The 57,671-nt window shown below is 65.6% G+C and carries 25 protein-coding genes and 2 tRNA genes (1 of these 27 running past the window's edge); 11 read left to right on the forward strand and 16 right to left on the reverse strand.

Going from position 1 to position 57,671, the window contains the following annotated elements; genetic code table 11:
- Nucleotides 1-310 precede the first annotated feature (310 nt).
- Nucleotides 311-2,242, forward strand: coding sequence for an aminotransferase class I/II-fold pyridoxal phosphate-dependent enzyme (locus JS531_RS11110; RefSeq protein WP_240542101.1), 1,932 nt, complete (start codon nucleotides 311-313; stop codon nucleotides 2,240-2,242).
- 48 nt (nucleotides 2,243-2,290) lie between these two features.
- Here the strand turns inward: JS531_RS11110 and JS531_RS07340 are convergent, their stop codons facing one another.
- The gene (locus tag JS531_RS07340; RefSeq protein WP_214314600.1) at nucleotides 2,291-2,971 is read right to left on the reverse strand and encodes a SprT-like domain-containing protein; all 681 of its coding nucleotides are present in this window, start codon (nucleotides 2,969-2,971) and stop codon (nucleotides 2,291-2,293) included.
- 137 nt (nucleotides 2,972-3,108) lie between these two features.
- On the opposite strand from JS531_RS07340, the gene JS531_RS07345 reads away from it, so the two are divergent.
- From JS531_RS07345 to JS531_RS07355, 3 genes are all read left to right on the forward strand, one after another.
- Nucleotides 3,109-3,182, forward strand: a tRNA-Ile gene (locus JS531_RS07345).
- Nucleotides 3,183-3,258: 76 nt separating this feature from the next.
- Nucleotides 3,259-3,331: transfer RNA gene (locus tag JS531_RS07350), tRNA-Ala, on the forward strand.
- 919 nt (nucleotides 3,332-4,250) lie between these two features.
- A complete protein-coding gene (locus JS531_RS07355) occupies nucleotides 4,251-5,225 on the forward strand; it encodes a DUF5692 family protein (protein WP_214314602.1) in 975 nt (324 codons plus the stop codon).
- A 384-nt stretch (nucleotides 5,226-5,609) separates the two neighbouring features.
- Here the strand turns inward: JS531_RS07355 and JS531_RS07360 are convergent, their stop codons facing one another.
- Nucleotides 5,610-7,481: a zinc ribbon domain-containing protein gene (locus JS531_RS07360; protein ID WP_214314604.1), complete on the reverse strand. Its 1,872-nt coding sequence runs from the start codon at nucleotides 7,479-7,481 to the stop codon at nucleotides 5,610-5,612.
- A gap of 254 nt (nucleotides 7,482-7,735) precedes the next feature.
- Between JS531_RS07360 and gdhA the strand changes: the two genes are divergently transcribed.
- Both gdhA and JS531_RS07370 read left to right on the forward strand, forming a co-directional pair.
- Nucleotides 7,736-9,082: an NADP-specific glutamate dehydrogenase gene (gene gdhA / locus JS531_RS07365; RefSeq protein ID WP_214314606.1), complete on the forward strand. Its 1,347-nt coding sequence runs from the start codon at nucleotides 7,736-7,738 to the stop codon at nucleotides 9,080-9,082.
- A 568-nt stretch (nucleotides 9,083-9,650) separates the two neighbouring features.
- A complete protein-coding gene (locus JS531_RS07370; RefSeq protein ID WP_214314608.1) occupies nucleotides 9,651-10,559 on the forward strand; it encodes a DMT family transporter in 909 nt (302 codons plus the stop codon).
- Between the two features lie 171 nt (nucleotides 10,560-10,730).
- Here the strand turns inward: JS531_RS07370 and JS531_RS07375 are convergent, their stop codons facing one another.
- A complete protein-coding gene (locus JS531_RS07375) occupies nucleotides 10,731-17,105 on the reverse strand; it encodes a bacterial Ig-like domain-containing protein (RefSeq protein WP_214314610.1) in 6,375 nt (2,124 codons plus the stop codon).
- A 274-nt stretch (nucleotides 17,106-17,379) separates the two neighbouring features.
- Here JS531_RS07375 and JS531_RS07380 point away from each other — a divergent pair, with 274 nt between their 5' ends.
- Nucleotides 17,380-18,594, forward strand: coding sequence for a LacI family DNA-binding transcriptional regulator (locus JS531_RS07380; RefSeq protein ID WP_214314612.1), 1,215 nt, complete (start codon nucleotides 17,380-17,382; stop codon nucleotides 18,592-18,594).
- Between the two features lie 194 nt (nucleotides 18,595-18,788).
- Here JS531_RS07380 and JS531_RS07385 read toward each other — a convergent pair whose 3' ends face one another.
- From JS531_RS07385 to JS531_RS07395, 3 genes are all read right to left on the reverse strand, one after another.
- Nucleotides 18,789-27,089, reverse strand: coding sequence for a glycoside hydrolase N-terminal domain-containing protein (locus JS531_RS07385; RefSeq protein ID WP_214314620.1), 8,301 nt, complete (start codon nucleotides 27,087-27,089; stop codon nucleotides 18,789-18,791).
- A 182-nt stretch (nucleotides 27,090-27,271) separates the two neighbouring features.
- Nucleotides 27,272-32,635 (reverse strand): immunoglobulin-like domain-containing protein, encoded by a 5,364-nt coding sequence (locus tag JS531_RS07390; protein WP_214314627.1) that lies wholly within the window; start codon nucleotides 32,633-32,635, stop codon nucleotides 27,272-27,274.
- A 427-nt stretch (nucleotides 32,636-33,062) separates the two neighbouring features.
- On the reverse strand, nucleotides 33,063-36,842 hold the full coding sequence (locus JS531_RS07395) for a putative Ig domain-containing protein (protein WP_214314629.1): 3,780 nt from the start codon (nucleotides 36,840-36,842) through the stop codon (nucleotides 33,063-33,065).
- Nucleotides 36,843-37,034: 192 nt separating this feature from the next.
- Between JS531_RS07395 and JS531_RS07400 the strand changes: the two genes are divergently transcribed.
- Nucleotides 37,035-38,069: a LacI family DNA-binding transcriptional regulator gene (locus tag JS531_RS07400; RefSeq protein ID WP_214314631.1), complete on the forward strand. Its 1,035-nt coding sequence runs from the start codon at nucleotides 37,035-37,037 to the stop codon at nucleotides 38,067-38,069.
- A 57-nt stretch (nucleotides 38,070-38,126) separates the two neighbouring features.
- Here the strand turns inward: JS531_RS07400 and JS531_RS07405 are convergent, their stop codons facing one another.
- Nucleotides 38,127-39,548: an ATP-binding protein gene (locus tag JS531_RS07405; protein WP_214314633.1), complete on the reverse strand. Its 1,422-nt coding sequence runs from the start codon at nucleotides 39,546-39,548 to the stop codon at nucleotides 38,127-38,129.
- A gap of 304 nt (nucleotides 39,549-39,852) precedes the next feature.
- Complete coding sequence (locus JS531_RS07410) at nucleotides 39,853-41,184, reverse strand: sugar ABC transporter substrate-binding protein (protein ID WP_214314635.1); 1,332 nt, start codon at nucleotides 41,182-41,184, stop codon at nucleotides 39,853-39,855.
- A 295-nt stretch (nucleotides 41,185-41,479) separates the two neighbouring features.
- Here JS531_RS07410 and JS531_RS11315 point away from each other — a divergent pair, with 295 nt between their 5' ends.
- A complete protein-coding gene (locus tag JS531_RS11315) occupies nucleotides 41,480-43,225 on the forward strand; it encodes an alpha-L-arabinofuranosidase C-terminal domain-containing protein (RefSeq protein ID WP_346427771.1) in 1,746 nt (581 codons plus the stop codon).
- 253 nt (nucleotides 43,226-43,478) lie between these two features.
- On the opposite strand, the gene JS531_RS07420 is transcribed toward JS531_RS11315, so the two are convergent.
- Nucleotides 43,479-44,807, reverse strand: a complete 1,329-nt coding sequence (locus tag JS531_RS07420) for a sugar ABC transporter substrate-binding protein (RefSeq protein WP_214314645.1) — start codon at nucleotides 44,805-44,807, stop codon at nucleotides 43,479-43,481.
- A 258-nt stretch (nucleotides 44,808-45,065) separates the two neighbouring features.
- On the opposite strand from JS531_RS07420, the gene JS531_RS07425 reads away from it, so the two are divergent.
- Nucleotides 45,066-46,085: a LacI family DNA-binding transcriptional regulator gene (locus JS531_RS07425; protein WP_214314647.1), complete on the forward strand. Its 1,020-nt coding sequence runs from the start codon at nucleotides 45,066-45,068 to the stop codon at nucleotides 46,083-46,085.
- A gap of 678 nt (nucleotides 46,086-46,763) precedes the next feature.
- Entirely contained in the window at nucleotides 46,764-47,729 is a 966-nt protein-coding gene (locus tag JS531_RS07430; protein ID WP_214314649.1) for a family 43 glycosylhydrolase, read from the forward strand.
- Nucleotides 47,730-47,937: 208 nt separating this feature from the next.
- Here JS531_RS07430 and JS531_RS07435 read toward each other — a convergent pair whose 3' ends face one another.
- From JS531_RS07435 to JS531_RS07465, 7 genes are all read right to left on the reverse strand, one after another.
- Entirely contained in the window at nucleotides 47,938-48,927 is a 990-nt protein-coding gene (locus JS531_RS07435) for a carbohydrate ABC transporter permease (RefSeq protein ID WP_214314651.1), read from the reverse strand.
- Between the two features lie 55 nt (nucleotides 48,928-48,982).
- Nucleotides 48,983-49,912 carry a sugar ABC transporter permease gene (locus JS531_RS07440; RefSeq protein WP_214314653.1) on the reverse strand — a complete coding sequence of 310 codons (930 nt, stop codon included), beginning with the start codon at nucleotides 49,910-49,912 and terminating at the stop codon, nucleotides 48,983-48,985.
- 535 nt (nucleotides 49,913-50,447) lie between these two features.
- Entirely contained in the window at nucleotides 50,448-51,059 is a 612-nt protein-coding gene (locus tag JS531_RS07445; protein ID WP_214314655.1) for a DUF3566 domain-containing protein, read from the reverse strand.
- Between the two features lie 73 nt (nucleotides 51,060-51,132).
- Entirely contained in the window at nucleotides 51,133-53,742 is a 2,610-nt protein-coding gene (gyrA, locus tag JS531_RS07450) for a DNA gyrase subunit A (RefSeq protein ID WP_240542105.1), read from the reverse strand.
- A 187-nt stretch (nucleotides 53,743-53,929) separates the two neighbouring features.
- Nucleotides 53,930-56,020, reverse strand: coding sequence for a DNA topoisomerase (ATP-hydrolyzing) subunit B (gene gyrB / locus JS531_RS07455; RefSeq protein WP_214314762.1), 2,091 nt, complete (start codon nucleotides 56,018-56,020; stop codon nucleotides 53,930-53,932).
- A gap of 206 nt (nucleotides 56,021-56,226) precedes the next feature.
- Complete coding sequence (locus tag JS531_RS07460; RefSeq protein WP_214314659.1) at nucleotides 56,227-56,697, reverse strand: DUF721 domain-containing protein; 471 nt, start codon at nucleotides 56,695-56,697, stop codon at nucleotides 56,227-56,229.
- On the reverse strand, nucleotides 56,694-57,671 hold the 3' portion of the coding sequence (locus tag JS531_RS07465) for a DNA replication and repair protein RecF (protein ID WP_214314667.1). It continues 165 nt past the right edge of the window; 978 of the gene's 1,143 nt are visible here — the last part of the coding sequence; the start codon falls outside the window, past its right edge; it ends in the stop codon at nucleotides 56,694-56,696. Before JS531_RS07465 ends, JS531_RS07460 begins: the two co-directional genes overlap by 4 nt.

The following is a 57,671-nucleotide window of genomic DNA, read 5'->3' on the forward strand; positions in this document are numbered from 1 at the left end:
TCGATGGATGATGATGCCGACCGCTGCTGTGACTGTGTATCCATACATGGTCAACAACCGGCGACCTGTAAACCATGCCCCGAGACACCCGTCAACCATGCCCCAGGACATGGCGTCAACCATGCCCAAGGACATGGCGTCAACCATGCCCCGAGACATGCGTCAACTATCCGCTGAGACTAGACACGGACCTCTGCCGGAAACCAATCGGAAACACGACGAAACGTACTTCGCGCGCACGCGTCGGATACGGTGGGCCGCAACACGAACGCAACAGGCACGGAAGCGAAACGCAGGGGGAGGTGGACGCATGGACGACGCACACGGGCGCGACGCGCCTACGGATCGCACCGCCACAGGCGGGACCCCGACGCCGCCTGCCGCATCGGCGGCGACCGCATCGACGCGACGCCCGGAACCCACACCATCCCGCCCGGCGGCGGCCACACCGCCGGACGCACGCGTCGCCGGACCGGCGACCGCGGCGGACGTCACACAACTCGCCGCGCTCATCCTCACCCGCGAGACCGCCGCCACGCCGCAGCGCATCGTCGAATCGATCACCGCGCTCACCGCGTCGGACATCCTCGTCGAAGGCCAACGCCTCCCCACCGTGCGCGACCTGGCCGCCCACCTGCACATCAGCCCGGCCACCGTCTCCAGCGCCTACCACGCCCTTTCGCGCGCCGGCGTGCTCCGCTCCCGCGGGCGCGCGGGCACGTTCATCCTGCCGCAGTCGCGCGAACGCCGATACGGCGCCGACGACGCTCCCGCGCAACCCGACGACGCGCCGTGGGACGACGGACGCGGCGGCACCGTCACCGACCTGTCGAAAGGCACGCCCGACCTCACGCTCCTGCCGGACATCCGCCCGTTCCTCGGCAAACTCGGCAAACGCAAGGCGTTCGTCAACTCCTACGACGGCCCCACCATCCTGCCGATGCTCGAACGCGCGCTGCGGCGCAACTGGCCGTACGATCCGGAGGCGATGACGATGGTGTCCGGCGCCGGCGACGGCCTCGCCGCCGCGATGGACGCGTTCGTACGCGCCGGTGACACCGTCGTCGTCGAAACGCCCACGTATCCGGTGATCCTCGACATGGTCGCCGCGCACGGCGCCACGGCGGTGGGCGTGCCGATGGACGGCGACGGCATGCGGCCGGATCTGCTGCGCAAGGCGTTGGATGCGGCAGGCGTCGCGGGTGGGGAGGCCGGCGGGGACGCGGGCGAAGACGTGGCGGCGGGCGGCCGAGGAAGAGGCGGCCGTCCTGCCGTCGCGATGATCGTGCTGCAGCCGCGCGCGCAGAACCCCACCGGAGCCAGCCTGAGCCGGAAGCGCGTGGACGAACTCGCCGACGAACTCATCGCGTGGAGGCGGGACGCGGCGGACGGCGATGGGGCGACGGATGGCGGCGGTGAAACGGGCGGCGGTGCAACGGGCAGCGGGACGACGGGCAGCGGGACGACGGGCAGCGGGACGACGGACGTCGGCGGGGCGGCGTCGGACGGCATGCCGGTCATCGTGGAGGACGACCACAGCGGTGACGTGGCCAACGCGTACGCGGTGTCGCTGGCCCTCCGGCTGCCGGAGCACGTCATCCACATCCGCAGCTTCTCGAAATCGCACGGACCGGACCTGCGGCTCGCGGCCGTCTCAGGCACACGGCGGGCCATCGACGCGATCATCGCGCAACGACGGCTCGGCCCCGGATGGGTGAGCCGCTTCCTGCAGGAGATCCTCGTGGAGATGCTCGCCGACAAGCAGACGTTCCGCACCGTCATGAACGCGCGACACATCTACGCCACCCGCCAGAAGACCATGCACGCGCTGCTCCTGCGCTTCGGACAGGACGTGCCCGTGGGCGACGGGCTCAACCTCTGGCTGCCTGTGCGCAGCGAGGCCGCCGCCATGCGACTGCTCGCGCGGCATCATATCCGCGTGGCCGCCGGAGGGCCGTTTCGCCCGGGGCTATGGGTGGACGAGAACGGGACCATGCAGGACATGCGGGACATGCGAGACATACGGACGGGCGCCACGGGCGGCTTCGCGACGAGAACCGGGCCGGACGGCGACGCGAAATCGGACGGAACGGCGGAATCGGACGGAACGGCGGGACGTGACGCCGCGCGACGGCCGCAACCCGGCGTGCGCGTCACCATCGCATCGCCCGCGGCCGTCAACGAGCGCGTGGCGCGGCTGCTCGCGCAGGCCGCGGAAGCGGAGAAGCCGGGCGAAGCCTGACGGGACATCCGAAACCGGACAATCGGATGAAACCTGACAGGGCGACGGCTACAGCACCATGCGACGGTTAAGGTCGCGGCGCAACACGCGCCAACCGGGCAGATAGGCGTCCATGCGGCGCTGGAACCCCGGGCCATGGCCATGCTCCCACAGGTGCGTCATCTCATGGACGAGCACATACTCCAGGAACCGCGGCTCCATGAGCCCCAGCTGGAGGTTCAGACGGATGCGGCCCGTCTTGGGCGTGCAGGACCCCCATCGGCTGGTCATGCGGCGCAAGGTGACGTGCGTGGGACGTCGGCCGATGATCGGCCCCCACTTGGCGAGCAGGGCGGGCAGCGCCGCCTCGATGGCCGCGGCCGCCTCGCGACGACGGGCGTCGGTCCAAAACGGCTGGGTAGGGGAGTCGGCGGCGGGCTCGACGTCCGGCGCGACGGCCCGTCCGTCAAGCCGGTCCAGCATGACGTGGCGCGCATCCTCCATGCGTCGGCGCTGCATCACGATCCATTCACGGCGGTCACGCACGAAGGCGGTGATGGTACGCAACGGCATCCGCAACGGCGCGGACACCTCGACGCGCCCCTCCGGAGGCTTGACGCGCAGATACATGTTCCTGATGCGCTTGCGCTCGACATGCACTTCAAGCCCGTCGACGTCGAGCACGCGTTCCTCAACGGTCGCATGCGCGGCAACGCGGATGGGACCGCTGGCGACAACGCTCCTCGACATCGCATCTCCTTCCGCCGGACGTTCTCCGGTAACCGTAGGGCATGCCGCAGAACGCGACACGCCGAAGACGGTTTTCTGTTGACAGCACGAGGAATGCATGTAGTATATCCACTTGTGCGCTTTTGAAGTGCACGGACGGGCCCGTAGCTCAGGTGGTTAGAGCGCATCCCTGATAAGGATGAGGTCGGAGGTTCAAGTCCTCCCGGGCCCACAGGAAAAACCAGCGGCCATGTTTGAGCCGCTCTTTTTTTCTATCCAGAGCCGAACGATGTCACCCCTGAATGTTCGGGGCATTGGCGCAGCTGGTAGCGCATCTGCTTTGCAAGCAGAGGGTCACCGGTTCGAACCCGGTATGCTCCACGAATGACACGGTTCGGATGACTGGATGAAACCCTTGGAATCAAGCCGATTCCGAGGGTTTTTCGTTATCACGCCCAGTGCCCTTCGAGGGGTCGGGTCGGCCCTGGACGCATCGTGCATGCGCCGCCGAAGGCGGGTCCGGTGCGCGCCAAACGCGCGCATATCGCACGCATATCGCACGACGGGACGAATCCGGGGCCACAGAACCATCAGGCGCGACCCAGCAAACCGGCATCAGCACGCCCAACACAACTCACCGGCACGAACCATCGCACCCGGAACGACAATCCAGGGCATACACGCGTTCCGGACCACAGCACAGTGGGCCGGAACGCGGAAACAGGCCTTTCGCACACTCCGGGGCCACGAATCGTGCCACCGGAAGACCAATCACACGGATTTCCCCACTCCGGACCACAACCCCACGGGCCGGAACACGCAATCGCACCGTTTCCGCACTCCGGGGCCGCAGAACCATCAGGCGCGACCCAACAAACCGGCATCAGCACGCCCAACACAACCCACCGGCACGACCCACCGACCACACCCCAACGACCCACCTGTGTTGACATCATGTCAACAGCGGGTCTAGAATAAGCCGCGAGAGAAATTGACACCACGTCAACAACGCGGCGTCACCCACGCGATCGGCGGCCCGACGACGGGCGGCCGACACCACGCGACGGACCACCGCGGGCCGCCGCAACCTGCACCGCACGGCAGCCCACACCACGCGATGACCCGCACCGCACAACGGACCATCGCGGAGCTGCCACGCCGAAGCCGACGCACATACGTGCGCCCGCACGCAACCGCACGAGCCGCGGTCGCATACGGCGGATACGGCGACAACGCAACGGCTGCGGGCTGACGGACACGGCCGGACCGATCGCACGGAACCAGAAAGGAACCGGAAACCATGCTGTTTCAGGTCTACGGCGACAACGCCGTCTACCAGTGGATCGGATGGATCCTCGTCTTCTGCTGCCTCATCGGCGCCAACGAACTGGCCCGCCGCACCAAGACCGGAGGCATCATCGCCTTCCTCGTCGTGCCGGCGGTGCTGACCATCTACTTCGTGACCATCTACACGGCCGCAGCCATGGGCGCGCAGTGGGCGCTGAGCAACCCCACGTACGTCCACATGACCAGCTGGTTCCACTACGCGAAGCTCTACGCGGCCACCGCCGGCTGCATCGGCTTCATGGCGCTCAAATACAAGTGGGGCTCGATCGGCAAATCCGAATGGTTCAAGTGCTTCCCGTTTGTGATCGTCGCCATCAACATCCTCATCGCCGTGGTCTCCGACTTCGAATCCGCGTTCCGCGCCTGGGGCACCACCTGGGTCTCCACCGAAGGCGTGACCCTCATGGGCGGCTGGCACAACGTGTTCAACGGCGTGGCCGGCCTCATCAACATCGCCTGCATGACCGGCTGGTTCGGCATCTACGTGTCCAAGAAGAAGGACGACATGCTCTGGCCGGACATGACCTGGGTGTTCATCGTCGCCTACGACCTGTGGAACTTCTGCTACACGTACAACTGCCTGCCCACCCACTCCTGGTACTGCGGCCTGGCGCTGCTGCTCGCCCCCACCGTGGCCAACGCCCTGTGGAACAAGGGCGGCTGGATCCAGAACCGCGCCAACACGCTGGCCATCTGGTGCATGTTCGCGCAGGTGTTCCCGATGTTCCAGGACTACTCGGTGTTCTCCACGCAGTCGGTGAACAACCCGAACGTGAACCTGGCGGTCTCGCTGGTGGCGCTCGTCGCGAACGTGCTCGCGCTCGGCTACATCCTTGTGCGCGCGAAGCGCCAGGGCGTCAACCCGTGGACCCGCGAGGTGTTCAAGGGTACGCGGGATTATGAGCAGGCCATCGCCCGCGCGGCATGACTGCCTCACGGCTGCCGCCGCTCGGCGTCGCCTACGGGGAACCCACCGGGTTCCCCGCTTTACGGCTCCGTGAGCAGGCCATCGCCCGCGCGGCGTGATCGGCGCGTGATTGGCGCATGGCTGCGGCGTGGCCTGCCGCGTGACCCGCTGTATGACCTGCCTATGGCCGCGGTGTGGTCACCGCGTGACCCGACGCAACCAAGAAATCCCCCGTCCGGACGCATGCCCGAACGGGGGATTCCCGTATCCATGAGGCGGCCGGCCGGACCGGCCGACTCAACCAGACCACTCAGACCACTCAGACCACTCAGACCGACCGTCTCCTCAGCCCGAACAGCCTCAAGCCAACCAGCCGCCTCAACCAGCCCCGAACCAGCCCAGAACTCAGAACAGCGAGGACGAGGACGACGCATCGTTCTCGCGCTTGGCGTCCTTCATGAAGTCGGTCACATCCTCGTCGTCCACGGACACCTTGCCCTTGTCGGTGAGCTTGAGGTCCGCGGTGATGTGCGCCCGATCCTGGGTGAGGTCCAGGCTCAGCTCGTTGAGGGTCCGGCCTTCGCCGTAGTCGAGCGTGACCTCGATCTGCGGCGCCTCGCTGCGCTTGACGTCCAGCATCTGGTCGATGGCGTCGTCCAGCGACTTGCTCGCCTCTCCGGTGGTGGAGTGGTTGCTTTCCTTGATCACGCGGATCATGTAGTCGCGCATGCCGGGGTAGTCGTCCTCGTGGTCCTGCCAGTAGGCGGCGAGCCGGTGCACGAACTCGGCGATGTCGAACTCATAGGTGAGCTTCGTGGATCCGGTGGAGGTGCGCTCGGATTTCTTCGTGGGGAAGATCGCCTCGTCCACATCCTTCTTCTCCAGTTCCTCGCCGAAGAACTTCATCGAGAACTTGGCGATGTCCTTCGCTTCGTCGTCGGTGGGTTGGGTGCGTTTCATCTGGTCGAGGTAGTCGTCGAGCGATTCGTCGCCGTTCGCCTTGGCCGACTGCTCGAGGAACGTCTTCTGCGCGCCGGCGATGTCCCATTTGCCGTTCTTGACGAGCGCGTCCTTGGTGTCGAGGACCACCTGCGACCATTCGCGTCCGAGGCTGCTGCGCAGTCCGCTGCGGAGCTTCTCGCCGCTCATGTAGTAGTAGAAGTCCTGGTCCATGTCCCCATACCAGTCGAGGCCGGACATGTATTCGTTCTTCTCGTAGAGGCCGACGTTTCCGTGCTGCCATGCGCCGCGCACGGTCATGTAGTCCGGCATCTTGGCTTCCACGTACAGCATCGATTCGTCGGTGGTCTTGCCGAGCGAGTACGCGCCGGAGAACGTGGCCTTGCTGCCGGATTCGCCCGAGTCGATGGCGAGTTCGTAGCGTGTGCTCTGCAGGTCTTCGATCGACGCGAGCGCGTCGTAGGTGACGACGAGCGGGTTGTTGGGGCGGAATCCGAGCATCATCTTCACGGCGGTGAGGTTCGGGATGATGAACGCAAGCGCCACGACGAGGATGACGGCCACGACGCCGCCGATGATGCCGGCGATGGCGCCGCCGCCCAGTCCGCGTTTGCGCGGCGCGGGCGCCGGGATGGGGGCCGCACCGGGTGCGCCGGGGACCGGAACGCCCGGCACGCCCGCGCCCGGTACGCCCGGCACGCCGGGCAGGGGGACGCCGCCCGGTCCGGGAACACCCGGTCCCGGCACACCCGGTACGCCGTTTCCGGGCACGCCCTGCACGGGAGCCCCCGGCATGGCGGGCGATTCCGGCAGCGGCACGCCGCCGCCCGGCACGCTTTCGACGGCGGGAACGCCGTATGCGCCGGCTGCGATGTTGCCGTCCGATGCCGGTACGCCCGGCTGGCCCGTCCACCCCTGCTGGACCGGTTGGGCCTGCTGGACCGGCTGCCCCGGCAGCGGCGGCATGGTCTGGGTGGCCGCGGCGCCCGATACGGCGCCGGGCAGAGGTGGCATGGTCTGCGTCGCCGCGTTCGACATGGCCGCGCCGGGCAGCGGAGGCAGCGCTTGCGTCTCGGCCGCGGCCGACTGCGGCATGACGGGGATGGCCTGCGTGGGCTGCCGGTCGGCCGGCGTGGCGGCTTGCGTGGGGATCGATGCCGTCTGGCCGTAGGATCCGTAGGGCTGCGCCGACGGTGCGGACGCGTCCTGTCCCCGGTATCCCGCGGATGGTTCCGCGCCGGCCGCGGGAGCTCCGCAGGAGCCGCAGAACGTTGCACCGTCGGCGATTGGTTGTCCGCAATGTGCGCAGTATTTCATGTCGCACCCACCCTTCTTCATCGTGGTTTGGAGAACCCGCCCAAGCCTGCGCCGGTTCGACGATGACCCTTGCGAAAGCCCCGAAAACCTCTTCCTCGATACGGCCATTGTACCGCCGGAGCACCTGCCCGCTCCGGACCGGCACGCACGTCCCCTCCCGCAATCGCCCGTGGACAGACCTCTTGCCGTGACGCGGGACGCACGCCTACAATCGGAATCGTCTATCAATGATCCAACCCAAAGGGGAGTAATCCATGCTCACGGACGAGTACGTCAAGCGCGTCTACGCGCAGGTCGAGAAGCGCGACGGCGACCAGCCGGAATTCCTGCAGGCCGTGCAGGAGGTCTTCGAAAGCCTTCAGCCGGTGGTCGAGAAGCACCCGGAATACGAGAAGGCGGGCGTGCTGGAGCGCCTTGTGGAGCCGGAGCGCGTGGTCAAGTTCCGCGTCGCCTGGACCGACGACGAAGGCAAGGTGCAGGTGAACCGCGGCTACCGCGTGCAGTTCAACTCCGCCATCGGACCGTACAAGGGCGGTCTGCGTTTCCACCCCACCGTCAATGAGGGCGTCATCAAGTTCCTCGGCTTCGAGCAGATCCTCAAGAACAGCCTGACCACGCTGCCGATGGGCGGCGGCAAGGGCGGCTCCGACTTCGACCCGAAGGGCAAGTCCGACGCCGAGGTCATGCGCTTCTGCCAGGCGTTCATGACCGAACTGTGCCGTCACATCGGCCAGTTCACCGACGTTCCCGCCGGCGACATCAACGTGGGCGCGCGTGAGATTGGCTACCTGTTCGGCCAGTACAAGCGCATCCGCGACGAATACTCCGGCGTGCTCACCGGCAAGGGCCTGGAGTTCGGCGGCTCGCTTGCCCGCACCGAGGCCACCGGCTACGGCGTCTGCTACTACACGCAGGAGGCGCTGCGCGTGCTGCGCGGTGATTCGTTCGAAGGCAAGACCGTCGTGATCTCCGGCTCCGGCAACGTGGCCATCTACGCCACCGAGAAGGCCGAGCAGCTGGGCGCGAAGGTCGTCACCGTGTCCGATTCCAACGGCTACGTCTACGATCCGGACGGCATCAAGGTCGACGTGGTCAAGCAGATCAAGGAAGTGGAGCGCGGCCGCATCAAGGAGTACGCGGAACGCGTGCCGGGCGCCGAATACCATGAGGGCTGCTCCGGCGTGTGGACCGTGCCGTGCGACATCGCGCTGCCGTGCGCCACGCAGAACGAGATCGACGGCGCTTCGGCCGAGGCGCTCGTCGCCGGCGGCTGCAAGGTCGTGTGCGAAGGCGCGAACATGCCGTCCACGCCGGAAGCCATCGCCGTGTACCAGAAGAACGGCCTGCTGTACGGCCCGGCCAAGGCCGCGAACGCGGGCGGCGTGGCCGTCTCCGGCCTCGAGATGAGCCAGAACAGCTACCGTCTCTCCTGGACGTTCGAGGAGGTCGACGCGAAGCTCAAGTCCATCATGGAGTCCATCGTGGCGGAGTCGCTGAAGGCGGCGAAGGAGTACGGCCACGAAGGCGATCTGATGCTCGGCGCGAACGCCGCCGGCTTCGTCAAGGTCGCCAACGCGATGGTCGCCCAGGGCGTGCTGTGACCCGCATGGGGCGTGCGTAGGCCGCACGGTCGCGTACGCACCCGGCAATGACGAACAGGGCCGGTGTCGGCGGCAGGTACCCGCTGCCGACACCGGCCCTCCCGTATCCGTGCCGGCACGACACGCGCGTCGACGGAACGGTCATCATCCACGTCTCTCGGCAATGACATGTCGGTGTCCCATCGGACACCGCCGGTCTCCCCACCTGCCGAACACCACACCTATCGGGCTTCATCGGATGCCACCGTGCGACGCCCTGCCGACGGCACCGCCGCACGACAATCAGGACGGCGCCTGCCGCAACGGCCGCACGGCACCACGCATCGCACACCCCGGCGCCGCCACGCACAGCACACACCATAGCGTCGTCGCGCCACACGCACGTCGCACGGCATCGTCGCACACCGCATGCCGCCATCGTGCGCCGACCGCACGTCGCACGCACCCCATCGCACGTTTTCCGCGCACCCCGGCCAGCCCGACGCGCGACGCGCGTACACTGCGTGACGTGTCGCAGTTCGATCCCGCATTGAGCAGCCGCCCGACGCCAGCATGGCTCGGACGGCTGTTGCTGCTTGCCACCGCGGCCGGATGGGGTGGCGGCTACACGTTCTCGTCGATCGTGACAGGTCACGTCACCGTGCAGTGGATGATGGCGATCCGCCTGTTGTTCGGCACGGCGGTCATCGGTCTGCTGGCGTTCCGGCGCATCCGTCGCATGCCGTTCGCGCGCATCGCGATTCCCGGCCTGCTGCTCGCCGTCTCCTATTGGGCGGCGTTCCTCGTGCAGATGACCGGTCTGACGATGACCGCTCCGGGGCGCAACGCGTTCCTTACGGCCACATACTGCGTGCTGGTGCCGTTCCTGGTGTGGATGCTGACGAAACGCCGGCCGGCGAAGCGGAATCTGGCGGCCGCGGCCGTCTGTCTGGTGGGTGTCGGGTTCGTCTCGATGGCGGAGGCGGGTGCCGGCGGTGGGGTCGGCGGCGCCGGTGGCATCGGCACACTCGGAGGGCTGATCGACCCGGGCGACCTGGTCTCGTTGGCGGGAGGCGCGCTGTTCGGCCTGAACATCACGCTGACCGGCATGCTGGCGAAGCAGTACGATGCGATGACGCTCACGTTCTATGAGTTCGGTTTCGCGTGCGTGCTGTTCGCCGCGGGCGGCCTGCTGTTCGACCCGCTGCCCACACGCGGCTGGTTCACGCCGGAGGTCATCGGTTCGTTCGTGTATCTGGTGCTGGTGTCCACGCTGATGGCGCAGATCTTCCAGAACATCGCGTTCGCCTGCGTGCCTTCGAGCCAGGGGTCGCTGATCCTGTGTCTGGAGAGCGTGTTCGGCGTGCTGTTCTCGGTGCTGCTGACCGGCGAGCGCGTCACCGTGCCGACCGCCGTCGGGTTCGCGCTGATCTTCTGTGCGATTCTGTTGTCCGAAGTACGATTGTCCACGTTGCGTTCGCTGATGCATCGGCGATAGCGGCCGATAGTGGCCGATAACGAAACAGGCTGGACACGGGCTGACGAACCGCATCGCCGTCCTCCGGGCAGATACGCGAACAGGGCCGCCGCCCCTCCCGAGGGAAGGGCGACGACCCTGTCAGTCGGCCATCAGTCGGCTACCGCCGAGCGGCCAGCCGAACCAACCGAATCAGGCGTCGCGGCGACGACGCAGCACCGTCAGCGCAACGCCCGCGCCGAGCAGCGCCACCGCGGCAAGCACGGCCACCGTCACCGAGGCACCGGTCTTCGACAGACCCGCACCCGGCTTCTTCGCACCGTTCGCACCGTTACCAGAGCCGTTACCGGAACCGCCCTGGCCGCCCTGACCGGAGTTGCCACCCTGGCCCTGGCCCTGACCGCTGTTACCGCCTTCACCGGCGGCCTTCGCCTTGACCTTCACGGTGAAGGTGACGGGCTTGAGGCCCTCGGCCGCATCCTTGCCGGTGTAGGTCACGGTGACCTTGACCGCGTCGGACGCCTTCGAGGAGTCGAAGCCGGTGAGCACGTAGTCCTCGCCGAGCTTGAGCTCGCGGGTCTTGCCGTCGGACAGCGTGGCGGTCACCTTGAGGCCGTCCGCGGAGAACGCGTCACCCACGGTGTATTCGGTCTTGGTGGGGCCGGAAGTCACGGCGATGGACTTGACCGTCACCGTGGCGGGCGGCGTGACCGGCTTGGCGTTGACGGTCACCTCGTAGGAGGCGGTCTTGGTGGCGTCGTCCTTGAGGGCGACGGTCACGGTGACCTTCTTGCCGCCGAGGGCTTCGGCGAACGGCTTGGTCAGATCGACCGCCTTGCCGTCGGGGTCCACCGCGGACACGGTGTAGCCGTCGGAACCGACTTCGACCGGGTCGCCGGAGGACATGGTCTTGGCGACCTTGAGGCCGTCCGCGGAGAAGGTGTCGCCGACGGTGTACTCGGTGTCCGCGCCGGTGGCGTCCACGGTGATGCCGGTCACCGTGGGTTCGGGTTCGGGCTCGCCCTTCGCCGTCACCGCGGTGCCGTCGAAGATGACGGTGTAGTCGCCCTTGGCGTTGTTGGAGGTGGCGAACACGCCGACGTCGAGACGTTCGGCGGCGTCATCGCCCAGGGTCACCTTGCCGAGGCTCTTCCACTCGTCGGATCCGGCGAGGCGGGTGAAGCCTTCGAGTTCGGTGGCGCTGTTGCGCACGAGCTTGAGGGAGACCGGCGTGTCGACGGAGCTGGCGGCTTCGGCGACGGTGTCGGACTGCTTGTCGATGAACCCGTTGTTGTTGGAGTCCGTCTGGAAGTAGGCTCCGTTCGGGCTGGCGGCGAGCAGCGCGTAGCCGTGGGCCTTGCCCTGGCCGGCGGCGCTCAGGTCGTTGCGCACGATGATGCCGGCGCGCGGATCGGTGTTGTTGCCGGCCTGCGAGGAGGTGATGGTCGTCTCGATGGAGTCGCCCACGCCGAGCTTCGCGGACTGGTAGATGGCGGAGAGGTTGTCCTTGTTCGTCCAGGCGCCGTTGTTGGAGGCGTCGGTGACGAGGAACGAGCCGTCGGTCTCACCTTGGCAGAACGTGCCGGCGTTGCCCCAGCTCGTGGTCTTCCACGGGTCGGAGACAGCCTTGCAGCCTTCCGTGGTGGTGGTGAAGCGCACCGTGTAGACGCGCGTCTTGGTCGGGTCCGTCTTGGAGGTGACGGTGATGATGGCGCGTGCGGTGTTCACGTCGGTCGTCACGGTCACGTCGTCCGGGTTGGCTGCGACGGCGTCGACGGTCGGGGCCTTGCCCCAGGCGCCGATGTTCACGCCGTACGTGGTGGTGCCGCCGTCGAAGTTGGCCACGGCCTTGCCGTCGATGGTGATGGACGCGAGGTTGAGCGGGTTGTCGGCCGTCTCGTCCCAGTAGTTCAGGCCCCAGCCGTCGCCGTACGCGGAGGCGTCCTGCGTGGCGGGGTTCTGCATGGTGAGCGCACCGGTGGTCTGGTTCACGGAGATCGGCAGCCACACGTAGGTGGAGCTGGCCTTGCCGGAGTTCCAGCGGTCGCCGATGTAGATGAACTTGTTCTCGGCCACCTTGAACACGGAGGCGGTCTGCGAGCCGAACGTGGAGCCGCGGGTGTCGCCCACGCTCAGCAGGCCGTCGGCGCCTTCGGGCAGGGCGCTGAACGCGGTGTTCTCGTACTGGTCGTCGGCCTGAACGCCGCGGATCCACGTGCCGAACACGGTGTCCGACGTGTAGTAGGTCTGCTTGTTCGGGGCCCATCCGGTGGCGCCGGAGGCGACGATGTAGTACTTGCCGTTGTTCTTGAACATGGCGGGCGCTTCGAGCATGCCGCGGTCCTTGACGATGACGAAGTCCTGTCCGGAGACCGGTGCGCCGTCGCCGCCGTCGGCCAGCGTGTACGGGTACTCGCCGCTTTCGGAGTACTGCAGGTCGACGTCGGCCACCTTGGACGTGTCCTTCGTGGTCTTGACCACGTTGGTGTAGTCGTCGTTGAGCTTGGCGATGTACAGCGTGCGGTTCTCCTCGGAGGAGTAGATCACGTACGCGGTGCCGTCGTCGTCCTGGAAGACCGTCATGTCGCGGGAGCCGCCGGGCACGGCGTTCTTGTGGCCGGTCTTGTAGTCCTGGCGGTTGGGCAGGCGGTAGGCGCCGACCATCTTGAACGGTCCGGTGGGGGAGTCGGAGACGGCCACGCCGGCCAGGGAGCGCTCGTAGTTGGCGGTCGATTCGACGGTCTTGGTGCCGTCCGCGTGCCACCACATCACGTACTTCTTGGTCTTGGCGTTGTAGAGCACCTTCGGGCGTTCGAAGATCGCATTCTCGTTGTCCTTGACGCCGTCGCCGTTCTCGTCGGTGTTGGTGTTGAGGTAGAACGCGAGCTTCTTGGCCTTGGCTTCGTCGAACTTGCCGGACGCGTCCTTCAGACCGTACAGGTCGGTGAAGTAGCTGTCGTCCTTGAGTTCGTCATCGTAGTAGATGGAGCGCAGGGCCACGCCCTGGTCCGTCCAATTCATGAGGTCCTCGGACCGGTAGACGTGCACGCCGTGCGAGTTGTAGTAGCCGGAGGAGCGGTCCTCGCCATACCAGTAGTACACGGTCTTGCCGTTCTCCTGGACGGGCACGATCTGGCCGCCGTGGGCCTGGATGTGCTCGCCGCTGGTGGAGTCGGCGGAGTCCTTGGCGTACCAGAGCGGCTGGAAGTAGTTCTTGTCCTTGGTGCCGGGGTCGGCGATGGCTTCGAACTTGGTGTAGGTGGGGACCTTGTCCGTGGTGGGCACGTCGGTGGCCGGCGGGTTCGGCTTGGTGGCGCCGGACTCGACGGGCAGGGTGACGTCGAGCGTGGGGGCCTGCGCGGCCTTGGCGCCGTAGGTGCCTTCGGCGGCGCCCTTCGTGTTCACGAAGTACAGCTCGTCGTTGGCGTACTTGCCGCCGACGGCCAGCGTGAGCGTGGTCTTGCCGGCCTTGAGCGCGTCCTGCACGGCCTTGGTGACGTCAACGGTCACGGTGGCACCGTCGACGGATCCGGGCACGTCGCTGCGGACTTCGTTGTTGCCGTTGTCGAACGCGGCGGAGGTGGTGGTCGCGTCGGCGGCGGCGTCGAAGTTCGGGCGGGTGTTCCAGGTCATGCCGGCGAGCGTGCCGTCGAAGGCGGTGCCGTCGAGGCGCTTGTCGGCGTTCACCGGTGCAACGACGATCTGTTCGTCGGCGCGGTTGGCGGTGTCGTAGCGGCGTCCGATGAGCGTGAGCTTGAGCTGTGCAAGCGAGGGCTCCTTGTCCTTGAACTGGGAGAGGTCGAACTGGACGAAGCCGAGTTTGACGTCGGTGCCGTCACCGGTGCTGGTGCTCTTGTTCTGCTCGCCGAGCAGGCCCTTGCCGTCCGCGTTGCGCACGGCGAAGTAGCCGGCGGTGTTCTTGTTGCCGGGATTCGTGCTGTAGTCGTTGTTCTTGTTCGTCTTCCAGGAGGCGACGTAGGCGTCGGCGCTGGAGGTGACGGTCTTGACTTCGGACTTGGCGGAGATCACCTTGATGGTGACGGTCTTGACGGTGGGGTCGTAGTCGCCCGCCTGGGCGCCGGCGTCGGCCGCGGTGAACGTGACCGGGTATTCGCCGATCTGGTCCTCACCCGGGGTCCAGGTGAGCTTGTTGGCGGCGGGGTCGAACGAAGCGCCCTTGAGGCCGGACAGGTCGGAGGTGGTGATCTTGACGTTGTCGCCGTTCGCCACGTCCGGGTCGTTCACGGTCACGTCGAGCGAGAGCTGTTCGCCGGCCTTGACGGTGATGGAGTCGGAGTCCGGGGAGGTGAACGTGGGCACGGTGTTCTGCTTGACGTCCTGCGTCTTGCCGTCCGCGTCCGTGTACGTGTAGGCGAGCTTGCCCACGGCGTTCTGCGCGAAGGTGACCTGGTTGCTGTACTGCACCTGCTTGCCGCCCACGTACAGGTCGTTGACGGTGGCGTTGGTGGTGTTGGTGAGGTCGAAGCGCGCGTTCGCGTTGGAGAACCAGACCTTGTCGATGGTCACGTTGCCGATGGGCGTGCGGTCGACGTTGTAGTCCTTGCCGGAGCCGTCCGGGTTGGGACGGTAGCCGTTGGCCGCCTGGTCGGCCGCCTTGACGGTGACCTTGCTGGAGCCGTCGGCGCCGTTGATGTCGAAGTTCCTGCCCACGCGGGAGGTGTCGAACGAGGAGTTCGTGATGACGATGTTCTCGTAGCGCGGGTAGATGTCGGTGTGGTTCTGGATGGTGATGGCGCGGCCGCCGCCCTGGAAGCCCAGGGAGTTGAAGTTGTTGAACGTGTAGTTCTTCAGCTGGTAGCCGTGGGCCTCATGGCCGAGGCGGATGCCGTTGCCGGCCGCCACGGACCATCCGAGCGTGTTGTTGAGGGTGATGTCGTGGCTGTCGGCGTCGTCCCAGTCGTCGTTGTCGACGCCATGGGAGGCGACGAACGCGTCGTAGGCGCCGACGGAGTCGTCGTAGCCCTGGATGTTGGGGTTGGAGCCGTTGAAGCCGAACATCTTGTTGTAGAGGTCGGGCTTGTCGTACTGGTACCAGCGGCCGGGGTTGTAGTGGCCGGAGGCGAAGGTGTCGTCGTTGCCGAGCGTGAGCGCGCCGTTGACGGTGAGGTTCTGGCCGGAGGCGAAGTCCATGCCGTCGCCCCAGGGCATGCCGTACGGGGTGAGGCCCTTGATGTTGTTGAACGTCACGTTCTTGGCGGTGTGCGTCTCCCAGTTCCACTGCTTGGCGCCGCGCATGTACGTGTCGTTGAAGGTGATGTCGCTGGAGTGGACGACCATGACGCCGGCCTGGTGCTGGCTCATGTAGGCGTCGTTCCTGTCGCCGGAGGCGCCCTTGTTGCGGCCGGAGTAGTTCTTCACGCCGTTGCCGTCGTAGATGCCGCGGCCGGAGATCTCGATGTTCTTGGAGTTCCAGATGCCGATGGCGGGCTCCTGGGCCTCACGGTAGGCCTGCACGCGGTTGAGCATGAGCGCGCCGTCTTCGGTGTAGATCTTGAGCGTGCCGCCCTTGACCTTGCTGCCGTCGACGCCGTTGACGTCGAGGCCGCCCCAGGTGTAGGTGCCGTCGGGGAGGTACAGGGTGTTGAGGGTGGCGCCCTTGTTCTCGATGAAGTCGAAGGCAGCCTGCAGCGCGTAGGTGGAGTCGTCGGCGCTCATCTTACGCTGGTTCGGGTAGGCGACGTCGACGGTGGAGGCGTCGACGATCTTGCCTTCGGAGGTGACGCCCTTGGCGGTCTGTCCTCCGATTTCGGTGCCTTTGCCGTCGTTCCACAGCGAGGTGTGGTGGGAGGCGATGGCCTCCTGCTTCTTCACGGTGGTCTTGCCGTCGGGCAGTTTCGTCCCGGCGTCCGATTCGAGGTACTTCTTGGCGAAGGTCTGGAAGTTGACGACGCCGGTGGTCTCGTTGTAGCCCCACGCCTTCTCGTCGGCGGAGGAGCCAGCGGCGGCGTCCGGCTTGGCGGCGTCCTCTTCGAGCGGGTCGTTGATGACGGCGAGGTACGGCTTGCCGTCCTTGTTGGTGGCGTCGCCGTTGATCATGACGATGACGTAGTTGAGGGACTGCTCCATCTGGAAGGTCAGCGTGTGCTTGTCCGGGCTGACGGTGTACTTGCCCTCGTAGTAGTGCTCGGGGTAGATGTGGACGGTGTTGATCTCCACGTTCGGCAGGGTGACTTCGAGCTTCGGCGTGCGCGAGTTGGAGGCGAAGCGCGCGATGTCGAAGTGGTAGCCGGCGTCCGAGCCGGGGTAGTTCGCTGCGGCGTTGTATTGCACCGTCTCCACGTCCGTGCCGTTCGCCTTGACCTGGTACTTGGTCGAGGCCACGTCCGGCGTGGCGGTCTTGTCGCCGAGCACGTCGGTGCCGGCGCCGGTGGCCGCGTAGGTGTGGATCGTGCCGTTGTCCGTGTAGTCCGCTTCATCGGCCACTGCGGTCGATGCGGCGAACGGCACGATGGTCAGCATCATCGCCGCGCCGGCGATGGCGGCCATCACCTTGCGCAGGGCTCCTCCGCCCGCGCTCGGTGTGGGTTCAGCATGAAGTCGCTTCATTGCTGTCCTTCCTTCCTTGGAATCTCCTATCGATTCCGTTTGCTCCCGATTCCCGATCACTACGGTTCGTGACCGATCATCAGCAATCATCATACATGATTTTGTAAGCGCTTATAACTTTGATTCTCCAGCGTGTCTAAGCGCTTACGGTGTGGCGCGTTCCACCGGGCCGCCTATCATGTGATGTGATACGTAACATCCCTTCACCGGCCATCGCGCGAGGTCGCCCCTTGCCGTGAGACCGCGACCGACCAGCACACAGGACCGGACCACCATGACCACGACATCGCACGCCACCACCACGGACGCCGAAACGACCGCCGCCACGGCCGGAAAGCCGGCGGACGCCGGTGACGCACGTGCGCCACGGCAGGAGCGCCCGGCGCACGACGCATCGGACGCCACGGCGACGCCCACGGCCGCACCGCAGGCGTCGGCCGTCGCACCGCCGCAGGACAAGCCCAAGGCGACCATCTACGACGTGGCCGAACGCGCCGGCGTCTCCTACGCCACCGTCTCCCGCTACCTCAACGGGCATCCCAACGTCGCCGCCAAAACCGCGGCCCGCATCGACAAGGCCATCGCGGAGACCGACTACACGCCCAGCGCCAACGCGCGCTCGCTCGCGCAGCAGCGCACCCACCTCATCGCGCTCATCATCCACGGACAATCGCAGGACATCCTCACCGACCCCAACATCCTCCAGATCATGGCCAGCGCCAACGCACGCGTCACCGAGGAGGGCTGGCAACTCGTCACCCTCATGAGCGAGAACGACACGTCCACGCAGAACATCGCGCGCATGGTGGCCGGCGGATTCGCCGACGGCTACCTGCTGTTCACGCTCGAACGCCACGACCCCATCCTCGACGTGTTCGCGAAGCGCCCCATCCCCGCCGCCATCTCCGGCACCGGATTCAAGGAGGTCATGCCCTGCCCGTCCGTGGACGTGGACAACCTCGGCGCGATGAGCGGGCTCGTGCGCCACGTGCTCATGCCGGACGGGCACACACTCGAACGCCGCCACCCCGCCTACATCTGCGGCCCCATGAACATGCCCGGCGCACCGGAGCGCATGGCCGCGTTCGTCAACGTCACCAACGAACTGCTGCCCACCGGCGAGGACCATCCGGTGAGCTACGTGGACGACTGGAAGACCGCCTCCGGCGCCGCCGTGGTGCACGGCTGGCACGAGGACGGCACGCTCGAAGGGCTCGACGCCATCGTGTGCGCCAACGACACGCTCGCCGTGGGCGTCATCGAGGAGCTGCACCGTCTGGGCCGCGCCGTGCCGCGCGACGTGGCCGTCTCCGGCTTCGACAACAGCGTCGCCGCCACGTCCATCACGCCGGCGCTCACCACCGTGGACCAGCACATGGAGCTCCGCGGCCGCGTGATGGCGCAGATCGTCATCGACGCCATCAACGGCATCCGCTCCCCGCACACCGTGTACGTGGACACCGACCTGGTGGTGCGCCAGTCGGCGTGAGGACGTGTGGGGCGGCCTAAGGCGCGCGTGGAATGGCGCGCGCCGGACGGCGTACGCATCGCGCACATCGCACGCATCGCGCAACGACAGTGAGGCCCGGAATCCCATCGGATTCCGGGCCTCACTGCGTCATCGGACGTCACGCGTCGTCATCGGCCATCGCCGGTCACGCGCGCCGCGTCACAGGTGGCGCGTCACGCGTGCCGCCGCGCGACATGGCGTCCCTCCCTCCTGCGGGAGGCCGTCAGCACCGCGCCCACGCCGGCGAGCATGACCGCCGCGAGGATGAGCGGCGTCACCGCGGCGCCCGTCCTGGAGAGCGGCGTGACGATCCGCACGCGGTAGGTCACATCGACGGTGATGCCGTCCTTCAGCGTGTAGCGCACGGTGAAGGAGTCGTCACCCGCCTTGGCGCCGGCTTTGTAGGCGATGGCGCCGTGACGGAACGTGACCGTACCGAGCGTGGGCGCCTTGGTCACCTCGCGGGCCGTGTAGCCGGAGACGCTCTTCGGTTCGGCGAGGGTGGCCGTCTTGCCGGGTTCGACGTCCGCCGGGTCGAGGGTGACCGTCTGTCCGGGCTTGGACGGGTTGTCCGGGTTGTCCGGGTTGTCCGTACCCGGCTTGTCCGGGTCGGTCGTGCCGGGCTTGTCGGGGTCGGGCTTATCCGGGTCCACCGTGCCTTCGGCGGCGGTGGTCGCCTTGACCTCGGCCGGGTCGGAGGAGACGCCGAGCGTGTCGACGGCGGTCACCTGGAACGTGTACTCGGTGCCGGCGGTCAGGCCGGTGGCCGTGTATGCGGTGGTGGTGCCGTCCACTTCGGCGACCTGCCTGCCGTCGACGCTCACCACGTACTTGGAGATGCCCGCCTCGGAGACGGAGGCGTTCCAGGTGAGCTTGACCGAGGTCTTGCCCACTTCGGCGGCGGCCAGGTCGGCCGGCGCGGTCGGCGCGGCGATCGCGCCTTCGCCGATGGTGTAGGTCATGCCGGCCTTGGTGGCGAACACGACCAGCTTGGCGCCGGCCTCGTTCTCGACGACCTTGGACTTGACCGGCTTGCCGTCGCCGTCGCGCACCACCACGGCGGAGGCGTCGCCCTTGGTGAGCTTGACCGCGGCCTGGTTGCCCTTGTTGGAGACGAGCGTGACCGTGGTGGTCTTCCCGTCCTTCCAGGAGGCGTTCACGGTGAAGTTGCCACGGGCCACCAGTCCGTCCACCGAACCGGTCGCCCAGCTGGACGGCAGGGCCGGCAGGATGTTCGTGTAGTTCGCGTACTTCGTGCCGTCCTTCGCGGTGAACGTGGAGTTGGACTGCAGGAGCATCTCGTCCACGCCGGCCGTGTAGCCGAAGTTGCCGTCGATCTGGAACGGCGGGTGCGCGTCGAACAGGTTCGCGTACATGCCTTCGGAGATGAGCTCGCCGAGGATCTTGTACGCGCGGTCGCCGTCGCCGGTGCGCGCCCACGCGTTGATGCGCTGCGCACGGCCCCAGCCGGTGGCCACGTCGCCGCGATCGTTCATCGAGACCTTGGCGGCCTCCATGTACTCCGGGTCGTCGATGGTGATGAGGTCGCCGGGGTAGAGGCCCAGCAGGTGGGACATGTGGCGGTGGTTCTGCTGGTAGCCTTGGATGGCGTTGCCGTCCTTGTCCTTGCCCAGCGCACCTTCGTTGTACCATTCCTTGATCTGGCCGCTGTCGCCGATCTCGATGGGCTTCAGGAGGCTCTTGGCGCAGCTCCAGGAGCGGTTGGCGTTCTTGTCGGTGAAGTTGCCGTCGTCATCCTTGGCCCAGTTGGAGGTGGCGCATCCCTTGAGGTCGCCGACGAGCTTCTCGTCCTTGCCGAGCGTCTCGGCGGATTCGATGGCGTCGTTGAGCATCTGCCACACCAGCGAGCTCTCGTAGGTGTTGCCGTCGGTGCCCTGCGGACCCTGTTCCGGCGAGTAGGCCACGCCGGTGGTGAGGCGGGTCTTGCCGTCCTTGTCCTTCAGGTACGCCTCGTGCAGCATGGAGTTCACGTAGAAGTTCGATTCCTCCTTGAGCAGCGGGTAGATGTCCTTTTCAAGGGAGGCCTTGTCGCCCGTGTACTCGTATTCCTCGTACACGTTCTGCAGCAGCCACGGCATGACGGCCGGCGACCAGCCCCACGAGAAGGCGGCGCCCGGCGTGGTCCAGCCGAAGGGCGTGTTCTCCGTGTGCACCATGAATCCGTTGCCTTCGCCGATGGCGGTTCCGGCCTTGGTTTCGGCGCCCGCGTAGATCTTCGCGGTCACGCGCCCCGGTTCGACGAGTCCCTTGGCGTAGGCGATGAGCGGCGTGGCCGATTCGGCGAGGTTGCTCGAATAGGTGGGCCAGTAGTTCATCTGCAGGTTCACGTTGAGGTGGAAGTCGGAGTTCCACGGGTTGTTGCCGCTCTGGTAGGCCTTGTCGGCGCCGCGCGCGGCCCACAGGCCCTGCAGGTTGCTGGGCAGCTGGCTGTTCTCGCGGGAGGAGCCGATGGTCAGGTAGCGGCCGTACTGGTACAGCAGCGTCTCGAGTTCGCGCTTCTGCGCATCGGTGGCGGAGCCGTCGGTGTACTTGGCGAGCAGCTGGTCGGTGGGCTCGTCCTGGATGGCCTGGCCGAGGTTCAGCTTCACGCGGTCGTACAGGGCGGCGTGGTCCTTGACGGATGCGTCCTTGACCTTGCCGTAGCCCTTGTTCGCTGCCTTCGTGACGGTTTCGGCCACTCGCTTGGCGAGCGCTTCGGCCGTCTCTCCGGTGCGGTACGTCGGGTAGACCTGCTTGTAGTCGGTGGCCGCCGCGATGTACAGGGTCACGGTGGAGGCGCCGGAGATCTTCAGGGAGGCGTTGTCGTCGCCGGCGGCGACGGAGCCGTCCTCGAGCACGGCCTTGATCTGCGAGTCGTAGCGCAGGCCGTTGTTCTTCAGCGCACCGGACGTGGTGAGCGTATCGCCCTTGACGACGGTCTTCTCGCCGTCCTTGGTGACGTTCTTGTACGTCGGCATCGAGACGTTGAGGTTGAGCTTGCCCGCCTCGCTGGCCTTGAGGCGCACGACCATCACGTTGTCCGGGTTGGAGGCGAGATATTCGCGCGTGTAGGTGACGCCGTCGTGCTTGAACGTCACGTCGGCCTTGCCCTTGGAGAGGTTGAGGTCGCGCTTGTAGTCCGAGTACTGTGCGTCGTCGCCAAAGCCGTAGTCGATGGTCAGGTCGCCCCAGGTCTGATAGCCGCCGTGGGCCGCATCGTCGGTGCCGCCGACGAGGCCGTTGACCTCGCCTTGGCTGAGCGTGCCGCCCTGCTGCAGCTTCTTGTTGAGGTCGCGCAGCGTCTGGCCGTTCTTGCCCTTGGACTCGATGTTGCCGCCGTTGTAGTTCGCGGAGGAACCGGGACCGCCGGTCCACAGCGTCTCCTCGTTGAAGACGACGTGCTCCTTGCCGACCTCGCCGTAGATGGTGCCGCCGATGCGGCCGTTGCCGATGGGCAGCGTGGTCTGCTGCCACACCTGGTCGGTGTCGCAGTTCGCCAAGAAGCACCAGCTGAAGCCGTGGCCGCCGGTGAGCTGGCGGAGACCGGTCTTGGAGGCGGGCTGGTTGTACCAGAGCAGGTCGTCCTTGGAGGTGTCGCCGTCGTCGCCACCGGTGGCGTCGGAGACCACGTACACGGTGAAGGTGGTGGTGTAGTCGCCGTAACGGACGGTGATGACGTGCGCGCCCACGCCGTTGGTGTCGAAGTCGGCGCCTTCCAGCGTGTAGTCGCCGCTGTTCAGCGGCACCTTGGTGCCGTCGGACATCGTCTTGACGACGACGAGGCCGTCGGCGGAGAACTGTTCGTTCTTGCCGAACTCGTACTTCGTCTTGGTGGGCTGCTTGTCCACCGCGATGCCGGTGACGTAGACGTAGTCGTCGCCTTCGTCAGGCACGGTGAAGGTCAGCGTGGCGGTCTTCGGATCGGCGGCGCTGAGCTTCTCGGTGACGGTCAGCGTGTAGACGCCGGCCTTGGCGAAGTGGCCGCCGTCGACGAGCGCCGGCGTGATCTCGTAGCCGTACTGATCGGCGGCGAGCGTCTTCTCGGTGCCGTCGGAGTAGACGGCCTTGACGGTCATGCCGGCGGCGTCGAAGACGTCGCCCTTCTTGTAGTCGGTCTTGGCGGGCGCGGTGACGGCGAGGCCGGCGAGCGCGACGCCGGGCTCGGTCTTGCGGTCCACGGTGACGGTCATCACCGGGGCCATGTCGGCCTTGGCGTTGGTCATGCCACCTGCGGCGCCTTCGGAGCTGACGAAGCGCACGTCGGCGTGCTTCGTCTCGCCCATGGCGAGGGTGACGGAGGTCTTGCCGGCGGCGATTGCCTGCGTCACGATGTCGGTGACGTCGACGCTCACCTTGGTGCCGGTGACCTGCATGTCCTTGTCGTTGCCGGCGAGCTTGTAGCCGCCGAGTGCGAACGGTTCGGATTCGGCGACGACCGCGCCTTCCGCGGTGGCGTCGAAGTCGGGCCGGTTGGCCCAGGTCGCGTTCTCCACGGTGCAGGAGTCGCCGTTGGTGCACTTGGCCTCGTCCACTGCGGTGAGCTTGATGGTGTCGGTGTCCGTGGCGGCGAAGTCGCCCTTGTAGCCGATGTAGGTCAGCTCAAGCTTGGCGGACTTGGGCGCGTTGCCCTGGTACTTCGTGAGGTCGAAGCGCAGGAGGCCCATCTTCGCGTCGGTGCCGTCGTTCGTGTCGGTGGACTTGAAGCCTTCGCCGAGCGATTCGTAGCCGGCGGGCAGCATCGCGCCCACGTAGGTCTTGCCGGAGAAGTTCTGCGTCTTCTCGGTCTTCCACGCCTGCAGCGTCGAGTCGGCGGCGACGTTCACGGTCTCCTCGGCTTGGGCGGAGTCGTCGGCGGTACCGATGACCGCTTCCCTGCTGAGGGCGTCGCCGGAGGCGGCGTCGACCACCTGGATGGTGGCGTAGAGGCCTTCGGCGCTGTCGACGGGTACGGTCACGTCGGCCGTCTGCGTGACGCCGGACGCGACGAACGCGCTGGCGGCGCCGGTGGAGACGACGGAATCGTCGGCGGACTTGCGCACGGTGAGCACGACCTTCGCATTGACGGCCTTGTCGCCGGCGTTGGCGAGGCGGACGGCCGCACGGTACGGGGTGCCGCCGCGCAATTGCGCGGTCAGGCCGGCGAACCGCACGCCGAGCGCGGAGCCGGAGGCGGTGATGGAGCGCAGCGCGCCGAGGAGACGTACGTCGCCCCAATCCGCGGTGGAGGTGGAGGGCGCGTTCGAGGTGGAGAACTCGATCTTCTTCGCGGTGCTCACGGACACGTCGAACGCGGCCTTCTGACCGGCGGAGAGCTGCTGCTCCCAGACGGTCACGCCGTCGGCCTTGATGGTGAACGTGGCGGAGCCGGAGGTGACGGAGGAGTCGAGTCCGGCGACGCCGAGCACGCGGCTGTACTTGCCGTCGGCCTTGACCTCGGTGACGGCGTTGGCCTGCTGCGCGACGCCCTTGGCATAGTTCGCGCCGCCGATCGTCACCTGCTTGCCGCCGGAGACGAGGTCGGTGAGGTAGGCGCCGTCCTCGGCGTACTGCGGGGCCTGGGCCTGGTCGTTGCCGTACACTTCGAGCTCGTTGAGGAACGCGTGCTCGCCGGCCGGCACGTCGGTGAACTCCACCTTGACGGCGCCGGCGTACAGGCCACCGACGTTCTCTTCGGCGGGACGGGACGCGACGGTGTCGGCGGTGTACGAGGAGACCTTCACCCATTCGCCCTTGTCGTTCTGCACGGACAGGGTGTACGGGTACGGGGTCTTGTCACCGAAGCCGAGGCGGATCTTGTACACGTACTGGGCGAATTCGGTGGACAGGACGAACGCCTGGCCGGAGCCGGCATCGCCCGCGATCCACTGGGTGTTCTCGTCGCCGTCGGCGCCGAGCGCGCCCTCATGGCCGCTCTGGGAGCTGGTCGGGCTGGTGGGGCGGTCGAGCGCCTTGTTGGTGTCGCCGTAGGCCATCGGCTCGGGGATCTTCAGGCCCGCGGTGGCCCATTGGCCGGCCTCGTAGAAGTTCTTCGGCTCGCTACCTTCGTTGCCGCCCGTGGTGTCCTTGGTGACGATCTGGAACGTGGCGTCCGGCAGGCCTTCCGCGGAGGCGGTCAGCGTGGTGGTGCCGGAGTAGTAGGAGCGGAATTCGATGGCGGCCTTGCCGTCCTTCATCGAGACGTTCTTGGTGAACTTGTAGGTCTTGCCGCCGGCAAGCACGCCGGGGCCGTCGGTGACCTTGAGGGTCACCTCGCGGTTGTCGGAGACCCAGTCGCCGTTCGCGTCCTTCATGGTGACGATGATCTGCGCGTCGGTCTTGCCGTCGTTGGTCAGTGTCTTGGGGGAGTCGGCGGATGCGGTGACGTCCATGTGCGTGGCGGTGCCGGACTTGGAGACTTCCGGCTTGCTGCCGTCGCCTTGGTGTTCGCGGTACCAGTACCAGAGGTTCTTCGGCAGACGGAAGTAGTCGATCATGCCCATCTTGGCGAGGTCCTTGCCGCCGACGGTGCCGTGGTCGAAGCCGGCCCACAGGGCAAGGCCCGCACTGTTTTGGGTGAGCGTGTAGTTGCCGTCGTTGTCCTTGTCGAGTTCGCCGTACACGGACGTGCCGGCCTTGTACTGGGCCTTGTCGTTGACGACGGCGCCGGGACGGTCGATGACGGGGGAGCCGTATTCGGCGACCATGTTCGGCATCCACGTGTTCGGGCATTGGCCGCCGCCGCAGATGCGGCCGCCGTCGCCGTTGTAGCCGGCGATGTCGGCCACGGAGAGCTGGTCGTAGCCTTGGCGCTGCGCGCCGCCCATGCCGGTCTTGCGGGTCGGGTCGAGCTGGTGGGCAAGGTTGCGTTCCTTGTTCACGAGCGCTTTAGCGCGGTTCTGCGTGGCGTCGGAGGTGAAGAACACCTCGTTGCCGGCGGACCAGCTGATCACGGACGGGGAGTTGCGGTTCTCGAGGATCATCTCCTGCATGGCGTCGAGCACGCTCTGGTCGAAGGAGTCCTGGTCGGCGGCGTTCTGCGGGTAGGCGTCGCGCAGCCAGTCGCTGGCCTGGCCGGACGGGTCGTCGTTCTTGCCGGCCTGTCCGCCCATGCCCCAGAACACGTTCTCGGACCAGTACAGGATGCCGAGCTCGTCGCATGCCTGGGCGAAGGCGACGTCGTGCGGGTAGTGGGAACCGCGGATGAAGTTCATGCCGGCTTCCTTGATCATCTTCACGTCGCGGTAGAGGCCCGCGTCAGTGACGGCGTTGGCCCAGCCGCCGTGGTCCTGATGCACGTTGGCGCCATTGAGCAGTGTCTTCTTGCCGTTGAGGTAGAAGCCGTCGTTCTTCCATTGCGCGGTGCGGAAGCCGAAGCTGGTCTCGTAGGCGTCGACGGTGGCGGCGTCGCCGAGCTTCTCGTCATCGCCTGCGACCACGGTGGTCTTCACGGTGTACAGGTTCGGGTTCTTGGTGTCCCATAGGGCGAGGCCGGTGTACATCTTCCCGGTGTCGCCGAGTCCGCCGCTGACCGCGTCGATGGTGGCGGTCTTGCCGGCCTCGACCTTGGTCACCTTGGAGTAGAAGGCGTCCTGACCGTCCTTGGTCGCGATGGTCTTGCCCTTGGCGTCCACGAGCTCCTGCTTGACCTGCACGTACTGGTCCTTGGCGGTGGAGTTGGTCACGTCGGTGGCGACGTCCAGGTTGGAGCGTTTCGCCTCGAGGTTGGCGGCGAGCGCGTCGTCGCTCGGGTATTGGGCGAAGTCGATATTCTCGGCGCCGGAGTCGAACTCGGGGTTGGTGAGGGCCGGCGCGGTGACGAACGTGCCGTAGCGGGCCACATGCACGGGGGAGGTGAGACGCAGGTACACGTCGCGGTAGATGCCGCCGCTGAACTGGTGGTCGCCGGCGCGTGGGGTGAGGTCCTGCTGCCAGATGTTGTTGACGCGCACGGCGATCTCGTTCGTACCCGCCTTGAGGTGCTTGGTGAGGTCGTAGGCGAAGCCGGAGTAGCCGCCTTCGTGCGTGCCGATCTTCTCGCCGTTGACGTACACGTCGGCGACTTGGAACACGCCTTCGAACTCGATTTCGACCCGGCGGCCGTCCGCCAGCCAGTCATTGGTCACTTGGAACGCCTTGCGGTACCACCCGTAGCCCACGTACCAGTTCTGGCCGCCGTTATCGCCGCCCACCTCGTAGGGCATGTCGAAGTCGTGCGGCAGGGCCACGTCGGTCCATTCGGAGTCGTCGTATCCGGAGGCCTGCGCGCCGGTGACGTCCTGACGGATGAACTTCCATCCGCGGTTGAAGTTGACCTGGCTGCGCAGGCCCTTCTGCGAGGCGTATTTCTCGACGGATGCGGCCGGCTGCGTGGAGGCGTCCGTCTGCGCCGCGGTGGCGGAGCTTGCCGCGAACGGCATGAGCGTGAGCGCCATGCCCGCGGCGATGACGGCCGCGACGGCGCGGCTCGCCAGTTTCCCGATGGGTATCTTCTTCATTGGAGTGCTTTCTGCTGGATGCGGGGAGGCGGCTCATCGGATGCGTCGCCTTTGGGTGGTGATGGCTGTTCGGTTATGGGGTTACGGGGAGCGGCGGTGCCGGCCAGGAGAGGACCGGCGCCGCCGTAGGGAGCGCCGCACGCCCCGTGAAGGAAGGAGGAGAGGCATGCGGCGGAAGGATGTCACCGATCGCGCTTGGCGCCAAGGAGGAGGACGGTGCCTACGGTCAGCAACACGATTGCGATGGCCGCCGGAATCAGCGCCGCACTGCCTGTCTTGGACAATGCCGTGGCGTTGGAACCATTGGCGGGCTTGAGGTCGCCGCCGTGCTCACCCTTGCCGTCACCGGCGTCGGGGTTGTCCGGGGTCGACGGGTTGGTTCCGGGGTCGGCCTTCTTGAGACCGTCCTTCGCCTTGGCAAGCGACTCATATGCGGCGTCGACCTGCGCCTGGGTTGCGTTCTTGTCCTCGGACACCGCCTTGGCGGCGTCGTATGCGGCCTTGAACGTGCTCCATGTATCGGAGGTGTAGTCGTTCCGGTCGAGGTCGGCGGCGTCCGCGAGGGCCTTGTCCAAGTCGGTCTTGTCGACTTCGACCGGAGTGACGGGCTTGGGCCTCACCGTGACCGTACGGGTCACCGTGGCGGTGTTGCCGGCCTTGTCAGCGACGGTGTAGGTCAGTTCGTAGGTTCCGGCCTTGGAAGTATCGACCGTTCCCGTGACCGTGATGTCCTTGGTCAGGTTGCCGTCGACGTCGTCCTTGGCGCTGACGCCGGCCTTCGGATCGAATGCCGCGCCGTAGTCGAGGGTCACGTCGTCCGCGCCGGAGATGACCGGGGCCGTGGTGTCCTTGGGTGCCGCCTCGTCGCTGGACAGGTCGACGCCGGTGTAGGTCACCTTGGCACCGTCCTGGCCGTTGTTGGCGGAGGTGAGCACGCCCACGTCGAGGCCGTCGGAGTCGGCGCCCTTGACGTCCACGGTGCCGATACTGACGAATGTGCCGTCGGCGTTCCGGTAGAAGCCTTCGAACGTATCAGCGTCCACTCGGGTCACACGGATGGTCACCGGGGTGCCGTCGGCAACGGTCGAGGCGGTCACCGACTTGTTCTTGTCCGCATCGGCGGTCTCCCAGTCGATGTAGCCGTTGCCGTCGGTGTCGTTCTGCCAGAACAGGCCGTTCTGGCTCAGGATGAGCATGGCGTAGCCCTTGGCGGAGTTCTGACCGCTGGCGGACAGGTCGTTGCGCACCACGATGCCGGCGCGGGCGTCGGAGTTGCCGCCGGCCTCGAAGCCGGAGACGGTGGCGGTGAGCGATTCACCGGTCTTGAGCGCATCGGCGCGGTAGGCCAGACTGTACTCGTTCTTGCTGGTCCAGGCACCGCCGTTCGCACCGTCGGCGATGGTGAATCCGTAGTCCTTGGCTGTGGTGGAGGTCTGGCAGATCGTGCCGGCGTTCGCGCCGAACGTGCCGGACTTCCACGGATCCTTGGCGGCCGGGCAGTTCGGGTCCTCCACGGTGATCTCACGGGTGAACGTGCGTCCGGGGTAGAAGGCGTCGTCGCCGGCGAGCGTGCCGGTGACGGTCACCTTGCCCGACTTGGACGTGTCGACGTCGGACCAGGTGACGGCCACCTGCGCGGCCTTGCCGTCGCCGTCCTTCACGCTGACCTCGGCGGGCAGCTTGGCGGACGCGTCCTCGCCGGCGGCCAGGGAGCCGAGGTCGGCGAGACCGTCATCGGTCACCGTCCAGTAGGTGACGGCGGTCTTGGATCCGCCGTGGGACTGCCAGTAGGAGGCGTCCCATCCCTTGGACCACTTGCCGTTGTCCTGGGCGGCCGGGTTGCGCATCTCCAGCCTGCCGTTCTCGCCGAAGGTGAGCGGCAGCCACACGTAGGTGGAGTCGCCGAGCGTCGAGCCGTCGTCGTTGTTCTTGGCGTACCAGCGGTCTCCCATGTAGACGTACCGGCCCTTGGAGGCGTCGAGCGCGAGCACGTTGGTGGACTGCGAGCCGAACGTGGTGGAGTTGGTATCGCCGTAGGCGAGCCAGCCGTCGGTGCCTTCCGGCACCTTCTGGGTCTGGATCCACGTGTTCTCGTAGCCGTCGGTCTTGTCGACGCCGCGCGTCCAGTCGCCGAGCATGGAGTCGGCCGTGTAGTAGGTGGCCTGGTTCGGAGCCCAGCCGGTGGCGGCGGAGGCGACGATGTAGTACCTGCCGTTCGTTTCGAAGACGGCCGGGGCCTCGATCATCAGGTTCTTCTTGATGAGCTTGTAGTCCTGGCCCTCCACGAGCACGCCGGCGCCGGAGTCGCCGTCCTTCTCGTCGTAGACGAGCGGGTACTTGCCGTCGGACGAGTATTCGAAGTCGAATGGGGCCGTGGTGGTGGTCTTCACCGTGTTGGTGTAGGTGTCATCCAGCTTGGCCACGTACAGCGTCCAGTTGCCTTCGGAGGAGTACACGAGGTAGGCGTCGCCGTTGGAGTCCTTGAAGACGGTCATGTCGCGGGACATGCCGGCTTCGGTGTCGCTGCGGCGGTCCCAGCGGTTCGGCAGACGGTACGCACCGACCAGCTTGAACGGTCCGGCCGGGGAGTCAGCCACGGCCACGCCGGCCATGGCGCGGTCGTAAGTGCCGCCGCCGACCTTGGTGCTGCCGTCGGCGTGCCACCACATCACGTACTTGCCGGTCTTCTCGTTGTGGATCACCTTCGGGCGTTCGATGATGGCGGTGGTGTCGTCCGCCGTGCCGTCGCCGTTCTGGTCCGGATCCATGTTGAGGTAGTAGAAGATCTTCCTGGCCTTGTCCGTGTTCACGGTGCCGTCGGTGTTCTTCAGGTCATAGACCTTGTCGAAGTAGGCGAAGTCGTCGTTGGACGTGTCGGTGAACTGGGCGAGGCGGGTCGCGGAGCGCAAGGCCAGCCCTTGGTCCTCCCAGTTCTTCGTGTCGTAGGACTTGTAGACGTGGACGCCCGGGCTCTTGTAGTAGCCGTTGGAGCGGTCCTCGCCGTACCACCAGTACACGGTGACGTCCTTGCCGTCCTTCTTCTCGGTGGTGGTCATGATCTGGCCGCCGTGCGCCTGGATGTGGTTGCCCTTGTCGTCGGTCCACTGCGGCTGGAAGTAGCCGGCGTTGCTCAGGTTCGCGTCGAACAGGGTCGGATCGGCGATGCCTTGGTACTTGGTGTAGGTGACCGGCTTGTTCACGGCCGGCTTGAGCTGCCAGGCCTGTCCGTCGCCTTCGGTGGAGCGCCATGCGATCACCGAGGTGCCGGCCGTGGTGCCGCCTCCGTTGACGTCGAGCGTCTTGACGGCCTTCTTGTTGAGGAAGCTGAAGTGCTTGCCGTCCTTCGAGTTGAGGATCCATACGGCCGAGGAATCGTTCTTGGCGGTCTCGACGGTCAGGGTGTCACTCAGCGTGATGGCGCCGGAGTCGTCGCTCAGCGGGTCGCCGCCGGAGACGGTCACGACCTTGCCGTCGGCGTTGGTGATGACGTACGCGCGGTCGGCGGGTCGGGTCTTGAAGACGTCGTCGGTGACTTCGGTGAGGGTGAAGGTCTGGGTCTTCTTCTTGTCCGCGGCACTGGCCGTGTTCTGGATGGTGGCGGTGCCGTTCGCATCGATGTTGAGCGCTTTGCCGCTCTGCTTGCCGATGAGCTGGTATTGCGCCCCGCTGGCGATCTGCGCGGCGTCGGCGGAGACGCCGGAGACGCCGGTCACGACGATGGTGGTCACGGAGTTGGCCGGCACGTCGACGGTGACGGACTTGTCGTCCGCGTCGACGGCCGCGTTGTCCTTGTCGTCATGCTTGAGCGTGTTGGCGGTCGGGTCTCCGCTGGTCTTGTCGGCAGCGGTGGTCACGTAGGTCTTGGCCACGGCGTCCTTGGCGACGTCCGCGAAGCCGCTCAGATCGATGGTCTGGCTGCGTTCGGCGCCGGAGTTGGTGATGACCAGGCGGAGGCTCTTGTCGGAGGAGCGCACGGCCGCGGTGGCGTCGGTGCTGTCGGTGGCGATGACGTGGTCGCCGGCCTGGATGAAGTGCGTGTAGTTCTTGAGCACGTTGAACTTGGAGTTGGTCTGCGTGGTGCAGGCGGGCACGTTGTCCGCGACCTTGCCGTCGGCGTTGACGCCGCCGTACAGGTTGTTCACGCGACGGGTGGAGGCGAAGACCTTGTCGCCGTTCTCCTTGGTGTAGACCTGGCAGTCGAAGTCGATGTAGACGGAGCCCCAGTTGAGGTTCTCTCCGCCGTGGGCCGCGTCCTGCTCCATGTTGTAGTAGTCCTCGACGGGCTGCCACAGCACCCACGAGTTCGGCTCGTACTGGCGCATCTGGGAGTTGAGGTTCTTGGCGAAGTTCATGCCGTTCTTGAAGTTGTACGGGTCGAAGCCGGAACCGGAGTAGTCGCCCTCGTACTCGCTCATCATGAGCGGCTTGTCGTTGGTCTTGGCCACGTCGCGGATCCAGGGGGCGTAGCTCTGGTCGCCGTAGCCGTGCGTGTTGAACTGGCCGAGCGCCTCATCCCAGTTGGATACGTTCTGCGCGTAACCATTGCCGCTGTTGTTGGAGCCGGTGTAGTCGAAGCGGAACGTGCCGGAGCTGGAGGCGTCCATCGCGGAGACCACCTGCTTGCCGTCCTTGGTGGCGGTCAGTCCCTGGGCGTCGAGCGCCTCGCGCAGCGCCTTGATGAGGCGGGTCTGCTGGTCGGGCTTGACGGACATGCCCTCCTGGCGGGCGCTGGGCTTGCCGTCCTTGTTGTTGGTCACCCAGCAGTTGGTGCAGTCGTTGGGTTCGTTGAGCGGCTCGATGGTGTCGGGCGTGATGTCGTACGTGTCCTTGAGGTACTTGGTCACGTGGGCCAGATATTTGGCGAATTTGACGGTGGCGTTGTTCGCGGCGTCGGCGTCCTCGGTGCCGTCGCCGGCGAGCTGGTCGTCGGTGCTGCCCGCCCAATGCCCGGAGACGTAGCCGGAGTTGGTCATGAAGTAGGGCGCGGAGTTGGAGAAGAACTCCCAGTTCTTCACCTGCTTGTTCTTCTGCAGCTTCTCGAGCCACCAACGTTGGGAGGCGTCGGCGTCGTAGTCGTAGTCGTCCGCGTTGTCCGGGTCCCACTGCTTGAGGATCGTGGACTTGTTGGCGAGCGTGGTGGAGGCGCCGCCGTAGAGCGTGTCGCTGTGGCCGTCGCCTTCGGGGTTGGCCTTCCACCATCCTTCGACCGCAGCGCCCGGGCGCAGGTAGTCGGTCACGTCGGAGGCGTTGCCGCCGCCGATGTTGTAGCGGACGGATTGCAGGTCGAGGCCGTCCTCGCTGAACAGCAGGTCATAGAAGTCGTCGGCGAGCTGCTGCGCGTACGCGTTGTCACTCAATGCGTAATGCCCGGCCGCGTTCGCGTACCAGGCGAGTGAGGTGCCCCATCCTTTGAAGGTGTCCGATTGGTACCACGGGTTGGGCGTGATGGTCTGCGTTTCCGCGGCCGTGGCGGTGCCGGGCACCGCGAACGCCAGCAGCGTCGCGGCCCCCACGGCTCCGGCTGCGAGTTTCCTGATGATCCTCATTCCTGTTTCTCCTTCACTGCTGCGCCATTGCTGCTAACGCAAACATTTTTGCGACCAGGAACCCCTCCTGGAGAAACACGCAAGCCCCGCCGCCTCTCCGCGGCGAACCCTCACTCTCCACAACCGTTAGGTTACCGGTTACACACCACAGTATAACGCATATATAACCGGTTACACAAATTCTTCTTCCCAGAGATTCGCCGCCTACCACAAAACGATTCCGTCAGTCTTTGGACCATGCCTGTCCGGTACCGAAACCACGACCCAGCGCCGGACATGAAAAACCGCACCTGGCAATCGGAATCGAATCGAATCGATTCCGGTCGTCAGGTGCGGTCGGTCGATACATGAGGCGCATCATCGGGGCGCCGGACAATCCGGAGGAACCCCGACGGGGATTCCGGAACCGTCCGGAATCCCCTCACGGTCAGCCGCGGCGCCTGTTGAGCAGCAGCACGCCACCGGCGAGCACCAGCAGCACAGCCGCTCCGGCCACCAGCTCGATGGCGGAACCGGTCTTGGACAGGCCGTTCACGCCCTTGCCGGACGACGGACGCTTCGCGTCCGTACCGGAACCGTCGGCTCCATCGGAACCGTGGCCGTCGTCCGGAGTGCCGGGCTCGGTGGAGTTCTTCTGCAGCCCCTCACGGGCGGTATTCAGCTCCTTGAGCGCGGCGTTCACTTCGTCCTGGGTGGCATCGGTCTTCGTGAGCACGCCCTGGGCCTTGACCAGCGCCTGCTGGAACGCGTCCCAGGACTTCTGGGTGTAGCCTTCCTGCTTGAGCGTCTCGGACAGCTTGACCTCGTCGTTCAAGCCATCCTTGTTCACGGGCGCAGGGGCGACCGTCAACGTGAAGTCCGTGGAAGCGGTCGCCTTGTCCGCATCGGTCAACGTCACGGTGACCTTGTAGGTGCCGGCGGCGATGCCCTTGGCGAAGTCGAGACGGTTGGTCTTGTCGTTCCACGTGATCTTGCCGTCGGCGGTCTGGCCGTCGACCGTGATGTCCAGCGGGTCGGCGCCGGCCACGGTGAACACGTCGGAGGACGCCGCATCGCCTTCGGTGATGGTCTGGGCCTCGGGACCGGAGATGGAGGTCGGAGAGACCTCGGTGACTTCGACCACCGGAGCCATGTCCTCGGTGGCGTTGGCGAGCTTGTCCGAGGTGGCGCCCTCGGTGCTCACGAAGCGGACCTCGCCGGCGCCGGTGTTGTCGATGGCCAGCGTGAGCGTCGTCTCGCCGGCGGCCTTGGCGGCCTTCACCAGCGAGGTGATGTCCACGGCGATCTTGCGCCCGTCGATGCCGGTGCCCTTGACGTTGTCCTCGGAGCCTTCCGGCACGACGGTGTCTCCGAGGTCGAATTCGGCGGAGGACGCCGTGTCCTCGTCCTTGTCGGACAGCGTGGGCTGGGTCTTCCACGTCACGGTGGCCGGGTCGGCGGTGGTAGTGGCCTTGGTGACCTTGATCCGTCCGTTGCCGGAGGCGCCGGTACGGTGGCCGATGTAGGTCAGGGACAGGCTGGCGGTGTCGTTGTCACCGAGATCGCCGATCTTGCTCAGGTCGACGGTCACGTAGCCGCGCTTGATGTCGCCGCTGGCGCCGCTGACCCTGATGGTGCGTCCGGTGCCGTAGTTCACGCTCTGGTCACCGCTCCACGAGCCGACCCACGTATCGCCGGCGAGCGAACCCTCGACGGGTGTGAGCACGGCGTTGGACGGCTGCACGGCGATGGTGACCGTACGGGAGACGGGCGCGTAGTCGCCGGCCTGCGCACCGGTGTCGGCCGCGGTGAACGTGACGGCGAACTTCTTGCCGATCTGTTCGGAGCCGGGCTTCCAGAAGAACTCGCCGGTGGCGGGGTCGAAGGTCGCATCCGTGGGCAGGGTGTCCTTGTCCACGCCGAGCACGACCGAATCACCCTCGTCGGGGTCGGTGGCCTTGACGGTGAATCCGAGCACGTTGTTCGCCTTCGCCGTGATCGCGTCGGACTGCGGCTCGCTGATGGTGGGCAACGAGTTGCTCCTGACGTTCTGCGTCTTGCCGTCCTTGTCGGTGTAGGTGTAGACGGTGTTCGCGATGTTCGAGGTGCTCAGCTGGAACTGGTTGGTGTATTCGACCAGCTTGTCGTTGATGTGGATGTCGTTGAGGTTGAGGTTCGTGACGTAGTCGATGTTGCCGACGCTGTCCTTGTTGAACCACACATTGTCGAGCGTGAGCGTGCCGATGGGGTTGCGCTTGTACGTGTAGTCCTCGTACTTCCCGTTCGGGTTCTTCTTGTATCCGTTGTACTGCTGGTCGTAGGCACTGACCGTCTGGTCGTTGCCCTGACCTCCCTGGATGCTGAAGTTCTTGGTGATGCGGGAGGTGTCGAACGAGGAGTTCTTCACCGTGATGGTGTCGTACTGCGGGTAGGTGTCGGTGTGGTTCTGGATGGACAGACCGAGCGTCTGCACGCCGAGCGAGTTCAGGTTGTCGAACGAGTAGTTCTTCATCGCGTGGCCGTGCGTCTCGTGGCCCATGCGGATGCCGTTGCCCGGTCCGACGGTCCAGTTGAGCGTGTTGTTCACGGAGATGGCGTCGGAGTCCTCGGTATCCCACTCGTCATTGTCGATGCCGCCGAGGGACTTGACCACGGCGTCATACCCGGCCGCCGCGTTGACGTAACCTTGCAGATCCGGGGAGTCCGTGTTGAACTTGTGCTGCTTGTTGTACAGATCGGGCTTGTCGGGCGCGAACCAGCGGCCGGGGTTGTAGTGGCCGGAGGCGAAGGCGTCGTCGTTGCCGAGCGTGATCACGCCGTTGACGGTGACGTTCTGGCCGGAGGCCAGGTCGGTGCCGTCGCCCCACGGCAGCGGGTACGGGGTGAGGCCCTTGATGTTGTTGAACGTCACGTCCTTGGCGGTGTGCGTCTCCCAGTTCCACTGCTTGGATTCGCGCATGTACGTGTCGTTGAACGTGATGTCGCTGGATTGGACGACCATGACGCCGCCGGTGTGCTGGCTCATGAAGGCGTCATGCTTGTCGCCGGTGCTGCGCCAGTTGTAGTTGTCGATGCCGTTGGCATCGAACATGCCGCGGCCGGAGATCTCGATGTCCTTCGAGCCCCACAGGCCGATGGCCGGCTCCTGCGCCTCGGCGTACGGCTGCACGTGGTTCTTGAGCAGCGCGCCTTCGTCCACGTAGACGTGGAGCTTGCCGCCGACGAGCTTGGAGCCGTCGAAATCGACGATCTTCAGGCCGCCGTAGATGTAGGTGCCCGCCGGGAAGTACAGGGTGTTGTACTTGGCGGGATTGTCCTGGATCTCCTTGAGCGCGGCCTCGAGCGCGTAGGTGGCGTCGTCGTCGCTCATGCGGCGCTGGTTCGGGTAGAACACGTTTGCGCCCGGATCGACGATCTTGCCTTCGGACGGGGCGAGCTTGGCGTCGATGATCTGCTTCTGCGCATCGACGTTGCCCAACGTCTTGCTCGGCAGGTCGAGGATGCTCTGCGGTACGCCCTGCTTGGCGTTGGACTCGTTCTCGGCGGTCAGACGCTCCTGCTGTTCCTCCTGCACCGGATGCTCGGCGATGTAGTTCTTGGCGAACTCCTGGAAGTTGAGCACGTTGGAACCGGTCATGTCCGGCTTGGTCTCGACCGGGTCGTTGATAATCGCCAGGTACGGCTGTCCGGCCTTGTTGGACTGTTCGGCGTCGGGATTGATCATCACGATCACGGAGTTGAGGTTCGCATCCTTGCTCATCTTGAAGGTGAGCGTGTGCTTGTCAGGGCTGATCTGCGCGGTCTGGCCGTAGTAGCGGGTCGGCTGGATCTGGTAGGTGTCGATTTCCTCGTTCGGCACGGTCACGGAGATGACCGGCGTGCGGGAGCTGGATTCGAAGCGGGCGATGTCATACCAGTGGGCGCCGCTCTCCTTGCCGGTCTCGTCGTATTTGATGACGTCGACGGGCGTGCCGTTCACCTTCAACGTGTATTTGTCGGACTTCACGTCCGGCGACGTCGCCGCGTCGCCCTTGGCGTTCACGCCGGCACCGGTCGCCGCGTAGGTCCGTACCGTGCCGGAGTCCGTGGGAGTCTCGTCGGCGTGGGCGACGTTCGCCATGAACGGCGTCATCGTCACGCTCATCGCGGCCGCGGCGATTGCGGCCAGAGCCGTCCTCCGCCAGCGTCCCGGAGTCCCCTTCGCGGTTCTTCGTCCCTGATTCTCCATTGCGCTCCTTCGCTTTGCGTTCCATCGTCACAATCCGCCGGCCTTCTCCAATCCGGATGAAGGACAACACTACTGTAATCGGTTACAGGACGTAAGTATATTAATATGTTACCGGTTACGCAACTGATACCATGTGTTTTCGACCGAACCGGATACCATGGCACGCGAAGACGATTCATTCCAGAGGTTCACATGACAGCAGCATCAGTTCCTGAACAACGGCCGCAACGCGCCACCATGGCCGACGTCGCGGCGGCCGCAGGTGTCACCAAGACGACCGTCTCCCGGTACCTCAACAAGCACGGCTACGTCTCCAAGACCACGGCGAACAGAATCGCCAAGGCCATGAAGGACCTCGATTTCACCCCCAACCGCATGGCGCGCTCATTGGCCAGACAGCACACGAACGTCATCATCTACGTCATCCACGGCGACCTGATGAGCGTGGCGCTCGATCCGGGTCTGAACACCCACTACGCCGCGGCCGGTGCCGAATTGGCGCGGCATGGCTACCAAATCCTGTCGATGACCGTCAACGACGACATCGCCATACGCCAGCTGCAGCGCATGCTGGACGAGGGATTCGCCGACGGCTACCTGTTCTCCCCGAACCATGACGACGACCCCATCCTGAGCCTGTTCGCCGGCAGCAACGTCCCCATGGTGACCGCCGGCGACTGGGCGATGAACGCCCCCTCCATACGGGCCGTCAACAGCGACAACCACACGGCCATGCGAACACTCACCGAACACATGCTCCACCGCGGCCACCGGCGCATCCTCTATATCTCCGGTCCGACGGACAACAGCTTCTCGCAGGACAGAATCGGAGGATTTCTGGAGACGATGCACGCAGCCGACGCGGAATCCCACGTGCTGCATGCGGCGGGATGGCGCGCCGAGGACGGGCTTGCCCTCTGGCCGCAGGTGGAGCCGCTCCTGTCCGGCATCGATGCAGTCATCGCCACCAACGACGTCATGGCCGCCGGCCTCATCCAACGCATCCAGTCCACTGGTTTCGCCGTGCCCGGCGACATCGCCGTCGCGGGGTTCGACAACACGGCCATCGCGTCCGCGAACTCCCCGTCGATCACCACCATCGATCAGCATCTCGATCGGCACGGCACGGTGATGGCGGACACCCTGCTGTCCCTCATCGAAGGCAACCCTCCGGCGAACGGCACCATCTACGTTCCCACCGAACTGGTTGTGCGCGAATCGGCGTGAGGGGCATGCGCCCCGCATGGAGAGTCGCGTGCCGATCGACACACACGGCGTACGCCGTCACACGGCGTACAGCTCGTCCGTTGAGACGAACCGCATGCGGTCATCGTCCGTATAGCGGGACCGCGCGGCCTCGCCGACGGCGTTTCTGGAGAACAGCGTGAACCATGCTTTGTCCGCCGGATAGCCACGTACCAGACCCGCACGCTGCCTCAGCTTCCCGATGGCTTCCGTCTCGTTGAACGAGCCACGCCATTTGCACTCGCCGAGCAGCAGATCCTTGCCGAGCGGATCGGCGGCGACCACATCGATGTCCGTCTGTTCGCGGGCGACGGGATCGTTGCCCCACCACTTGCCGAATCGCGTGGCGATGAACGGCAATTCACCTGCGGCGTTGGCGCGCATCAGCCATTGCAGGCAGATCGTTTCGAACTGTTGGCCGACATAGGTGTCGAACGCCGGACCGAACGCAAGACGACGCGCGACGGCCTCGCTGACGTTGCCTTCCAAGATGCTCATGTTGCGTCCCACGAAACGGAACCAGTAGGCGAAGAACGGATCGCCGACCACATACATGCCCTTGCGCGACTTGGCGGGATCGTCGCCGAACGGGACCTTCCGTTCGATCAGACGCAGATCGATCAATGTCTTCAGGTATGCCCCGATCGAATCGGGCTCGACGCCGGCATGTTCGGCGATAAGCTTCGGAGCCGTATTGCCTCCTGCGATGGACTGCAATATCGAGTAATACAGCGCCGGCTCCCGGAGTTCCTGACGCAGCAGCATCATGGGTTCCTCGCGCAATACGCCGAGACCGTCGAACATCAGACGAAGCACGTTGGACTCGAAACCGTCGGACTCACGGATGCGCGCCAGATAATACGGCGTGCCGCCGAAGGTCGCATAGTATCGGACCTTGTCCTGCGCATCCGCATTGGGCAGGAATTTCGCCGCATCCGCATAATCGAACGGCAACAGCCGGATCTGTGCGGTACGGCGCCCATACAACGGGCTTTTACGCCCCAGCACATCGTTCTCCATGAATCCCTCGTTGCTGCCGGAGAGAATCATCGTCACCTTGGTGGCAAGGAACCCATGGTCGATCGCGATCTGGAGCATGGAAGGCAACGCCGGTTCCGCAGCGGCCGCATAGGGGAACTCGTCAAACACGAACACCATATGTTCGCCGGTCCGGGACGCCTGTTCGGCGACGAAGGACAGCGCGTCCGACCATCCGCCGAACGCCGGCGTGGAATCCGGCATGCCGAAGAACGAGAACACCGCTCTGGAGAAATCCGCGAGGTTCATCTTGGCGCTCTGCTGCACCGCGGTGAAGTACAACACGCGTTTGTCTTTGACGAACTCGTCGATCAGCGTCGTCTTCCCCACACGTCGCCTGCCGTACAGCACCACCATTTCGAACGAGTCGCTGGAGAACAATCGCTCCAGCACCTGCAACTCGTGCTCACGCGCCACGAACATCACACGCCTCCTGTTCCCCTTCACCAACCATGCATAGTAAGAGTATCACGATTAAGGTAATCGTGATTACCTTAATTACGATTACCTTAAGGAACGGATTGGGCTCCTTCGGACGATGGACGACGCCCCGCATGGAACGAGCGGAACACTGGAAACACCACATGAAAAAGCCGCAGCCCCCGGGAAGGCGGGGGCTGCGGCCGATGAGGAGGAAACACAGAGGAAGAGAGGGAATCGGCGGCCGGACGCTTCCGGAAGAGCTGTCGCGGCCGGCCGCCGAAGATCGGTTCGGACCGGAATCAGATCACTCGACGGTGAAGCCCTGGTCCTTGCCGTACTTGACGAGGGAGTCCTGGAAGTCGGAGATGGACTTGGAGAGCTTCTCCTCGCCGCGGTAGGCCTTGCCGGCGTAGTCGCCGAAGGTGTTCTGGACCTGGCTCCAGAAGGGCAGGAACTGGAAGTCGCCGATCTTCTGGCCGGCGGCCTCGGCGAGCACCTTGTTGTACTCCTGTCCGCCGAAGTACTCGGTGAGCTTGTCGTTGCCCTTGAGGAAGTCGTCGGACTTCAGGGTGTCGTTGTCGGCCGGGAAGGCGCCGGCGTCCACACGGGTCTTGATGCCTTCCTTGTCGTGGCAGCAGTACTCCATGAACTTCCACGCGGCGTCCTGGTTGGCGCCGCCCTTCGGCATGACGAGCGAGGAACCGCCGTTCTCGGAGTTGACATTGCCGCCCTCGGTCCACTGCGGGACGGTGGCGATGCGGAACTTGCCGGAGGCATCGGGCGCGCCGGAGAGCAGGTTGTTCGGCATCCATGCGCCGATGACCAGCGAGGCGATGGTGCCGTCGTTGAGGCCCTTGTTCCATTCGTCGGACCAGGAGGTGACCTTGGTGTTGATGAGGCCCTCGTCCAGCATCTTCTGCCAGTAGTCGACGACCTTCTGGGTGCCCTCGTCCTTGGTGAGGTTGATGGAGACCTTCTCGCCGTCCACCTTGAACGGGGTGCCGCCGGCCTGCGCGATGAGGGACATGAACGTGGTGGACTGGCTGTTGTCGCCGGCGTCCGAGGTGATGTAGTAGTCGTCGCCGAGGGCGTGGATCTTCTTGGCGGCCTCGTAGAACTCGTCCCACGTCTTCGGGGCTTCGGTCACGCCGGCCTTGTCGAAGACCTCCTTGTTGTAGAACAGGGCGTTCGGGCCGGAATCGATGGGCAGGCCGTAGGTCTTGCCGTTGACCTGCACGCCCTTCCACGTGCCCTCCTGGTAGAAGGACTCGTAGCCGGAGGCACGGCTGGAGAGGTCCTCGATGCCGTCGGACAGCGCGAACTGGGTGACGGAGTGGTATTCCATCTGGGCGATGTCCGGAGCGCCCTTGCCGGCGGCGATGGCGTTGTTCAGCGCGACCTGGGTCTGCGCGGAGGTGCCGACGTTGTTCACCTTGACGGTGATGTCCGGGTTCTCCTGCATGAACTTCTTGGCCACGTCCTTGAGGGTGGAGTCCCAGCCCCACACGGTGAGGGTGGTCTTGCCGCCGTCCGATGCGGAACCGCCGGAGGCGTTGTCCGAACCGCATGCCGCGACGGACACCAGCATGGCGGCCGCGCCGACCAGCGCCACCGTCTTCTTGATGGAAAGCATCATGGCTTCTTCTTGCCTTTCTCTTCGTTGAGGCCTTCGGCCACCGCACTTCTGTGACCGGTTACATTTGTAGTATAGTCCTATCTGTAAGTGCTTACAATCCGCGTGTCGCACCGGAAATCGCCGATGGCGGCAACTACGCTCGGAACCGGCACAGCACCCGTCATCGAAAGACAAGGAAGCAGCCATGACCACCACACACGCACCATCCGACGCGCCACGCACCGACGCACCGCACGCACCATCCAACGCACCACGCACCGACGCACCGCACGCACCATCGCATACGTCGTCAGCCATGCACGCATCACACGCCACCCCGCACACCGCACCGGACACCATCGTCACCATCCCCACCACACCCGTGGCGGACGTGCCGCCGCGCCTGTTCGGATCCTTCGTCGAGCATCTGGGCCGCTGCGTGTACGGCGGCATCTACGAGCCGGACCACCCGAGCGCGGACGCGGACGGCTTCCGCACCGACGTGCTCGACCTCGTCAGGGAGCTCGGCGTGACCTGCGTGCGCTACCCGGGCGGCAACTTCGTCTCCAACTACGACTGGGAGGACGGCACCGGCCCGCGCGAACAGCGCCCCGTGCGCCGCGACCTCGCCTGGCACCAGACCGAGACCAACGAGATGGGCATCGACGACTTCCACCGCTGGAGCCGAAAAGCCGGCACCGAGATCATGCTCGCCGTCAACATGGGCACACGCGGCCTCAAGGCCGCGCTCGACGAGCTTGAATACGTCAACGGCGCCCCCGGCACCACATGGGCCGACAAACGCGTCGCCAACGGCATCCCCGAGCCGATGGACATCCGCATGTGGTGCATCGGCAACGAGATGGACGGCCCTTGGCAGGTGGGGCACATGACCGCGGACGAGTACGCGACGGCCGTGGAGAAGACCGCGCACGCGATGAAGCTCGCCGAGTCGGGCCTCGAACTCGTGGCATGCGGATCCTCCAGCGCGCACATGCCCACGTTCGGCACGTGGGAGCGCACCGTGCTCACGCGCGCCTACGAGTATCTGAGCTTCGTCTCCGCGCACGCCTACTACTTCGATCACGGCCACAAGACCCGCGACCGCGCGGACATGCGCGAGTTCCTCGCCTCCGCGGAGGACATGACCACGTTCGTCGCCACGGTGGCCGCCTGCGCCGACGAGGCGCGCGAGGCGAACCACGGCGACCACGACATCGCGCTCTCGTTCGACGAGTGGGGCGTGTGGTATTCGGACAAGTGGAACGAGCAGGAGGCCGCGTGGAAGGCCGCCGCGTCGGAGGGCCTGCACCACGAGCCGTGGCCGAAGGCACCGCACCTGCTGGAGGACGTGTACACCGCGGCCGACGCGGTGGTCGAAGGCTCGCTGATGATCACGCTCCTCAAGCACTGCGACCGCGTGCGCTCCGCCTCCCGCGCCCAGCTCGTCAACGTCATCGCGCCGATCGTGGCCGAACCGGACGGCGGTCCCGCGTGGCGTCAGACCACGTTCTACCCGTTCGCCGAGGCCGCGCATCACGCGCGCGGCGACGCCTACGCGCCCGCAATCGACGGGCCGTCCATCCATACCGCAACGTACGGCGACGTACCGGCGGTCGACGCCGTCGTCACCTGGGACGCCGACGCGCGCGAGGGCCTCGTCCTCGCCGTGAACCGCGACCTCGACGCCGCGCACGACGTCGCCGTCGACCTTGCGTCGCTTGCGTCGACGTCCGACGGGTCCGGCACGTCCGGCACGTCCGACGGGTCCGGCACGTCCGGCACGTCCGACGGGTCCGGCACGTCCGGCACGTCCGACGGGTCCGGCACGTCCGGCACGTCCGACGGGTCCGGCACGTCCGGCACGTCCGACGACGACGCGACGGGCCGCGTCGTCACCACGGCGCACCTGCTGCACGACGACGACATCTACCGCACCAACACGGCCGATGACCCCGACGCCGTCACGCCGCGACCGCTCGAGACGTCCGTCGACGACGCCGGCCGCGTGACCGCGTCCCTGCCGCCGGTGAGCTGGGCCGCCATCCGATTCACCATGTGAATCGCCTCGGGCGGAAGGGCGCGACGGACGAGTCCCGTCGCGTCGACGGCCCCGCACGAACGGATTCCGGACAACCGTCCTCCGCACACGGCCCCATACAACAGGAGAGGGCCGGGCTTCCAAACGGAAGCCCGGCCCGAGAAGGAGATACGGAAGAAGTCTTGCGTTGTCGCGGGAGAAGAACCGGCCGGATGGTCACGCGCGGGAAGGAGATCGCCACGCCCGATCATCCGGACCGGACATCATGCGGGGATCAGCCCTCCTTGACGGTGAAGCCCTGATCTTTGCCGTACTTGACCAAGGAATCCTGGAAGGCGGCGAGGCCCTTCATCAGCGTGGTGGACTTGTCGGTGTAGGCCTTGCCCACGTAGTCGCCGTAGGTGGTGTTGGCCTGGCCGGAGAACGGCAGGAAGTCGAAGCTGTTGGTCACCTGGCTGGCGGCCTCGGCGAGCACCTTGTTGTATTCCTGTCCGCCGAAGTAGTCGGTGATCTCCTGGAAGCCCTTGAGGAACTCGTCGGACTTCAGGGATTCCTGATCGGCCGGGAAGGCGCCGCCGTCGGTGCGGATCTTGATGCCTTCCTTGTCGTGGTTGACGAAGTCGATGAACTTGAAGGCGGCGTCGGCGTTCTTGGAGGCCTTGGTGATGGCCAGCGCGGAACCACCGTTCTCACCGTTGTTCGGCTTGGAGGCGTCCCAGTTCGGCTGCAGGGCCACGCGCATGTTGCCCTTGGCGCCGGCGGAGTTGGAGACCAGGTTGGCCGGCATCCAGGCGCCTTCGAAGATGGAGGCGATGGTGCCGTCGGCGATGCCGCGGTTCCACTCGTCGGCCCAGGTGGCGACCTTCGTGTTGATGAGGTCCTCGTCGATCATCTTCTGCCAGAATTCGGCGACGGTCTTGACCTCCGGATCGGACTTGAAGTTGATGGTGACGTTCTCGCCGTCGGTCTTGTACGGCTGGGCGCCGGCCTGCCACAGGAAGGCGGTCATGACCTTGATGTCGCCGGTGTCGGCGGTGATGTAGTAGCTGTCGCCGAGGGCGCGGATCTTCTTGGCGTCCTGGTAGTACTCGTCCCACGTCTTCGGGGCCTCGGTGATGCCGGCCTTGTCGAAGGTGGCCTTGTTGTAGAACATGGCCTGCGGGCCGGAATCCATCGGCAGCGCGTAGACGCCGTCGCCCACGTTCACGGAGCTCCAGGTGCCCGGGGTGTAGAACTTGTCGTAGCCGGAGGTCCTGTCCTTGATGTTGAGCAGGTTCTCCTGGCCGATGACGTACTGCGGGATGGACATGTACTCGATCTGGACGACGTCCGGGATGCCGCTGCCGGCCTGGATGGCGTTGTTCAGCGAGGTGACCGTGGTGTCCGCCTTGCCGGTGTTGTTGAAGTCGACCTTGATGTTCGGGTACTTCTTCTCGAACGCCTTGATGACCGGCTTGAGCGTGGGCTCCCAGGCCCAGAGGTTCAGCGTGACGTTACCATTCGCATCGCCGTTGCTCGCAGTGGACGATCCGCATGCGGCCATGGATGCGATCATCGCGGCGGCACCGACCAGCGCCACCGTCTTCTTCATCGAGAACTTCATGTCTCTTGCCTTTCTCTTCCTTGAGGCTTTCGGCCAACACACCTTGTGACCGGTTACAGAAAACACTATACACTGGTGTGTGACCGGTCACAACCGCGTGTCGCACACCGAAGGGCACGAAGGCGGACAACGAGGACGCGCACGCGTCACACGGAACGTGACCGACGGACAGCACGGCATCGGGCGCCGACGCGACGAAGCGCCCCGAGGAAACGCAAGAGGACGGCGAACATGACGGCATCGCATACGATGGCATACATGGCAACGGCACCGAAGAAGGCAACGATCCGAGACGTGGCGAAACTGGCCGGCGTCTCATACGGCACGGTCTCCCGCTACCTCAACGGCAGCGAACACGTCTCCCGGGACGCGTCGAAGCGCATCGCCGCCGCCATCAAACAAGCCAGATACACGCCGAACAACGCGGCGCGATCCCTCGCCCAACAACGCACCCTCACCGTCGCACTCATCATCCAGGTCGAATCCAACGAGACCATGGTCCAATCCAGCGTCTCCGAGGCGATGGTCGGCGCCAACCAGGTGCTCGGCGACGCCGGATACCAGATGGTCACCCTCATCGCCAACAGCAGCGAATCCACCAGACGCATCGCACAACTCGTCAACAGCGACTTCGCCGACGGCTACCTGCTGTTCTCCCTGAGCGAGGACGACAGCCTCGCCAAGACGTTCCTCGCCACCGCACGGCCCGTCGTCCGATCCGAAGTGAGCGACCGCGGCGACCTGCCGTACCCCGCCATCGACTTCGAGAACCGGGAAGGGCAACGGGCCATCACCCGCTACCTCCTCGACAAGGGACACTCCGACCTCGTCTACATCTGCGGCCCCGGCTACTCGCCGTCCGCGCTCAACCGACTCGACGGGTTCAAGGACGCCGTCGGGGACGGCTACGACGAACGCCGCGTCTACTACGCCGACGACTGGGAGATCACCAGCGGCGAAATGGCCGCCGTGGAATACCAGCCGATGCTCGACCACATCGACGGATTCGTCTGCGCCAACGACAACATCGCCATCGGCGTCATCAACCAGCTCACCCGGTTCGGCAAACGCGTGCCGGAGGACATCGCCGTCACCGGCTTCGACGATTCGCCGCTGGCCGTGCTCTCCAACCCGAAACTCACCACCGTGCGACAGGACTCGCAGCTCCACGGACGGGCCATGTCGGAGACGCTGCTGCGCATGCTGCGCGGCGAGGACGTGGAATCGTACTATGTGGAGCTGCTGCCAACGTCCATCGTGGAGCGGCAGTCCGCCTGAGGTGGGGGAGCGGGACGGCTCGGCGGAGGAGCGGGACGGCTCGGGGCCGTTTGTCGCGGGAACAAAGCCGCCACCGCGACAAACGGACACTCAGAGTGAGCCGGAGGCCGATTGTCGCGACAGCAATCCCGCCACCGCGGCAATCGGCCGTCAAGCATTAGCCAACGGCCGATAATCGCGGAAGCAGAGTCTCCACCGCGACAAACGGACGCCCAACACCACCAAGAGGCCGAATATCGCAGAGACGGACACCACACCGCGAACATCGACCGCTAAGAGTCACCCAGAGGCCGATAGCCGCGGAAACAGAGCCGATATCGCGACAAACGGACACTCAGCACCACTCAGCGGCCTATAGTCGCGACAACAACCCCACCACCGCGATTTCCGGACGCTGGAAGTCATCTGGAGGCCGATAGCCGCGGGAACAGGGCCCCTATCGCGATTATCGGCCGCCAGGCACCACCCGGAGGCCGAATGCCGCGGAGGATAGACCTCACCGCGATTATCGGCCGCCAGGCACCTTGACGGAACATCAGTCGGAGACACGACGAACGACGACGACCTGACTATTCCCTGAAGGTTATAGAATATTCTGTAAGCGGTTACAGCCAAGTTGGCCACCGGATGTCATCCGAGTTGCCGACCGCTTGCCTCTCCCACGAAAGGACCATCATCATGACCACTCGATACGGCTCGTTCCTGCCGCACGACAGCAACGGCGACGTCGCCCAGCTGCACGGCATCGGCGTCCAGCGATTCGGCGACCTTTGGTACGCCTACGGCGAGAACAAAGTGAACGGCAACCTGTTCCAAGGCATCCACTGCTACACCACCACGGACTTCACCACATGGGACGCGCACGGCATCGTGCTCGACGTGCAGGAGGACGGTTCCGCCCTGGCCGCGGACCGCATCGGCGAACGTCCCAAGGTGCTGCACTGCCCGAAGACCGGCCAGTACGTGATGCTCATCCACGCCGAAAGCCCCGACTACGGCTACGCACACATCGGCGTGGCCGTGGCAGATAATCCGCTCGGCCCCTTCGCCTTCCAGACCACCATCACCTGGCGCGGCTACCTGAGTCGCGACATCGGCGTCTTCCAGGACGAGGACGGCACCGGCTACGTGATCTCCGAGGACCGCGACCACGGCACACACATCTACCGCCTGTCCGACGACTATCTCACCCTCGTGGAAGACGTGGCGTGCGAACGCGCCACCGACTACCCGTACGGTCTGGAATCGCCCACCATCGTCAAGAAAGACGGTCTGTACTACTGGTTCGGTTCACGTCTGACCGGCTGGTTCACCAACGACAACATGTACTCCACCGCCACCGATCTGCACGGCCCGTGGAGCGAATGGCACGCCTTCGCGCCGACCGGCACGCAAACCTACGATTCCCAGGTGGACATCGTGATTCCGCTGGACGACGACCCGTTCCACAGTGACCGGTTCCTGTTCATCGGCGACCGTTGGTACAAGAACGACCTCGGCAACTCGCCGATCGTACAGCTGCCGATCAGCATCGACGGCGGCATCGCCTCCATGCGGTGGGACGACTCCTACGAGGGTTCCACGCATCGCGAGATCCCCGATGATCATGAGCCGATCACCGACCCGCACGCCTATATCTCGTGATTGAGTGACCGGATAGGGGAGTGCCGCGAATATCGGCCGCCGAGAATAATCCAGCGGCCGAATATCGCGACGGCAGCCCCGTCACCGCGATTATCGGCCGATACGAGGAAGGCCGGTCGATGGACGTCATGCCCATCGACCGGCCTTCGCTCCGTATTCGGTTATGGTCATGCCCCGGTCGTGCCCTGCGGCCGCCGAAGCGCGCCGGTCATTCCTTGACGGCGCCGGCGGCGAGGCCGGACTGCCAGTACTTCTGCAGGCACAGGAACGCGATGACCAACGGGATGATCGTGATCAGCGAACCCGTGATGACCAGGTTCTGGATCGCCTGGCCGCCAGCAGTCGAGGCCTGGTCCTTCCACTGGTTCAGGCCGATGGTCAGCGGATACCAGTCCGCGTCCTTCAACATGATCAGGGGCAGGAAGTAGTTGTTCCACGTCGCCACGATCGTGAACAACGCCGTCGTCACGATACCCGGCGCCAGCAGAGGCAGGCTGATCGTCCAGAACGTGCGGAACTCGCTCGCACCATCCACCCTGGCGGCCTCCAGGAGCTCGGTCGGCACGGCCTGCTCGCTGAAGATCCACATCAGGTACAGGCCGAACGGGCTGATCAGGCTCGGGATGATCATGGCCCACGGCGTGTTCGTCAGGCCCAGCTTCGCGAACAGGAGGAACTGCGGGACCGCCAAAGCGATGCCCGGCACCGAAATCGAGCCGATGATGACCGCGAACACGGCCTTACGCCCGGGGAACCGGAACTTCGCCAACGCGTACCCGCCCATGATCGCCAGCAGGGTCGCGCCGCCCGCGCCCACCACCACGTACAGGATCGTGTTGATGAGCCAGCGGCCGAAGATCCCGTCCTGGTACGTGAACACGGTCACGATGTTGTCCCACAAGGCGAACGAACGGCCGAACCCGAGACCGAACGTGGACGTGAAGTCCGCCTGCGTCTTCGTCGCGTTGATCATGAGATACACGAACGGGAACAGGCAGTACACCGCGAAGACCGCGCACACGACCGTCATCCACGTACTGCGGCGCGGATTGTTCACGTTCGCGAACCCGGACTTCTCCGCCCTGCGGCGCTCCGCCGCCTCGTCCTTGGCGACCCGCTTCTGACGCGCCCTCTCCGCCCGCCTGGCGGCCCTCTCCTGCTCGCGCAGCGACTGCGCGGAAGTGGTTGCAGCACTCATGTTCACAGCTCCTTACCCATCGACACCGTCATCGAAACCAACAGCACGAGACCCGTCACTTCATCTGCTCCTTCATGCTGTTCAGCTGCACCGCGTACGCGATCGCCATCGTGATCACCGCCATCACGATCGCCAACGCCGCAGCATAATTGCTCTGGTTACCACTGAACGACAGGTTGTACGCGTACATGTTCGGCGTGTAGTACGTCGTGATCGCATTGCCCGGCACCATGTTCTGCAGAATGCTCGGCTCGTTGAACAGCTGGAACGAGCCGATGATCGAGAAGATCACCGTGATCGCCAACGAACCCTTGAGCTCCGGCAGCTTGATCGACTTCACGATCTGCCACTCCGACGCGCCGTCGATCGACGCCGCCTCATACAAGGAATGCGGGATCGTCGACAACGACGAATAGAAGATCAGCATGTTGTAGCCCGTGAACTCCCACGTGTTGATGTTCCCGATCGACGCCAACAGCACGTTCGGGGCGAACATGTCCAAATGAGTGCCCAACGCGCCGTTCAGGGAGCCCACCAGACCATACTTCGCGCCATACACGAAACCCCAGATCAACGTGGACACCACCGCCGGCACCGCATACGGCAGGAACGTCGAGATACGGAAGAACTTCGTGCCATGCAGCTTCATCGAATCCAACGCCAACGCCATCGCCGCCGCCAGGAACAACATGATCGGCACCTGCACAACAGTGAACAACGCCACACGACCCACCGACGACCAGAACTGCTGATCCCCAAGCAGACGCGCGTAGTTCTCCACACCAACGAACCGCGTACCACCGATCATCTGCTTCTTGAAGAAACTGATATAGATCGCGTACACGATCGGGATGATGAACACGAACACGAACACCACCGCGAACGGCCACATGAACTTCCAACCACGCCAATCCGCCTTATGCCTATTCACCTGCGGCGTTGCGGAATGGCGGGAGGACACGGCTGCGACATCGGCTGAAGCCATATCGACCCTCTCCTTCGAAGGTATACATCTTGTTTTATCCTGTCGGACCGTCCGACCGGTCACACTGAACAGTATAGCACTATTGTGACCGGTTACATGCACAAAACAGCACATTCTTCGAATTTTTTCTGCCACAACATCCGTCAAAACGCACACATCGGCGTCAAATCCCCGAATCAGCCGCACGCCGACGGCAACAACCGTCCGCCTCTCCGGCGTGCCGCACCCCAATCGCACCCCGCCGCGCCCAATCGCATGGCGATCACATACCCATCCGACGTCATCGACCGCCCATCGCCCGGCAAGCGAACATCAACCGCACAACCAACCGCACGCCGCACGCACACACACAACCGCACACACACAACCAACCGCACACACACAACCAACCGCACATACGACAAAGGCCCGCCGAAGCGGGCCTTGTGAACGTCGTACGCCATCCGGAACAACCGGACGGCACAACCTGACGGAACAGAAACCGTCGACCGACCGGCACAGCCGGACGGGCCGGCCGGAACGGCGAGCGGAACGATCAGTCGTCGCCGAGTGTGATGTGGATGCCGCCGACCAAGGCGCTCACCACGTTGTAGATGGCCGCGATGATCACCGCAAGCAGGGTGAACAGCACCACGCCGACGATCGCCAGGATCGTCACCACGGACAGCACCGTGGGCAGGGAGAAGATGCTCGCCATGTCGAAGCCGCCGGCGTCGAGGCCGGTGGAGGAGACGATGTCCGTCATCTGGCCGAACACGCCGACCGCGTTGAGCAGCACCCAGACGAGGGCCGCGGCGACGATCTGGATGATCGCGCCGGCGATCGACATCATGAAGGACACCTTCGCCACGCTCCACACGTTGAGGCGGGTGAGCGAAAGGTTCATACGACGGGCGCGCGGGGTGCCGCGGCGCTTTGCCGGACGCACCGGCACGCCGGAGCCGACCTTCTCGTCCGATTCATGCACGTGCGTGCGGGAATCGCCGGCCAGCGGCGCGTTGGACACGGAGCGGGCCACGCGCGGGGCGCGGCGTTCGCCGTTCTCCTCGGCGGCGGACGCGACGGACTCGACGGGTGCGACGGGCTCAGGGCGTTCCGGCAGGCTCACCTCGGGCGCGTTCTCCTCATGCTGCTCTTCGTTGTTCATCTTGCTCCTTCACGGTTCTTCCGCTGGTCTCTGTCCGCAATCTGTAGCCGAGACTAGCAATCTTCGCCGACGATTACTCACCGTCCGCAGGGTTGTTCACATTCTCCACGTCCGCGGCCACGTCCGCCGTCGACGCACCGTCCTGTCCGTCGACCGGTTCGGCCGCCGTCTCGTCCTCGTCATCGTCCTTCTCCGCGTTGAGCGCGATGGAGATGATGACGTCGCCCTTGTCGGGCTTGGCGAGTGTGACGCCCTGGGTGTTGCGGCCGGTGCGCTTGACCTCGGCCACGTCGGAGCGGATCACCTTGCCGGACTTCATGATGGCCATGACCTGGTCGTCCTCGGACACGACGAGCGCGCCCACCAGCGAACCGCGGCCTTCCGCGAGCTGCAGCGCCTTGACGCCGTAGCCGTTGCGTCCCTGGAGACGGTATTCGGAGATCGCCGTGCGCTTGGCGAAGCCCTCGTCGGTGACGACGAGCAGGTCCTTGTCGGTCTCGCTCGGCACCACGTCCATGGCGAGCAGCTCGTCGCCGTCGCGGAACTTCATGCCCTGCACGCCGGCGGTCTGGCGGCCCATCGGACGCAGCTGGGCGTCGTCGGCCTCGAACTTGAGGCTCATGCCCTGCCTGGAGACGAGGATGATGTCGTCCTCGGCGTTGCACAGCGCGGCGCCGATGAGCTCGTCGGCGGTCTCGCCGTTCTCGTCGGCCATGAGACGCACGGCGATGAGACCGCCCTGACGCGGCGAATCGTATTCGGCCAGCGCGGTCTTCTTCACCTTGCCGGAGCGGGTGGCGAGCACCAGGTACTTGGCCACCTCGTAGTTCGGGATGGACAGCACGGCCTGGATGGTCTCGTCGGGGCCGAACTGCAGCAGGTTGGCCACGTGCTGGCCCTTGGAGTCGCGAGAGCCTTCGGGCAGCTCGTACGCCTTGAGGCGGTACACGCGGCCCTTGTTCGTGAAGAACAGCAGCCAGTTGTGCGTGGAGGTGAGGAAGAAGTGATCCACCACGTCGTCCTCGCGCAGCTTGGCACCCTTGATGCCCTTGCCGCCGCGGTGCTGGGCGCGGTATTCGTCGGCCTTGGTGCGCTTGATGAAGCCGGAGTGCGTGACGGTGACCACCACGTTCTCTTCGGCGATGAGGTCCTCCACGTTCATCTCGCCGCTGAACGGCAGGATCTTCGTGCGGCGTTCGTCGCCGTACTTGGCGACGATCTCGTCGAGCTCGTCGCCGACGATCGCGCGCTGGCGTTCCGGCTTGGCGAGGATGTCGTTGTAGTCGGCGATCTTGCGCATGAGCTCCTCATGCTCGTCGAGGATCTTCTGGCGTTCCAGGGCGGCGAGCCTGCGCAGCTGCATGGACAGGATGGCGTCCGCCTGCGCCTGGTCGACGTCGAGCAGCTCCATCAGTCCGGTGCGTGCGGCGTCGGCGTCGGGGGAGCGGCGGATCAACGCCACGACCTCGTCGATCATGTCGAGGGCCTTGAGGTAGCCCTGCAGGATGTGGTCGCGTTCCTCGGCCTCGCGCTTGAGGTAGCGGGTGCGGCGTTCGATGACTTCGAGCTGGTGGGTCACCCAATGACGGATGAACGCGTCGAGGCTGAGCGTGCGCGGCACGCCGTCGACGAGCGCCAGCATGTTCGCGCCGAACGTCTGCTGCAGCTGGGAGTGCTTGTACAGGTTGTTGAGCACGACCTTCGGCACGGCGTCGCGCTTGAGCACGAGCACGAGGCGCTGTCCGGTGCGTCCGGAGGTCTCGTCGCGCATGTCGGCGATGCCCTGGATCTTGCCGTCGCGCACGCCCTCGCGGATGGAGGCGGCGAGACGGTCCGGGTTCACCTGGTACGGCAGTTCGGTGACCACGAGGCACATGCGCCCCTTGATCTCCTCCGTGTTGACCACGGCGCGCATGGTGATGAGGCCGCGGCCGGTGCGGTACGCCTGTTCGATGCCCTTGTGGCCGAGGATCGTGGCGCCCGTGGGGAAGTCCGGTCCCTTGATGATGCCGATGAGCGCGTCGAGCAGCTCCTCGCGGCTTGCGTCCGGATGGTCGAGCGCCCAGTGGACGCCGTCCGCCAGCTCGCGCATGTTGTGCGGCGGGATGTTGGTGGCCATGCCGACGGCGATGCCTGCGGAGCCGTTGGCGAGCAGGTTCGGGAAGCGCGAGGGCAGCACGGTGGGTTCCTGCGTGCGGCCGTCGTAGTTGGGCACGAAGTCGACGGTGTCCTTGTCGATGTCGCGCACCATCTCCATGGCGAGCGGCATCATGCGGCACTCGGTGTAACGCATGGCGGCGGGCGGGTCATCGCCGGCGGAGCCGAAGTTGCCTTGGCCGTCCACGAGCGGGTAGCGCATCGACCACGGCTGGGCCATGCGCACGAGGGTGTAGTAGATGGCGGCGTCGCCGTGCGGGTGGTAGTTGCCCATCACGTCGGCGACGGGTCGGGCGCACTTGGAGTAGCCGCGGTCCGGACGGTAGCCGCCGTCGTACATCGCGTACACGATGCGGCGGTGGACGGGCTTCATGCCGTCGCGCACGTCCGGCAGGGCGCGTTCCACGATGACGGAGATCGCGTAGTCGAGGTACGACTGGCGCATCTCCTTCTGGATGTCGGTATGGGCCACGCGGTGCTCGTCGAGGACCAGCTGTTCGTTGGCCTGCGGGCTCGTGGGCTCCATCGAGCGTTCGGCGCGCTCGTCGTTCTGCTCCGGCAGGTCGTTGCCGCCGGTGCTCTGTTCGTCTGCCACTTGACTGTTTCCTTTGGTTGCTTACACAGGGTCGTCGCCGCGCGCCTGTACGGCGGCGGCGTGGGGTCCGGTTCGATGCCGGTCAGGCATCAATGCTGCGCTGTCTCTTCATCTCCGCCTAGGCGTCGATGAAGCGCACGTCCTTCGCGTTGCGTTGGATGAAGAGGCGACGCGGTTCCACGTCGTCGCCCATGAGCATGGAGAAGGTCTCGTCCGCTGCGGCGGCATCCTCGATGTGGATCTGCTTGAGGATGCGGCGCTCCGGGTCCATGGTGGTCTCCCACAGCTCCTGGTAGGTCATCTCGCCCAGACCCTTGTAGCGCTGGATGCCTTCGCCCTTGGGCAGCTGGCGGCCGGCGGCCTTGCCTTCGGCGAGTTTCTCGTCGCGTTCGCGGTCGGTGTACACGTAGTCGTGGTCGCCGCGCGTCCACTTGAGGCGGTACAGCGGCGGCATGGCCACGTACACGTAGCCGGCGGTGATCATCGGGCGCATGTAACGGAAGAAGAGGGTGAGGTTCAGCGTGGCGATGTGCGCGCCGTCCACATCGGCATCGGCCATGATGATGACCTTGTGGTAGCGCACCTTGCTCACGTCGAAGTCCTCGCCGTAGCCGCCGCCCACCGCGGTGATGAGCGATTCGATGGTGTCGGACTTCATCATGCGGTCGATGGAGGCACGCTCCGTGTTGAGGATCTTGCCTCGCAGCGGCAGGATGGCCTGCGTCTCCGGGTTGCGTCCCTGGATGGCGGAGCCGCCTGCGGAGTCGCCCTCGACGATGAACAGCTCGCATTCCTCCGGGTTCGAGGACTGGCAGTCCTTGAGTTTGTCCGGCATGCCGGCCGATTCGAAGATGGATTTGCGGCGCGTGTTCTCGCGGGCCTTCTTGGCGGCCATGCGGGCGCGGGACGCCTCGATGGCCTTGCTGATGATGTTCTTGGCCTCGCCCGGATGGGCGTCGAGCCAGTCGCCGAGCTTGTCGGTCATGACGCGCTGCACGAAGGTCTTGGCTTCGGAGTTGCCGAGCTTGGTCTTCGTCTGGCCTTCGAACTGCGGGGTGGTGAGCTTGACGGACACCACGGCGGTGAGGCCTTCGCGCACGTCGTCGCCGGAGAGGTTCTCGTCCTTGTCCTTGAGGATGTTCTTCTCACGCGCGTAGCGGTTGATGAGGCCGGTGAGCGCCGCGCGGAAGCCTTCCTCGTGGGTGCCGCCCTCGGTGGTGGAGATCGTGTTGGCGAACGTGTGGACGGCCTCGGAGTAGGCGGTGGTCCACTGCATGGCGATCTCGGCGGAGATGCCGAGCTTGAGGTCCTCGGCGTCGAAGTTGATGACCTCGTCCTCGACGGGCGTGGCCTTGCGGGACTTGACGAGGTAGTCCACGTAGTCCTTGATGCCGTTCGCGTACTGGTAGGTGACGGTCTGGTGGGTCTCCTCGAGCGGGTTGTCGCCGTCGCCCGCGACCTCGTCGCCGGCCTGGTCGGCCTGGCGCAGGTCGGTGAGCGTGATCTTGAGGCCCTTGTTGAGGAACGCCATCTGCTGGAAGCGGGAGCGCAGGGTCTCGAAGTCGTACACGGTGGTCTCGAAGATCGCCGGATCGGCCCAGAAGGTGACGGACGTGCCGGTCGATTCGCCTTCGGCCATCGGCTCGCCCTTGGCGAGACGCGCGGTGGGGTGCTGGTCGATGTAGGTCTGCGTCCAGTGGAATCCCTGGCGGCGCACTTCGACGTCCACGCGCGTGGAGAGCGCGTTGACCACGGAGATGCCCACGCCGTGCAGGCCGCCGGAGACCGCGTAGCCGCCGCCGCCGAACTTGCCGCCGGCGTGCAGCTTGGTCATGACCGTCTCGACGCCGGAGACGCCTTCGCCCGGCACGATGTCGACCGGGATGCCACGGCCGTCGTCGACGACGCGGATGCCGTTGTCCGGCAGGATGGACACTTCGATATGGCTGGCGTAGCCGGCCAGCGCCTCGTCGACGGAGTTGTCGACGATCTCGTAGACGAGATGGTGCAGGCCGCGCGGGCCCGTGGAACCGATGTACATGCCCGGGCGGATGCGCACCGCCTCGAGGCCTTCGAGCACTTTGAGGTCGGAGGCGTCGTAGTGCTCGGGGGTCATCGACTCGTCGAGCTCGCCTTCCTGCAATTCGGTGCTGTTGATGTGTTCGTCCGCGGCCTTGAGCTGTGCTTCCTTGCTCTCGGCTTTGTCCAACGAATCCGCCACAGGGCTCCCTCCTGCTTTCACTTCAACGCGAGGGGTTGTCTCGCGGGCCCATGCCCCAAAATCGCCCGCTAAGGGCCTTAGGAGCGTTTTGACCATACTGCCTGTGATTCTACTCGTTTTGGACGACGAACGCCATATAGGGCCCTTTCCCTTCTTCGTCGGGCGATTCCGACGCGGGTTCGGCGGGTGCTCACTCAGCGGCGGCGGGCCCAACGGCGCGTATACCCCGCCGAGGGGCCCGCGACGCGGATCTCGCGGATGTCGAGTCCTTCGAGGTTGCGGCGGATGGTGTCGGTGAGCTGGGGGATGAGGTAGGTGAGCTGGGTGGCCCATACCTGCGATTCCGTGCCGATGATGAGCGTCCCCTCGCGCAGGGACACCACGTGGGAGTGCTGGGCGATGACGGGTCCCACCACCTGGTCCCAATGGTTGTTGAGCTGTGCGAGCTTCAGGTGGGGGATCCAGTCGCCGTTGCGGGCGAGCAGCGCCGCCACTCCGCCCAGCCGGGCCGGGTCGCGCCCGGGTTTGCCGAAGCTCTCCCACGCAGCCTCGGCTTTGGCGGCGCGCGCCTTGCGGGTGTCCTGCCGGGCCGCGTACCGTTCGAACACCTGTGCGGGCAGTTCGCGCTGGTCGAGCTTCAGCGTCACGGCGACGGGCGGTCTCATGCGTCCGCGTCCCGCCGCAGCGCGGCCACGTCGATGATGTGCGCCTCCCGGTTGCCGGGGATGTCTCCGGCCGCGGCGGCGGTGACGAGCACCTGGTCCTGCGTGGACGCGAAGCCGAGGATCTGCTCGCGGCGGCGTTCGTCCAACTGCGCGAAGACATCGTCGAGGATGACGATGGGCCTGACGCCGCGTTCCGCGGCGGTGACCTCGTACAACGCCATCTTCAATGCCAGCGCCATCGTCCACATCTCGCCGTTGGAGGCGAAGTCGCGCGCCGGCATGCCGTCGAGGGTGAGCGCGAGGTCGTCGCGTTGGGGGCCGATGAGGTTCACGCCGCGCGACACCTCGCCGGCGTACAGACGCTGGAAGTGGGCGGCGATGGCGGGCCTCGGGTCGTCGTCGGCCTCGACGACCTCGACGAACGACGGCGCGTAGGCGAGGGCGGCCTCGCCGCGTCCGGACGCCAACCGTCCGTAGATGCGGGAGAACGGACCGGCGAGACGGTCCACGACGCCGGCGCGCACGCGCGTGAGCTCCACGCCGGTCTCGATGAACTGTCCGGTCCACACCTCCAGGCCGCTGAGGGCGGCGTCGAACGAGCCCTCACGGGCGCCGAGCTGCTTGAGCAGGGCCGCACGCTGACGGGCGACGCGCGTGAACTGCTGGAGGCGTTCGGCATAGCGGGGCACGAGGAGCGCGCCGGCCTGGTCGAGAAAGTTGCGGCGTGCGGCGGGTTCGCCGGCGACGAGCCGCTGGTCGTCGGGGGTGAACGCGACGGACGGCACGCGTCCGACGATGTCGCGCAGGTACTGCGAGGCGCCCGAGTTGACACGGGCGCGGTTGGCGCCGCGTGCGGCGATGGTGGCCTCGTAGGTGGTGACGCGGGCGGGGGAGGAGCCATCCTCCGCCGGCTCGGTCACGTTGGCGCGGATGACGGCCTTGGAGGCGCCGCGTTCGACGAGCGGCAGCGAGGA

The sequence above is a fragment of the Bifidobacterium sp. CP2 genome, assembly GCF_018555635.1.
GTDB classification, from domain to species: Bacteria; Actinomycetota; Actinomycetes; order Actinomycetales; family Bifidobacteriaceae; genus Bifidobacterium; species Bifidobacterium saguinibicoloris.

Bases quoted from the DNA above. Each gene is read 5' to 3' on its own strand.
- JS531_RS11110 (WP_240542101.1), top strand. From the start codon at position 311: ATGGACGACGCACACGGGCGCGACGCGCCTACGGATCGCACCGCCACA.
- JS531_RS07340 (WP_214314600.1), bottom strand. From the start codon at position 2,971: ATGTCGAGGAGCGTTGTCGCCAGCGGTCCCATCCGCGTTGCCGCGCAT.
- JS531_RS07355 (WP_214314602.1), top strand. From the start codon at position 4,251: ATGCTGTTTCAGGTCTACGGCGACAACGCCGTCTACCAGTGGATCGGA.
- JS531_RS07360 (WP_214314604.1), bottom strand. From the start codon at position 7,481: ATGAAATACTGCGCACATTGCGGACAACCAATCGCCGACGGTGCAACG.
- gdhA (WP_214314606.1), top strand. From the start codon at position 7,736: ATGCTCACGGACGAGTACGTCAAGCGCGTCTACGCGCAGGTCGAGAAG.
- JS531_RS07375 (WP_214314610.1), bottom strand. From the start codon at position 17,105: ATGAAGCGACTTCATGCTGAACCCACACCGAGCGCGGGCGGAGGAGCC.
- JS531_RS07380 (WP_214314612.1), top strand. From the start codon at position 17,380: ATGACCACGACATCGCACGCCACCACCACGGACGCCGAAACGACCGCC.
- JS531_RS07385 (WP_214314620.1), bottom strand. From the start codon at position 27,089: ATGAAGAAGATACCCATCGGGAAACTGGCGAGCCGCGCCGTCGCGGCC.
- JS531_RS07390 (WP_214314627.1), bottom strand. From the start codon at position 32,635: ATGAGGATCATCAGGAAACTCGCAGCCGGAGCCGTGGGGGCCGCGACG.
- JS531_RS07395 (WP_214314629.1), bottom strand. From the start codon at position 36,842: ATGGAGAATCAGGGACGAAGAACCGCGAAGGGGACTCCGGGACGCTGG.
- JS531_RS07400 (WP_214314631.1), top strand. From the start codon at position 37,035: ATGACAGCAGCATCAGTTCCTGAACAACGGCCGCAACGCGCCACCATG.
- JS531_RS07405 (WP_214314633.1), bottom strand. From the start codon at position 39,548: ATGTTCGTGGCGCGTGAGCACGAGTTGCAGGTGCTGGAGCGATTGTTC.
- JS531_RS07410 (WP_214314635.1), bottom strand. From the start codon at position 41,184: ATGATGCTTTCCATCAAGAAGACGGTGGCGCTGGTCGGCGCGGCCGCC.
- JS531_RS11315 (WP_346427771.1), top strand. From the start codon at position 41,480: ATGCACGCATCACACGCCACCCCGCACACCGCACCGGACACCATCGTC.
- JS531_RS07420 (WP_214314645.1), bottom strand. From the start codon at position 44,807: ATGAAGTTCTCGATGAAGAAGACGGTGGCGCTGGTCGGTGCCGCCGCG.
- JS531_RS07425 (WP_214314647.1), top strand. From the start codon at position 45,066: ATGGCAACGGCACCGAAGAAGGCAACGATCCGAGACGTGGCGAAACTG.
- JS531_RS07430 (WP_214314649.1), top strand. From the start codon at position 46,764: ATGACCACTCGATACGGCTCGTTCCTGCCGCACGACAGCAACGGCGAC.
- JS531_RS07435 (WP_214314651.1), bottom strand. From the start codon at position 48,927: ATGAGTGCTGCAACCACTTCCGCGCAGTCGCTGCGCGAGCAGGAGAGG.
- JS531_RS07440 (WP_214314653.1), bottom strand. From the start codon at position 49,912: ATGGCTTCAGCCGATGTCGCAGCCGTGTCCTCCCGCCATTCCGCAACG.
- JS531_RS07445 (WP_214314655.1), bottom strand. From the start codon at position 51,059: ATGAACAACGAAGAGCAGCATGAGGAGAACGCGCCCGAGGTGAGCCTG.
- gyrA (WP_240542105.1), bottom strand. From the start codon at position 53,742: ATGGAGCCCACGAGCCCGCAGGCCAACGAACAGCTGGTCCTCGACGAG.
- JS531_RS07460 (WP_214314659.1), bottom strand. From the start codon at position 56,697: ATGAGACCGCCCGTCGCCGTGACGCTGAAGCTCGACCAGCGCGAACTG.